Below are 56431 nucleotides of genomic sequence, written 5' to 3' on the forward strand. Positions count from 1 at the left end.
CGTTCCTCTCCCTCAAGGGGAGAGGGGAAGTGGCGCGTTCAGGCGCCATACGCCTTCACATTCTGCGTCTGCTCGCCCATGCCTTCGATGCCCAGGCGCATCACGTTGCCATGCTTGAGCCAGACCGGCTCGGGCTTGATGCCCATGCCGACACCCGGCGGGGTACCGGTGGAAATGATGTCGCCCGGCTGCAGGCTCATGAACTGGCTGACATAGCTCACCACATGGGCCACGCCGAAGATCATGGTTTTGGTGGAACCGTCCTGGTAGCGCTTGCCATCGACGTCCAGCCACATCTTGAGGTTCTGCGGGTCGGCCACTTCGTCCTTGGTCACCAGCCAGGGGCCGATGGGGCCGAAAGTGTCGCTGCCCTTGCCCTTGTCCCAGGTGCCGCCGCGCTCGGTCTGGAAATGGCGCTCGGAGACGTCGTTGACCACGCAATAGCCGGCGACGTGGTCCATGGCGTCGGCCTCGTCGACATAACGGGCCTCCTTGCCGATGATGACGCCCAGCTCGACTTCCCAGTCCGGCTTGATGGAATTCTTCGGGATGATCACATCGTCATTGGGGCCGATAATGGCGCTGGTGGCCTTCATGAAGATGATCGGTTCTTCGGGGATCTTGGCGCCGGTTTCGGCGGCGTGGTCGGCATAGTTGAGGCCGATGCAGATGAACTTGCCGACATTGGCCACGCAGGGGCCAATGCGCTGGCCTTCATCCAGCCTGGGCAGCACGCCGATATCGGTGGCGCGGATTTTCGCCAGCCCTTCGGGAGTCAGCGTCTGGCTGCCGATATCGCCGACAATACCGGAAAGGTCGCGAATGGTGCCGTCCTCGGCCAGGATGGCGGGCTTTTCTGCGCCCTTGGCGCCAATGCGGAGCAGTTTCATGGGTCGGTCTTCCCTGTTGGCTTTGGATAAGGCCATAGAGCTAACATGTTAGTCTGTCGAGGGCGACATTGGTCCAATCGGTTCGCCCGGCGGATTTATGCGGGTCGGATGACGCCCTTCTTGAGCAGGATATTGCCATAGAGCCGGCGCTCGCCGGTCTGCACGATGGCATAGCCAGTCTTGACCCGCTCGTAGAAGGCGAAGCGCTCCAGCGAAGCGAGACCGATCCCCGGTTCGCGCCGCTTCACGATGGCTTCGAATTCGTCCATCACCGGCTCGCGCCTGTTCGCATCGCCCACCACCTGCATGCAGAAGGCAGCGTCGTCGACGAAATCGTCGAGGGGCATCAGCGTCAGGATGGCGTCGAGCGCGTCGGTGGCGCTGACCCCGTCGAGCCGCACCAGGGCCGGGCCGGCCGCATCGGCGGGGTAGTTGGCGTCGACAATGGCGATTTCGTCGCCATGACCCATGGCCCGCAAAATGCCGAGCAGGTCGGGGCCGAGAATGGGCGGGATATTCTTGAGCATCGGTTCCTATCCAAACGGGAAAAAGTCGCTATCCGTGCCCAGCGTCGCGCCATCGGCAAACAGGTCCGGGTGTTCGCGGGCAAAGGCGAAGAGTTCCACCATCACCGCGTCGATATGGGCGCGGATGGCGCGGGCGGCCTGATCCTGGTCCTGGGCCAGGATGCCGTCGAAAATCGCCTGGTGCTCGGCAATGGTCAGCGCCAGCCGGCGCGGCGTGATGATCAGTCGGCGGGCGCGATCGAGATTGGCGCGTGCCGAATCGATGATGGTCTTGACCTTGGTCAGCCGCATCGAGCGGTAGATGATGTCATGGAATTCGACGTCGATCTGGTGGAAGGTCTCGGCGTCATCGCGCTCCGCCGCCTCGCGCTGGGTGGCGATATTGGCATGCAGCGCCTCGATCAGGCTGGCATCGTGGCTGCCGATCAGCACGCGCAGGGCCTCCGATTCGAGCCCCTTGCGGATCAGCATGTATTCGCGGACATCGGCCAGCTTTACCAGCGACACGGTCGAGCCGCGCTGCGGGGCGATATCCACCAGGCCCTCGATCTGCAGCCGCGCCAGCGCCTCGCTCACTGGAAAGCGCGAAACGCCCAGTTCGGCGCAGATCAGCGACTTGTCGATCATGCTGCCCGGCGGCAAAGCCAGCGTGACAATGGCATTGCGGATAGCGTTGGTCACTTCGGCCGTCACATTGCCCCGCGCCAGCGCGGCGGGCCGTGTCAGAAATGAGTAGCGACTTGTATGGTTGTTCATGCTAACATGTTAGTTAGTGAAGAGGTGCTTTACAACGCCCGTCGCTGCCATTGCGGGCGCAATCTGGCGGCAAACGGCTCCGGCGTAAAGCGCAGTTGAGACCCGAGCCGCGAAAGTTCCCCACCCCATGTCCGAAACCATGACCCGCCCCCAGGGCCGCACCCTGTTGCTGAATGCCGCCGACAATATCGGGGTGGCGCTGGCCAATCTCGATATTGGCACCGAAACGCCGCAGGGTGTGACCATTGTCCGCCGCGTGCCGCGCGGCCACAAATTCGCGGTCAAGCCGATCCGCGCCGGCGAGGCGGTGATCAAGTTCGGGCAAATCATCGGCTTCGCCAAGGAGGCCATTCCGGCCGGTGACTGGGTGCATGAGCACAATTGCGGCATGGGCGGCGCCGATGGCAGCCTGACCCATGACTATGCCTTTGCCGAGGGCGCCATCGCCCCCGACATGGTGCCGGTCAACCAGCGCGCCACTTTCGAGGGCTATCGCCGCGCCAATGGCAAGGTGGGCACCCGCAACTATATCGGCATCCTGACCTCGGTGAACTGCTCGGCCACTGTCGCCAAGTTCATGGCCGAGGAAATCAACCGCTCCGGCATCCTGGCCGACTATCCCGATATCGACGGCGTCATCCCCTTCGTGCATGGCACCGGCTGCGCCATGGACCTGTCGGGCGAGGGTTACCAGATTTTCCGCCGCACCCAGTGGGGCTATACCGCCAACCCCAATCTGGGCGCTGCCCTCCTCGTGGGCCTCGGCTGCGAGGCCTTCCAGATCGGCAAGATGAAGGAAAGCTACGGGCTCACCGAAACCGACACGTTCCAGACCATGACCATCCAGGAGATCGGCGGCACCAGAAAGATGATCGACTGGGGTGTCGAGCGCATCAAGGAAATGCTGCCGGTCGCCGCCCGCGCCCGCCGCGAAACGGTCGATGCCTCCGAATTGACGCTGGCGCTGCAATGCGGCGGCTCGGACGGCTATTCTGGCATCACCGCCAATCCGGCGCTCGGCGTCGCCGCCGATATCCTGGTCCGCCAGGGCGGCACCGCCATCCTCTCGGAAACCCCCGAGATTTATGGCGCCGAACACCTGCTCACCCGCCGCGCCGTATCGCGCGAAGTGGGCGAAAAGCTCATCAGCCGCATCAAGTGGTGGGAGGATTACACCCAGCGCAATCGCGGCGAGATGAACAACAATCCCTCCCCCGGCAACAAGCTGGGCGGGCTCACCACCATCCTTGAAAAGTCGCTCGGCGCCGCGGCCAAGGGCGGCACGACGCCGCTGACAGCGGTCTATGAATATGCCGAGCCGGTGACCGAAAAGGGCTTCGTCTTCATGGATACGCCGGGCTTCGATCCGGTCTCGGCCACCGGACAGGTGGCGGGCGGCGCCAATATCCTGGCCTTCACTACCGGCCGCGGCTCGGCCTATGGCTGCAAGCCGGTGCCGTCGATCAAGCTCGCCACCAATTCGGACATGTATGCCCGCATGACCGAGGATATGGATATCAATTGCGGCGATATCGTCGAGGGCGTGTCCATCGAGGCCAAGGGCCAGGAAATCTTCGACCTGCTGCTGCGCATCGCCTCGGGCACCCGCACCAAGTCCGAAAGCCTGGGCTATGGCGACAATGAATTCGTGCCGTGGCAGGTCGGGGCGGTGATGTGAGCAGCCAGCAGAAGACCGTCGACTACATCGCCGAGCAGAGCGCCGGCGCCGGGATCATCACGACCAAGAAGATGTTCGGCGAATACGGCATGTATTGCGACGGCAAGGTGCTGGCCTTCATCTGCGACGACCAGCTTTTCATCAAGCCCACCGAGGCCGGCCGCACCTATCTCGGGGAGGTGGTAGAGGCACCGGCCTATCCGGGTTCGAAGCTGTATTTCCTCATCGACGGCGATCGCTGGGACGATGCGGACTGGCTGGCCGGGCTGGTGAAGGTGACGGCGGATGCGCTGCCGGCGCCGAAGCCGAAGAAGGCGAAGGGCTGACGCCGCCGTCTCTCCCACCCACCATCGCTTCCCCCGAACTTGATCCGGGGGTCTCTCGCCGCCTGCGCTGTGTTGAGAGCGACCCGCGGATCAAGTCCGCGGGAGGCGCCGGTGAGTGGGCCAGGTCCCGGCTTACCGCAACCGATAAACCGACCCCACCCGCTCGGCCAGGTCCCGGGCATCGCCCACGTCGCCCACCGCATAGGACGCGACCCGCTCCAGCCGTTCCACCGGCAAATCCCGTCGCTCCGGGTCACCGACCAGCACCGCGATCCCGGCCGCCAGACAGCGCTGTAGAAACGGCAGCATCAGCTTCCCAACCTCGGGATTGTAGAACACATCCCCCGCCGCGATGAGATCGAATCCCTCAGGCGCGTTGCCGGCAATATCCACCTTCACCAGTGGCAGCATCACCCCATTGGCTTCCGCGTTCAGCGCAATGGTCGCCCGTCCATTCGGGTCGATCTCCGCCGCGCTTGCCGTGGCGCCGGCTTTGGCCGCGGCAATGCCCACAAGCCCCGAGCCCGCGCCCAGGTCGAGCACGCGCCGGCCCGCCACCACGTCCGGATGCGCCGCGAAATGCTGCGCCAGCGCCAGCCCACCGGCCCATTGCCAGGCCCAATAGGGCGCGGCATCGTCCGGCGTTGCCAGCCGCGACAGCCGGCTGCCGGGATGGGCGGTATAGAGCCGAATGCCAGGCAGTGACGGCACCGGTTCGAGTCGCAGATTGGCGCGGATGAAGTCGGCCGGGCTCAAGGTGTCTGCAAGCCGGTGGCGCCGACATAGATGGCCATCACATATTGGCTGGCCGTGATGAAGAGCCGGTTCCGCCTGTGCCCGCCGAACACGACATTGCTGGTTTTGGCGCCGGTCCTGATCCGCCCCAGCAGGGCTCCATCAGGGTTATAGACATTCACGCCCAGCCCGGCGCTGGTCCACACATTGCCCTCGGTATCGAGCCGGAAGCCATCGGGCAGGCCGGAGTCGATATCGGCGAAGACCTGGGGATTGGTCAGCCTCGCGCCATCGACATTGAACTGGCGGATATGCGCCGGCCAGTCCGGGTCATGGCTCTGGCCGGTATCGGAGACATAGAGCACCGATTCATCGGGCGAGAAGGCGAGGCCATTGGGCTTGGCAAAATCGTCGGCCACCACGGTCAGCGATCCATCGGCCGGATCGAAGCGATAGACAAAGCAGCCATCCTGCTCCTGGTCCGACTTGTAGCCCTCATAGTCGGAAAGGATGCCGTAGCTGGGGTCGGTGAACCAGATCGTGCCATCCGACTTCACCACGACATCATTGGGGGAATTGAGCCTTTTGCCCTGGTGGCGGTCGACCAGCGTCGTCACCGTGCCGTCCCACTCCGTGCGCAATACGGCGCGGGCGCCATGCGAGCAGGAGACCAGCCGCCCCTGCCGATCGCGGGTATTGCCGTTGACGTAGTTGGATGGCGTGCGGAAGCTGGTGACGCCGAGCTCGGGCACCCATTTGAGCATGCGATTATTGGGAATGTCGCTCCAGACCAGATAATTGCCATCGCCGAACCACACCGGCCCCTCGGCCCAGCGGCAGCCGTCATAGAGCACTTCGAGCGCGGCTATGCCGATGGTGAGATCGTAGAATTTCCTGTCGATGAATTCGAGTGCGTCGCCACCAATGGCCATGATGCGTCTCCCGGTCGGCGGCATTTGAAGGGAAGGCAAGAGGGGATGCAAGGGGCCGCGGGTATCCCGCCCTTCGCACAATACCCCATCCACGGTTGCTTTCGCTGGGACACCATGGTTGGGCAGCATCTACCCAACCCCCACCGGCGCCTCCCGCGGACTTGATCCGCGGGTCGCTCCCAACACGGCACAAGCGGCGAGAGACCCCCGGATCAAGTTCGGGGGAAGCGATGGTGGCTGGAAGGACAAGGTACCCCACTTATCCATCTTATCCCCCTCGCCAAAACCGCGCGTATCATCCTCCCATCTTCCGGGATACGGGCGGCGCTGCAGCGACGGGCGTCCGGAGGCCAGCCGGGGGAGTGGAGGTCGCGCTCCGCTCCGGGTCGAGCGGACGAGGTCCGTCTCATTACTAAATTTACCAGAGGCGAAGGCCGTCTCGGGATCCGCTCGTCTATCGACAACCGCGTTACAGGCGGGGTCTCCACACGTCGCATTGACGACTAACATGTTAGTTGCTAGGGCAGGGCGACACCGGAGCTCGACATGGCCGCACTCGACAAGATTCTCACCGTCGACGAGATGAAGCAGAAGGCGCGCCGCAGCGTGCCCAAGATGTTCTTCGAATACGCCGATAGCGGCAGCTATACCGAAGGCACCTATCGCGACAACGAGAGCGACTTCAACAGGATCAAGCTCCGGCAGAAGGTCGCGGTCAATCTCGAGGGGCGCAACCTGTCGACCGAGATGCTGGGCAAGGCCGTCACCATGCCGGTGGCCATCGCCCCGGCGGCGACCGGCGGCATGCAGATCGCCGATGGCGAGATCAAGGCGGCCAAGGCGGCCGAAGCCTACGGCATCCCGTTCACGCTTTCGACCATGGCCGTCTGTTCCATCGAGGACATTGCCGAAAACACCAGCGCGCCGTTCTGGTTCCAGCTCTATGTCATGCGCGACCGCGGCTTCATCGAGCGGCTGATCGACCGGGCCAAGGCGGCGGAATGCTCGGCTTTGGTGCTGACCATGGACCTGCAGATCCTGGGCCAGCGCCACAAGGACATCCATAACGGCCTCTCCACTCCGCCCAAATTCACGCCCTATTCCATCTGGCAGATGATGCAGCACCCGATCTGGTGCGCGCGCATGCTGGGCACCAGGCGCCACACCTTCCGCAACATTGTCGGCCATGTCGATGGCGACCATGACCTGGCCTCGCTCTCGGCCTGGACGGCGTCGCAGTTCGATCCCACGCTCAACTGGGCCGATATCGCCTGGGTCAAGCAGCGCTTCGGAGGCCCGGTCATCGTCAAGGGCGTGCTCGATCCCGACGATGCGCAAGCGGCGCTCGACCATGGCGCCGACGCCATCATCGTTTCCAATCATGGCGGCCGTCAGCTCGATGGGGCGCCCTCCACCATCCGGGTGCTACCCGAAATCATCGAGCGCGTCGGCCACAAGACCGAGGTCTATCTCGATAGCGGCATCCGCTCGGGGCAGGACGTGCTCAAGGCCATGGCCTACGGCGCCAAGGGCACCTTCATCGGCCGGCCAATGCTCTATGGGCTCGGGGCCGGCGGCGAGGCCGGCGTGACCCGCGTGCTCGACATCATCGCCAAGGAACTCGACACCACCATGGCCCTGTGCGGCGAGCGCGACATTCTCAATGTCGGCCTGCACAATATCTACTCCAACGACATTCCGCCCCGGAATGCCTATCCTCGATAGGGCCGGCCCGCGCCCACATCGCCCTCGGTCAATTGCGAATAGACCGAGCCGGCCACCGCTTTCATCTGTTCCTCGGGCAGGGTGCCGACGACGGTGCAGGTGATGCGGGCATTGGCCCAGTAGAAGGCCTCGGCACCGTCGTAGCTAGCAAACTGGTAGGCCGGCGTCCCATCGGGCAGGGCGGCGGTGACATAGATGGTCACCCGGTCGCTGGCGGCATTTTCATACATCAGTTGCGCGGCACGACCACCGGCACCAGGCTCGCCCGGCAGCAGCCGCCCGCCGACCAGGGTAAAGCCCTGGGCGACAAGGTCGGGCATGCCCAGGCGGGTATCGAGCCGATTGGAAAGCCAGGTGCTGAGATGCTCACTGTCGTCGCCGCCCACTTCGACGGCGTGGCGGTTTTCGGCGACATAGACGGCATGGGCATTGACCGCGTCGGCGATCAGCATGGCGCTGGCCGGTTGCGCCTCGATCAACGGCCGGGCGAGCCAGCCGGCGCCGAGGCCGAGGCCGACCAGCACGACCGCAGCCGCAGCCCGGCCCCAGGACCGGATGCGGCGACGGCCGATCTCGGCGGCAAGGCGGCGCGGCTTGAGGCGTACCGGCACGGTCTCGGCACCCGCGGGGCCGAACAGCGTCCTGATGGCGTCGGTCTGGCGCAGCAGCAGGGCGACCTCGGCGGCAGCGTCGGGATTGGCGGAAAGATAGGTTTCGACGGCGATGCGCTCTGTCTCGGGCAATTGCCCGTCGGCATAGGCCGTCAACTGGTCGCGGGTGATCTGCGTCATTTGACGGTCCTCAGATGCGGCTCGACCGGCGTGCCGGTGAGCACCCGCAAGGCGGCGCGGGCCCGGCCCAGCCGGCTCATCAGCGTTCCCAGCGGAATGCCAATTATCCCCGCTGCCTCGGCATAGGGTATACCTTCCAGGGTGACCAGCAGCAGTGCTTCCTTTTGCTCGGGAGGGAGGGTTTCTATGGCGCGGGCCAGTTCGGCCAGCGCCACATGGCCTGGCTGGCTCGCCGGGGTTGAGGGTTCGGGAATCGACGCGATGTCCACGGCCTCGCCCCTTCTGTGTGATGTGCGCCGGGCGTTGCGATGCAGGTTGAGGAGGATGGTGAATAGCCAGGCGCGAACCGGTCCGGTGGGCCGGAACAGGCCGCGCCTGGAAATAGCGCGTTCGAGACAGTCCTGCACGAGATCGTCAGCCAGGTCGGCATTGCGTGTCAGCGCCCTGGCGTAGCGCCGTAGCGCTGGCACGCAGGCTTCGAGCTGGTCGAGAAAATCGTGCAAGGACCGATCCCGATACTATTCGATGGCAAGATGCCAGACGCCGCCGACGCCGTCGCCGGAAATGTCGCCGGCAGCGACGTCTTCGTACCAGTAGTAGAGCGGCCAGCCCTTATAGGCCCACATGGTCGAGCCATCGTCGCGGGTGACCACGGTGAAGTCGCCCTCGGCAGCGACGGCGGCATCGGCCGCCAGCGGGGGCCACTTCACGGCGCAGTCGCCGTTGCAGACGCTCTTGCCGTCGCCGTTGGTGTCCTTGTCGAACGTATAGAGCGACATGCCGTTGGCGTCGGTCAGCACCATCTTGCCGCCGATATCGGTGGATTTGACGGCGCCGCCCAGATAGTCGGCAGCGAAGGCGGGCACGGCAAGAAGCGCCACAGCGGCGGCGCCGAGAAGGATCGAACGGAACGTCATGGGATGTTTCCCTCCATGTTGCGGGACCGTCGCTGCGGTCCACATCAAGGGAACACCGGCAAGGGGGAAATAATCCCCGCGGAGGCAAAGAAATCAGTCGCCGGTCATCAGCCCGTGGTCGATGACGTAGCGGGTCAGGCCCGCCGTGGTGCCGATGCCGAGCTTTTTCTTGATATTCTTGCGGTGGGTCTCGACGGTTCGCACCGAAATATCGAGTTCGCCCGCCACGTCCTTGTTGGACCGCCCCTGGGCCAGCAGCAGCAATACGGCCTGTTCGCGCGTGGTGAGCGGTACGACGGCGCTCGGCTTCTGGCCCTTCTGCAGGATGGCCTCGGTGACGCCCGAGGAGAAATAGGAGCCATTGGCGGCTACCGCCTCAATGGCCGAGATGATCTCGGCGGGTGGCACGTCCTTGAGGATGTAGCCCGCCGCGCCATACAGCACCGCCGTCGAGATATATTCGCGGCTGTCATGCATGGAGAGCATCAGCAGGCGCGCCCGCGGCAGCCGTTCGCGAAACAGTTCGATGGCGTCGAGCCCGCTGATCTCGGGCAGGTTGATATCCATCAGCACCACATCCGGATTTTCCGCTTCAGCCCGCGCCAGGGCGGCAAGGGCCGAGCGGGCGGTGCCGACCACCTGGATATGGTCGAAGGTTTCCACCACCGAGCGGATGCCTTCAAGCACCAGCGGGTGGTCGTCGCAGATCAGGACCCTGATGAGGGTGGGCGGGCTCATGCGGGAACCGGGTCGGGTTTCTGAGTGATGTATGTGGATTTGGGCAGATGGGCCCGAAGCGTCGTGCCCTTGGCCGTGGTGCGGACGTCCAGCGAGCCGCCGAAATATTCCATGCGCTCCTGCATGTTGCGCAGGCCGAGGCCTCGGCTGCCGCGACCGGCGGGCAGATTGGCGAAGCCCTGGCCGTCGTCGTCGATCAGCATTTGCGGGCCATTGCCGGCGCTGGTGATGACGACGCGGACGCGAGTGGCATTGGCATGCCGCTCGATATTGGTCAGCGCCTCCTGCGCCACCCGGTAGAGCGCCGTGCGCGCCTCGGGCAGGATCAGGTTCTTGAAGGCGACCGACTTGAGCTCGACCGCGAGGCCGGTGCGCTCGGCAAAGCTGTCGGTCAGCGCTTCGAGGGCTGCGGTGAGGCCAAGATCGTCCAGCACGCCCGGCCGCAGGTCATGGGAGATGCGGCGCACCTCCTTGATGGCATCGTTGATCCCCCTGGCGCCGCGCTCGATGACCTCGGCGGTGTCGGTGGCGCCCGAGCGCACCTTGGTCGCGGCCAGGTCGAGCATATAGCGGGCGCCGACCATGGTCTGGGAAATGCCGTCATGCAACTCACGGGCAATGCGGGCGCGTTCCTCTTCCTGCGTGTCGACGACGCGCTGGGCCAGTTCCTTGAGCCTGCTGTCGGCCAGCCGCCGCTCGCGCAGGGTGATGAGGAAGCTGGCGAGAAAGACCGCAAAGACAATGGGTACGGTGATGGCGGCCACGGTGATGAAGGTGGTGTTGATATGGCTGCGCAGGTCGGCCTCGGCGGCGGCGGTCTGGGCGAAGACGTCGTCGAGATAGACGCCGGTGCCCAGCATCCAGCGCCACTTGTCGAGCCCGACGGCCCAGCTCAGCTTGTCGGCAATCTCGCCCGTGGACGGCTTCTCCCACTTGTATTGATGCAGCCCGCCGCCTTCCTTGGCGCGCTCGATCAGGTTGTAGATGACGCGATCGCCGTCGGGATCGGTCATGTTCAGCCAGTTCTTGCCGTGGCGGAACGCCTGGCGCGGGTGGACGATGTTCACCCCGTCATAGTCATAGGCGAAGAAGTAGCCATCCGGGCCGTAGTCGAGTTCGGAGAGGATGGCCTGCACCTGGGCCTTCGCCGCCTCGTCGTCGGCATCGGCGGCCTGGTAGATGTCGGCAATGGCCGAAACGGCCATGTTGGTGAGGTTGAGGAGTTCATTCTCCTTGGCCCGGAGCAGGTTGCGCTCGAAGGTGGCGATGCTCGCCCGCGCCAGTTGGGTGGACTGGAAGGTCACCAGCGCCGTGATGGCAAGGACCGCCAGCACGAGCGGCAGCACGGACAGGGCCAGGATTTTCTGTCTGAGATTCATCGATGCGCGAGGCTCCTCCTGCCCGTTGACCGGCACTCTAGCACATGTCTGGAGGCGGTCGTTCTGCGTATTAGTGGGTAGGCCGGCACGCGGATCGGCGGCGCCCGGCCCGCCCCCACTGGACAGCGGCCGCTTGGGGCGCAACTCTGTCGCTGCACGAGTCCGCCCTCGTGCAGGAGTTGGAGAGGCGGCAAGTCAAATTGGCGGCATCAACGCCGCATTTCTGTTGGGAGGAATTATGAAAAGACGCGAGTTCTTCAAGTCGGCTTCGGTCGCCACGATCGGCGCCGCCGCCGCGACCACGCTGGCCACCCCGGCCATCGCGCAGGGCAATATCAACTGGCGCATGGTCACCACATGGCCCAAGAACTTCCCGGGGCTGGGTGTCGGCGCACAGCGCCTGGCCGACCGCATCACCGCCGCTTCGGGCGGACGCCTCACCATCCAGGTCTTTGCGGCCGGTGAAATGGTGCCCGGCCTGCAGGCGCTCGACGCCGTCATCGACGGCTCGGCCGAAATGAGCCACGGCGCTGCCTATTACTGGCAGAACAAGAGCCAGGGCCTGTCGTTCTTTACCGGCGTGCCCTATGGCATGACCAGCCGCGAACTGACCGGCTGGGTCCGCCACATGGGCGGCCAGGAAATCTGGGACGAAATCTACGACCAGTTCGGTGTGCAGGGCTTCCTGTCCGGCGATACCGGCACCCAGGCGGGCGGCTGGTTCAAGAATGAGCTGACCGGCGTCGCCGATGTCCAGGGCCTGCGCTTCCGCACCCCCGGCCTGGGTGGGCAGGTCTGGGCAAAGCTGGGCGCATCGGTGACCAATCTGGCTGCGGGCGAAATCTTCGCCGCCTTGCAGTCGGGCACCCTGGATGCGGCCGAATTCGTCGGTCCCTATAACGACCTGGCGCTGGGCTTCTACCAGATTGCCAAGAACTACTACTTCCCCAGCTTCATCGAGCCGGGCCTGGCCACCGAACTGGTGGTCGACAAGGCCAAGTATCAGGAGCTGCCGGCCGATCTGCAGGCCCTCGTCAAGGATGTCTGCCAGGCCGAATACGACAATGTGGCGGCCGACTTCGCCGCCAACGACCCGAGGGCCCTGCAGGCGCTGGTCAGCGAGCATGAGGTGCAGATCAGGCAGTTCCCCGATGAAATCCTCGAGGCCGGCGCGAAGGCCGCCGTCGAAGTGCTCAGCGAAATCCGTGAAGGTGGCGACGCCCTCACCAAGAAGACCGCCGAGAGCTTCGTTGCGGCCCTCAACGTGGTTCGCCAGAAGACCGACGGCACCGACTCGCTGTTCCTGGCAGCCCGCGAGAAGTACTTCAAGCTGAGCTGAGGCCCAGCGCCGAAAATCTGAAAGGCCCCATCGCTTCGGCGGTGGGGCCTTTTGCTTTGCGGCCGTGTGGGGGCGTGGGCCGCCGTTGCCGAAGCGGCTGCATTGTTGACATGGCATCATCGGCTTCTGCGCCCCTCCCCCTTGAGGGGAGGGTAGCGGCGCTCGGCCCGGAGGGCCGTAGCAAAGCTGGGGTGGGGGTGGCTTTGTGGATCACCGAAGGACCCCCACCCTCAATCCCTCCCCTCAAGGGGGAGGGAGGCGATGGGGCTGACATTTTGCGCCAGAACAGAAAGAAGGGCCCCGGATGCAACGTCCGGGGCCCTTGCAGTTTGGCGGTATGGTTGTTCTCAGTGGTAGATCAGGTCTGGCAGCCAGGTGATGAGCTGCGGGAAGATGAACAGGATGATCAGCCCCGTCAGTTGCAGGATCACGAAGGGCAGGACGCCGCGATAGATCATCCCGGTGGTGACCCGTGCCGGCGCCACGCCGCGCAGGTAGAACAGGGCGAAGCCGAAGGGCGGGGTGAGGAAGCTGGTCTGCAGGTTCACGCCCACCATGACGCCCAGCCAGATCGGATCGACGCCGAGCGTCAGCAGTACGGGCGCGGTGATCGGGATCACGATGAAGATGATCTCGAACGTGTCGAGGATGAACCCGAGCAGGAACATGATGAACATCACGATGATCGTGGCGCCGATCGCCCCACCCGGCATGGACGAGAGGAATTCATGCACCAGGTTGTCGCCGCCCATCGTGCGGAAGACGATGGAGAAGACCGCGGCACCGAACAGGATGATGAACACCATCGAAGTGATGGTGGCGGTCGAGATCACCGCCTGGCGCAGGATCGAGAGCCCCAGCTTGCCGCGCAGGGCGGCCAGGATCATTGCACCGACCGAACCCACGGAGGCGGCCTCGGTGGGAGTGGCGATACCGGCCAGGATGGAGCCGAGCACGGCCAGGATCAACAGCAGCGGCGGAATGAGCGCCACGACGACTTCACGCAGCAGGCCGGCCTTTTCGGCCTCGGGTACCGGCGTTGCCGGGCAGGACTTCGGGTCGGTGATGGCCTTGAAGATTACCCAACTGGCATAGAGACCGACCAATACCAGGCCGGGAATGATGGCCCCGGCAAACAGGGCGCCCACCGAGACCGGCTCGGGCGCGAAATTGCCCTGTTCCATCTGCACCTGGGCATTGATGCCCGAAAGCATGTCGCCCATGAAGATGAGGACGGTGGAGGGCGGAATGATCTGCCCCAGCGTGCCCGAGGCGCAGATAACGCCGGTGGCCAGCTTGGGATCGTAGCCGGCGCGCAGCATGGCCGGCAGCGAGATGAGGCCCATGGTAACCACAGTGGCGCCGACGACGCCGGTCGAAGCGGCGAGCAGTGCGCCCACCACGATGACCGAGAGGCCCAGACCCCCGCGCAGGTTGCCGAACAGTTTGCCCATCGTCAGCAGCAGCTGTTCGGCGATGCCGGATCGTTCCAGCATCACGCCCATGAAGATGAAGAGTGGTACGGCCACCAGCACCTCATTGGTCATCATGCCGATATAGCGGCCGACGAGCGAGCCGTAGTTGGAGGGATCGTAGACGCCCAGCACCCAGCCGAGGAGGCCGAAGATCAGGGCTGTGCCGGCCAGCGAGAAAGCAACCGGGAAGCCAATCAAAAGTACGCCGATGACGCCAACGAACATAAGGGCGGCGAGGATTTCGCCAATGAGAACAGGATCCATCAATGCACTTCCTTGGCGTCGTTGGCGCTGTAGCGCAGGTCATCAGGCAGCAGCTCTTCGCGGTTGGCCAATGCCAGGATGGCACGGGCCGCCATGGCCAGGCCCTGCAGGCCTACCAGCGCGCAGAACAGGATGATGAAGCCCTTGAGCACGAACAGCCCCGGCATGCCGCCGATATTGGCCGATCCTTCCTGGTAGCCCCACGAGCGCGCTACAGCGGGCCAGGCATAGTGGAAGACCACGTAGACATAGGGCAAAAGAAAGAATGCCACGCCGAACAGATCGGCCATGGCTTTCCTCCGCAGCGGCGCAGGACGGTAGAAGATGTCGACGCGCACATGGTCGTCGCGCATCAGCGCGAAGCCGGCGACGCCGGTGAACATGGCCCCGCCCAGCCATACATAGAGATCCTGCATCCACAATGTGGATGAGTTGAATACATAGCGCTCCACCACGACGGCGAAGCAGACCAGCACGCATCCGAGCGCCAGCCATGACAGCACTTCACCCACGACGCGGTTCAGACCGCTGATCGTGCGGACGAGCATAGCAAGGGCCTGCATATTATCCTCCCCTCTCCCCGCCGGGATGTTCCCGGCCTTGCGCCGATTGAACGGCATCTTGCAATCAGGTCAACACGACTGGTCGACCACCGCAAGATGCTCCCGGCAATACCGCCGAACCGATAGGGGAAAGGTGCCGCCATCACAACGCCGCGCAGGGCAGAAGTGCTGCCGAACCCGTAAAAGTGGGTAGACCGGCAAGGCGTGCCCACAGGCTGGGCATCTGCTCGCGCCGCTGGTGACAGAGGCGCCAAAAATGCTATGTCGCTGCCGACCAAGCCGGGAGGGCGTTGCATGTTTGTCGTTGGTGGGGAAAGCCTGATCGATCTCAAGGCCGAGGTAGCGCTGCCCGATGGTGCGCTGATCGGCCGTGATGGCGAGAACCAGATCGTGATGACGGCGCATCCGGGTGGTTCGCCCTATAACTGCGCCATTGCGCTGGCCAAGCTGGGCAATCCCACCGGCTTTCTCTGCCCCATCTCGACCGATGCCTTTGGCGACTACCTGCTCGGCCCGCTGAGCGAGGCCGGTGTGACGCCGCTGCTGGCCGAGCGGGTCGGGGACTATACGACGCTGGCGGTGATCAATTTCGACGCCAACCACAATGCCCGCTATGGCTTTTACCGCGCGGCGGACGGCGCCATCGAGGCTGCCAAGGGCATAGCGGCTCTGCCGGAACAGCTCGACCTCTACCAGATCGGCGGCTTCTGCCCGATCAAGCCGGACGAGGCGACGATCTGGCTCGAAATCGTCAAGGCGGCCGTCGCCAGGGGCGCGACGATTTCCATCGATCCCAATGTGCGTCCGAGCCTGGTCGATGATTTCGCCGGCTATAAGGCGCGGCTCGCCAGTTTCCTAGACCTGGCCCATGTGGTGAAGATGTCCGAGGAAGACCTTGAAGCGCTCGACAGCGCCAGGAGCATCGAGCAGCACGCCGCCGATTTGCTGGCCAGGCCCAACTGCCAGATCGTGGTGGTGACGCTGGGCGAGAAGGGCTCGCGCGCTTTCACCAGGGCGGGCAAGGCAACGGCCGCGATCTACAAGCCGCCGGTGTTCGGCGACACGGTGGGAGCGGGCGACAGCCTCATGGCCGGCATCCTGTCCTGGCTGCATGAGCGCGGGCTGCTCAAGCCGGGCAAGCTCGACGGCCTGGGCGATGGCGCCCTTGGTGACATGTTGCGCTTTGGCGCGGTGGTGGCCGGCATCAATTGCAGCCGCAAGGGCTGCAAGCCGCCCACCCGCGCCGAGGTTGACGCCATACTCGGGAAATAATCCCGGCCCGGAACCTAAAATTTCCGTTAGTTGCCAGCGTCAGCGGGCTCTGCTCTCTATGCGCGTCATAGCAGCAGGGGATTGAGCGATGCGGCGATGGCTTGTGGTTCTGGGCGTGCTGGCCGTCGTTGGCCTTGCCGGGGCAGTCTACTTCCTCAGGCCCGTTACCGGCCCATCACGTGACCTGACGCTGGTTGGCGATGTCGAGCGGGGCAATTACCTGATCGGGCTGGGCGGCTGCGTGGCCTGCCACACCGATATGGCCGCCGGCCGCCCGGCACTGGCGGGCGGGGCTGGGCTGGTGACCCCGTTCGGAACCTTCGTGCCGCCCAACATCACTTCCGATCCCGACGTGGGCATCGGGGCGTGGAGCCTGGCACAGTTCTCCGATGCCATGAGCAATGGTATGGGGCCGCAGGGCCACCTTTATCCGGCTTTTCCTTACGAGAATTACACGCTGATGAGCGACCAGGAGATTGCCGATCTCTATGCGGCGCTGCAGGCGACCGAGCCGGTGAGCGAAGCGGCGGCCGAGAGCCAGATTCCGTTCCCCTTCAATATCCGCCTGGCCATGGCGGGGTGGCAGAATCTCTTCTTCTCTCCCGCCCGCTTCGTGCCGGAAGAGGGGCGCTCCGAGGCCTATAATCGCGGCAAATATCTCGCCTATGGCCCGGCGCATTGCGTGGCCTGCCACACGCCGCGCAATGGGCTGGGCGCGTTGGACTGGGACAAGGCTTTTACCGGCTCACCCGGCGGCACGGGCGGCCGCGCGCCCGCCATCACCCAGTCGGCCCTGTTCGGCGATGGCTATGACAAGGACACGCTGGCGCAGACGCTGCTCGACGGCTTCACGCCCGGCTTCGACGTGCTGGGCGGGCCGATGGGCGAAGTCATCGCCGATTCCACTTCGAAGTGGACCGACGCGGATCGCGCGGCGATTGCGGAATATCTGATGGCTGAATGATCAGGCCCCGGCCCGGATGGCCAGGGCTTCCTCCAGCGTCATCGTGGTGTGGTGCTCCCAATTCCTGTCGTCGGTCTGCGGGTAGTCGGTGCGGAAATGGCCGCCGCGGCTTTCGGTGCGCTTGAGCGCGACGGCGGCGACCAGGGTGGCCGATGTCGTCATATTGAGATAGGCGCTGGTGACTTGCTCGGCCGTGGCTTCGAGGTGGGCAATGCCGCGCAGGGCCTGCCGCAGACCGTCGGCATTGCGCTCGACGCCGACCAGGTCGGTCATGATGCGGCGCAAGTCCTGAACCGCCACGGTCCCGCGCAGCACATCCTCGGCCTTTTCGCCCTCGGCCTCGTTCCATTCGATGCCCTTGAATGGGGTCAGTTCGCGGGCCGGTTCCAGTCCGCCGATATCTTCGGCGATGCGGGCGCCATAGACGGTGGCTTCGAGCAGCGAATTGGAGGCGAGGCGGTTGGCGCCGTGCAGGCCCGTGCAACTGGCCTCGCCACAGACCCAGAGACCGGGCAGCGATGAGCGGCCGCGCTCGTCGACCTTGACGCCGCCCATGTGGAAATGCGCCGCGGGCGTCACCGGGATCATGCCGGTCACCGGATCGATGCCGGCGTCGAGGCAATATCTGGAGACAGTGGGGAACCGAGTGAGGATGGCCTCGCCCAGCACCTGCCTTGTGTCGAGAAACACTTTCCGGCCCGACTGAATCTGGCGGAAATTGGCGCGGGCGACCACGTCGCGCGGGGCGAGTTCGGCATCGGGATGGATGGCCGGCATGAAGCGCTCGCCCAGGTCATTGACCAGGATGGCGCCTTCGCCGCGCAGGGCCTCGGTGGCGAGCGGGGCCGGGTCGGCGCCGGTGGCGATGGCGGTGGGATGGAACTGCACGAATTCGGCATCGGCGATGAGCGCGCCCGATCGGGCCGCCATGCCCATGGCGTGGCCACGCACGCCGGGTGGATTGGTGGTGACGGCATAGAGCCCGCCCAGCCCACCGGCGGCCAGCACGGTGGCGCGGGCGCGGATGAAGATCGGCTCGGAATAGCGGTCGCCCAGCCGACGGCAGAACACGCCGACGATGCGGCCATTGTCGCGGGCCAGGCTCAGCGCGGTGATGCCTTCCACCACGCGGATGGAGGGCGTGCGGCGCACTTGGGCAATGATGGCCTGCATGATGGCCCAGCCGGCCCGGTCGCCCTCGACCTTGACGATGCGATTGGCCGAATGGGCGGCCTCGCGGCCCAGTTCATACTGGCCGAAATCGTCGCGGTCGAACGGCGTGCCCCAGCGCGCCAGATCCTCGATGCGGGCCGCCGCTTCCGACGTGACGCTTTCGGCCGTGCCATGATCGACGATGCCGGCCCCGGCCATTTCGGTATCGACGGCATGGGCATGGCTGCTGTCGCCTTCGCCTACCGCTGCGGCCACGCCGCCCTGCGCCCAGGCCGAGGAGGCGCCGAAGCCCAGCGGCTTGGGCGACAGCACGGTCACCGGGCGCGGCGCCAGCTTCAGCGCGGTGAAGAGCCCGGCGAGCCCGGCGCCCACAATCAGGGCGCCATCGGCATTGAGGGTATTGTCGAAGGTGGTCACTGGCCGCTCCGGAGTATTTTCAGACCTGGTAATTGCCCGTAAGGTTCTTTGCGTAGCAAGACCGGGACCCTGTTGTATGGCAAGCGCGAATGGCGACGGCTTCGGGGACAATCCGCAAGGCGGCTTTTCCGCCGGGGCGTCGCTCGATGTCTACGAGGCCGTCTATCGGCTGGTGATGACGGCCTATCGCTATCGCTGCGCGCTGACCGGCGAGCAGTTTACGCCCGATATTGGCCTCGTGCATCCCCATCTCGAAGTGGTGGCCATTCGCCCGCGCGATGCGGGTGGGCCGCTGGCCATCGACAATTACCTGGCGCTCGAAGAGCACGCGGCGCGTGCCTTCAGGGCCGGTCATTTCGTCATCGAGGACGACTATCGGGTCGTCCCGCCCGTCGCCGGGGCACTGGCGCCGGCCATCCGCCCGCATGCCAGCGGGCACCTGCTGGTGCCCGACGAGCCGCTGTTCCGGCCCAATCCGGCCCATCTGGCCTTCCATCGGCGGATGGTCCTGGGCCGCTAGGATCGTCGACATTCGGCCGGTACTGGCCTGCAAATGCCAGTTTTCTGCGCTTCCGGTGCTCACGTACAGAACGTACGCTGCGCTCCGGTTCTCGAAAACCGACATTTTCGGCTCAGCCCGGGTCGAATGTTGATCGATCCTAATCGCCCTTCCGGCTCATCTCGATCATCCGCTCCACGGCGAGGCGGGCGGGTGGAATGATATAGTCGGGTACGGTGACTTCCTCGGTCATGGTGTGCAGGCTCCACAGCACGTTTTCGAGGTTGATGCGCTTCATGTGCGGGCAGATGTTGCAGCCGCGCAGGAAATCGACACCCGTCGTTTCGCTGGCCACATTGTCCGACATCGAGCATTCGGTGACCATGACGACGCGCGGCGGCTTGGTGGTCTTGACCCAGTCGATCATGGCCGCGGTCGAGCCGGCAAAATCCACCGCGTCGATCACCTCGGGTGGGCATTCAGGATGGGCGATGATCTTGGCGGTGGGATAGGCGTGGCGGAGTTCGGAAATATCCTCGGCCGTGAAGGTCTCGTGCACCTCGCAGGCGCCGGCCCAGGTGATGACTTTCTTCTGCGTTTTCTTGGCGGTATTCTGTGCCAGATACTGGTCGGGGATCATGATGACCGTATCGCCCTCGACGCGGTTGACGATATCGAGCGCGTTGGACGAGGTGCAGCAGACATCGGTCACCGCTTTGACGGCCGCCGAGGTGTTCACATAGGTCACGACGGGCACGCCGGGATATTTCGCCTTCATCATCAGCACGTCATCGGCCGTGATGGAGGAGGCGAGCGAGCAGCCGGCGCGGCTATCGGGAATGAGTACGGTCTTGTCGGGATTGAGCAGCTTGGAGGTCTCGGCCATGAAGTGCACGCCGCATTGCACAATCACCGATTGCTTGACCTTGGTTGCCTCGATGGCGAGTTGCAGGCTGTCGCCGACAATATCGGCGACGCCGTGATAGATTTGCGGCGTCTGGTAATTATGCGCCAGGATGACCGCATCCTTCTCCTTTTTCAGCCGGTTGATCTCGAAGATCAGCGGGGCATAGAAGGGCCATTCGATCTCGGGAATCTTGTCGCGGACGCGATCGAACACCTTCGCTGTGGCGCGTTCGACGGCCTTGGAGAACTTGAGATCGAAGTGATCGGCGAGGATGGCGCGCGCCTCATCGAGGGGCGTCACCGCGTTGATCGTCTGCACCATGGACGTGTCCTCCCGAAGTCGAGGCGGAACCTAGGGATATTTTCCAGGCTTTTCAATGAACGGGGTTGCAGGAATTTCGCCAAGCTCCTAACCGTTCCCCAACAGCAAGACGAGGACCGACCATGCCACAGGACGCCGCCGCCATTCGTTCCATCCTCTCGCTGGCTCCGGTCGTGCCGGTGATCATCCTCGACGATGTGAGCCAGGCGCGTCCGCTGGCCGAAGCGCTGGTTGCGGGCGGCTTGCCAATCCTCGAGGTCACCTTGCGCACGCCCAATGCGCTCAAGGTGATGGAAGAAATGGCCAAGGTGACCGGCGCCATCGTCGGCTCGGGCACGGTGCGCACGGCCTTGCACATGAAGCAATCGGTCGATGCGGGCTGCCGTTTCATGGTGTCGCCGGGCATTTCGCCGCGCATTCTCGACGCTGCCGACGATATCGGCATTCCGCTACTGCCCGGCATCGCCACGCCGAGCGAAGCGATGACGGCGGCCGAGCGCGGCTACAGTTTCCTCAAATTCTTCCCGGCCGAAGCCAATGGCGGCGCTCCGGTGCTCAAGGCCTTCGCCTCGCCGCTGCCCGACATCACCTTTTGCCCGACCGGCGGCATCGATCCTGCCAAGGCCGGGGTCTATCTGGGACTGCCCAATGTGATCTGCGTAGGCGGCTCGTGGATCATGCCGGCTGACGCGCTGGCCGCCGGTGACTGGGGCCGCATCGAGGCGCTGGCGCGCGAAGCGAGCGCGCTGCGGGGCTGATCCGACATGGCCGATTTCCCCGAGGACGGCCTTACCCATCTGCGTGTTACCCTTTCCGACGCGGCCTATATCGGGCCGGGCCGGGCGGACCTGCTTGAGCTGATCGGCAAGACCGGCTCGATCTCGGCTGCCGGCAAAGCCATGGGCATGAGCTACAAGCGGGCCTGGGGTCTGGTGCAGGCGCTCAACGAAGGCTTCGGGCAGGCGCTGGTGGAATCGAGTCGTGGTGGCGCCAGCCAGGGCGGGGCGCAGCTTACCGGGGCGGGTCGCGTGGTGCTCGAGCGCTACCGGGCCATGCAAGACAAGACCCGCGCTGCGATTGCCGATGACGTTGCGGCGCTGCGGCAGACGTTCGATATGTCCAAGCGGAAATAACGCTTGCCTTGCCCCATGAGGCTGGGCAAAAAATCGATATGGATTTCAAACCATATCGGAGCTTTCGATGAACCGCATGATCCTGGGCGCGCTGGCCGGCCTGCTGCTTTCCACCGCTGCGCATGCCGGAACGGTCAGCGTCGCCGTGGCGGCCAATTTCACCAAGGTCGCCGAGGAACTGGCGCCGCTGTTCAAGGCGGAAACCGGTCATGACGTGAGTTACAGTTTTGGCGCCACCGGGCAGCTCCATACCCAGATCAGCCAGGGGGCGCCGTTCGAAGTGTTCCTCGCGGCCGATGACGAACGCCCGACGCGCGCCGTCACCGAGGGCTTTGGCGTCGAGGGGAGCGTGTTCACCTATGCCGTCGGGGCGCTGGCGCTTTACAGCACCTCGATCGACCTGAGTGATGGCAAGGCGGTGCTGGAGGCGGGGGCGTTCGAGAAGATTGCCATCGCCGATCCGGCGACCGCGCCCTATGGACAGGCCGCGACCGAGGCCATCGCCGCGCTCGGCCTCACCGATGCCATCACCCCCAAGCTGGTGACCGGCGAGAACATCACGCAGACGCTGCAATTCGTCGAAAGCGGCAATGCCGAACTCGGCTTTGTCGCCGCCAGCCAGGTCGCGGGTAAAACCGGCGTGTGGATCGTCCCGGCCGAGCTGTTCGAGCCCATCCGCCAGGATGGGGTGCTGCTCAAGACCGGCGAGGCCAACCCGGCGGCCACGGCCTATGTCGATTTCCTCAAGAGCGATGCGGCTATCGGCGTGATAGAAGCGGCGGGCTATGTCGTCGAGTAAGCGGATCGCGGGATGAGCTTTGCCGATATCTGGACCCCGGTCAGCCTGACGCTGAGCCTGGCCACGATCAACACCATCATCCTGCTTCTCATCGGTACGCCGATCGCCTGGTGGCTGGCGCGCAGCAAGAGCCGCTATCGCGAACTGGTGGGGGCGGTGGTGGCCATGCCGCTGGTGCTGCCGCCGACCGTGCTCGGCTTCTACCTGCTTATCGCGCTGGGGCCCAATGGGCCCGGCGGGTGGATTGCCGGGCTCTGGGGCGGACGCACGCTGGCCTTTTCCTTCACGGGGCTGGTTATCGGCTCGTTCTTTTATTCGCTGCCCTTCATGGTGCAGCCGTTGCGCAACGGCTTTGCTGCCATCGGCAATGATCCGCTGGAAGTGGCGTCGAGCCTGGGGGCCAGCGACTGGCAGCGCTTCTGGCGCGTGGCGCTGCCGCTGGCGCGGCCGGGCTATATTACCGGCGCGGTGATGACCTTTGCCCATACGGTGGGCGAATTCGGCGTGGTGCTGATGATCGGCGGCAATATTCCGGGCCAGACCAAGGTGATCGCCATCGCGCTTTACGACTATGTCGAGCGCCTGCAATGGGGCGAGGCGCATGTGATCGCGCTGGGCATGGTCATCTTCGCCTTCGTGGTCATCGCGGTGACGCTGACCATCGACAGGCGGGTCAATGTGCCGATGCCCTAGCTCGCGGGCGAAGCCACGGCGCTCCACATGGCCTTGGTGATCGACTGGGTGGTGGAGGCGTAATATTTCCACGGGTCGGGCAGTTTTGCCCGCTTCACGGCGTGGCCGGTGACGAGGGCATAGCTTTCCAGCGCCCAGGCGGAAAGTTCGGTGCGGATGTCGAGGGCCGCTGTCCGGACATGGGCGAAATCCATGCCCTCGTCGGGATCGATATCGAAAACCACGCGCTCGGGCTTTTCGATATCATCGAACCGGGCGCCCCAGAGATGCCATTCGAGCACATTCATCTGTGTCCCGGCGATCAGGCCGGCCAGGTCGGTGACATAGAAATAGTTATCGGTGCTGCCGTCTTTCTCGGTGATGGGGGAGGAGGCCATGGCGTCGGGAAAGCCGCCGGTATCGTGCTTCTGGAAGAAGCAGAATTTCGAGCGGCCCTGCGGACAGCGCAGCAGGCTGAGCGGGCGGTTTTCCACATAGGGCAGCATGCGCTCGGCCACCGCGGCATAATAGGCGACGAGATCGGCCTTGGTGACGCCCTGGCCGGGATAGACCACGCGATCGGGGCTGGTGAGCTTGATGCCGGCGGCTGCGGCGGCAGCGAGGCCGGAATTGGGGTTGAGCGGGGTTGGCTGGGTCACTACGGGCCTCCTGCCGATGGCGGGCGTCCTGTCGCCCGCCTGTTCAACGTTGCGCGCTGTTCCGCGTTCCAGTGCGTTGCGCTGTTCTCCTGGCAACCCTACAGTCAGGCCCATGAAGTCCAAGGGAGAATCAGCGATGGAACTATTCGATGGCTTTGCGCTCGATGGCCTCAGCATTACGCTGATCGGCCTGGGTATCCTCGCACTCCTGGTCTTGTTCGCCGGCGCCAAGACGGTGCCGCAAGGCTATAATTTCACGGTGGAGCGCTTCGGCAAATATACCCGCACGCTCAAGCCCGGCCTCAACCTGATCGTGCCGTTCATCGATGGCATCGGCAAGCGGATCAACGTCATGGAGCAGGTGCTCGACGTGCCGCACCAGGAGGTGATCACCCGCGACAACGCCTCGATCACCGCCAATGGCGTGACTTTCTACCAGATATTGGACGCGGCGGCGGCGGCCTATGAGGTGGCCAATCTCGAAAACGCGATTCTCAACCTCACCATGACCAATATCCGTACGGTGATGGGTTCGATGGACCTCGATGAGCTGCTCAGCCATCGCGACGAGATCAATGAACGGCTGCTGCGTGTGGTGGATACGGCCGTGTCGCCCTGGGGCGTCAAGATCACCCGCATCGAGATCAAGGATATCGACCCGCCCAAGGACCTGGTGGATTCGATGGGCCGCCAGATGAAGGCGGAACGCGAGAAGCGCGCCACCATTCTGGAAGCCGAAGGCCGCCGCCAGTCGGCCATCCTGCAGGCCGAAGGCGCCAAGCAGGCGCAGGTTCTGGAAGCCGAGGGCCGCCGGGAAGCGGCTTTCCGCGACGCCGAGGCGCGCGAACGTTCGGCCGAAGCCGAAGCCAAGGCAACGCAGATGGTGAGCGACGCCATCGCTTCGGGCAGCGTGCAGGCCATCAACTATTTCGTCGCCAACAATTATATCGAGGCCTTGGGCAAGATCGCCACCTCGCCCAACCAGAAGGTGCTGATGCTGCCGGTCGAGGCGGCCAGCGTCATCGGCTCGATCGGCGGCATTGCCGAAATCGCCCGCGAAACCTTCGGCGGCGGGGCGCCTTCGACGCCGGTCCGTCCGAGCCGCCCGCCATCGGCCGGCTGACAGGAGAAACGCCATGCAGGTCATTGACTTCATCGCGGGCAATGGCCCCTGGGCCTGGATCGTCGCAGGACTGGTACTGCTGGGGCTGGAATTGGCCGTGCCCGGCGGCTTCCTGTTGTGGATGGGCATTTCGGGCATCGTCACCGGGCTCATCGTGCTGTTCCAGCCGATCGGTTGGCCGCTGCAATGGCTGATCTTCGGCGTGCTGTCGCTGGTCACGATTGCAATCTGGGTGCGCTGGACGCGCAGCCGGCCGGCGGCCACCGACCGGCCCTATCTCAACCGCCGGGCCGACCAGTTCATCGGCCAGGAGGCAGTGCTCGAACAGGCGATCCAGCAGGGCTTCGGCCGCATCGTGCTGGGCGATACGGTCTGGCGGGTTTCCGGTGTCGACATGCCGGCGGGGCAGCGGGTGCGGATCGTGGGCAATTCGGGGGCAGTGCTCAAGGTCGAGGCGGCCTGACAAGGTTTCGTTAACCATAAGGTGGAAGGATCGCCGCGCGCCCGCGCATCTTGCCGCGGGCCGATTTCGGTTGGCGGAGAGCATCTTGCCCTTGTGGTGGCGACAGACGGCAAGACAGGCAGGCGCTACCGCGCTCTGCGCCCTTTGCCTTGCCGCGCCGGCATTGGCGCAATCCAGGTCCGCCGGCGATGGCTCGGACACCGACAATGAGCGGCTGCTGCCCGATGTCTATCCGGCCGGACCGGTGCTCGACAGCGGCGAATGGCTGCGCGAACCCTATGACCCGCTGTTCGATCTCGACTGGTCGGTGGCCCTGCGCGGCGGCTACACCAAGGCCACCGCGGGTGAACGCTTCGATATCAGGCTGGTGCCGACGATCGGGCTCGAGCATATCGGTACGCGCTCGGCGATCAATTTCGACGCCAGCACCGAGATCGTCCGGCCCAGCGAAGGCGGCAAAATCGATATCGGTGCGCTGCGGCTGGGGCTGCAGACCGGCTATGACCTCGATGGCGTCACCCGCGCCACCGCCAATGGCAACCTGTCGCTGACCCAGGCGATGCCGGGCACGCCGGGATTGGCAACCGATATCGCCATTGCACCGCAAACCATTACCGTTGGTGGCGATGTGGGTGTCACGCGCCAGTTCGGCAAGTTCAACATCGGCGTCACCGGTGCCGCGCAGCGCAATGTTTTCGGCCCGACGACGCTGACCACGGCTGTCGTCACCGACAATTCCGAGCAGAATTACTGGGCGCTTGACGCGGGTTTGCGGGTCGGCTTCCAGGTTACCCCGATCTTCGAGGTGTTCGGCCAGGCCGGGGCTGGGCGAGATATCTTCGATCGGCCGTCCACGGCCCTCGCCGCCTATCCCAATGCCACCGACGTCACGCTCAAAGGCGGGGTGACGGGCCGCTGGAACGATATCCTCGAGGTCACGGCTTCGACCGGTGTGGGGCTGCGGCGCTTCGATGCGGCAAGCCTGGGCGAGGTTGTCACCCAGCTCTACGATGCGCATATCACCTTCACGCCCGATCCGACCTGGCGGATGACGGCTGGCTTTGCCACCACCGTCGCGCCGCCCGGCCCCAATGGCGGCGGTACGGCGCGAGTGGATTACACGGCCAATGCCGAGGTCGCCTATACCGTCAATTCCTGGCTGGCGTTGCGGGCGCTGGCCGACTGGAACGCAGCGCGTTTTGCCGGCAGCGCGGATACCGAAACTGGCTACGGGCTGGGGGCGGGCGCCGACTACAAGGTCAACGCCCACACCGCCCTGTCCGCGGATTACGGCTACGATCACTCCGAGAGTACGGCGAACGGCACGCAGGACGCGCACCGCATCACCGTGGGCATCACGCTTTCGCGCTAGAGGTGATCCTCAAGATCGAGATTGCGCAGTTCCTTGAGGAAACCCTCGCGGATGTCGTCGCGATCCAGGGCGAAGACGACATTGGCGGTCAGAAAGCCCAGCTTGGAGCCACAGTCGAAGACCTTGCCGTCATACTTGACGCCGGTGAAGGCTTGTTCCTGCATCAGGAGCTGCATGGCATCGGTGAGCTGGATTTCGCCGCCGGCGCCTTTGGTCTGCTGGGCCAGGAGGGTGAAGATTTCCGGCTGAAGGATATAGCGGCCGGAAATGAACAGGTTGGACGGCGCCTCTTCGCGCCTGGGCTTTTCGACCATGCCGTCGATCTTGAAGCCGGTATCAGTGCCTTCGCCGCGCACGACCACGCCATAGGAGGACACATCCTCCCAGGCGCATTCCTCGACGCCAATGACATTGCCGCCTGTTTCCTCATAGGCGTCCATCATCTGCCGGAGGACGCCGGGCCTGGCGCGGAACACCATGTCGGGCAGCAGCAGGGCGAAGGGCTGGTCGCCGACAATGTCGCGGGCGCACCAGACGGCATGGCCAAGGCCCAGGGGCTCCTGCTGGCGAGTGAAGCTGGTGCGGCCGGCCGAGGGCAGTTCCTTGCGCAACTCGTCGAGGGCCTGCGTCTTGCCGCGCGCTTCCAGCGTTGCCTCAAGCTCGAACTGGCGGTCGAAATGATCCTCGATGACGGCCTTGTTGCGACCGGTGACGAAAACGAAATGCTCGATGCCGGCCTCGCGGGCCTCGTCGACCGCATACTGGATCAATGGACGATCGACGACCGTCAGCATTTCCTTGGGCATAGCCTTGGTGGCAGGAAGGAAACGGGTTCCGAGGCCGGCGACGGGAAATACGGCCGTTCTGACGCGCTTGGGCAAATCATGCACTCCATGCTGGGATCAATGTAAAGCTATCTCAACCTCTGTAAAATATCATCAAGGCGATTAAGCGATTGAAATTCGGAGTTAATCCATGACGGTTCTGGTAACCGGGGGCGCGGGCTATATCGGCAGCCATATGGTGCTGAATCTGACCGATGCGGGCGAGAAGGTGGTCGTGCTCGACAATCTGGTCACCGGTTTCGACTGGGCCATTGACGGGCGTGCCGTCTTCCAGCCCGGCAATGCCGGCGATATCGACGATGTGCGCCGCCTTATCGACAAGCATGGCGTTACCGAGATCGTGCATTTCGCCGGCTCCATCGTGGTGCCCGAGTCGGTCACCGATCCGTTGAAATACTACGGCAACAACACCGCCACCTCGCGCAACCTCATCGAGGCCGCGATCAAGGGCGGGGTCAAGCACTTCATTTTTTCCTCGACCGCCGCCGTCTATGGCATGACCGGGCTCGCTCCTGTCGTGGAGACCACGCCGCTCAATCCGATGTCGCCCTATGGCCGCTCCAAGCTGATGACCGAATGGATGCTGGCCGATGTCGCTGCGGCTCATCCCATGACCTATGGCGTGCTGCGCTATTTCAACGTGGCCGGGGCCGATCCGGGCAAGCGCAGCGGGCAATCGACGCCGCTGGCGACCCATCTCATCAAGGTGGCCTGCCAGACGGCTTTGGGTCAGCGCGAGAAGATGGATATCTTCGGCACCGATTACGAAACGCCCGATGGCACCTGCATTCGCGACTATATCCATGTCACCGACCTGATTGCCGCCCATGCGCTGCTGCTCAAGCATCTGCGCGGGGGCGGGGAGAGCACGACGCTCAATTGTGCCTATGGGCAGGGCTATTCGGTCCGGCAGGTGGTTGAGACGGTGCGGGCGGTCTCCGGCGTCGATTTCCGGGCCGAAGAAGGGCCGCGGCGGGCGGGCGATCCGGCTTCGATCACGGCAACGGGCGAGAAGGTGCGGAACCTGCTCGGCTGGGTGCCACAGCATGACGACCTGACCGAGATCGTCGAATCCGCCTATTGGTGGGAACGCCGCCTGATGACGCGCAACCGGTAAGCGGAAGGGCAGGGCATGAAGCGGCTGATTGGGCTGTTCTTCGTTCTGCTCGCCGCACCGGCTGTTGGCCAACCCATTGAGAGCTTTGACAGTTTCATCGCCAATTTCCGGGGCAAGGCGCTGGCGGCGGGGGTGAGTGGGGCCACCTATGACGGGGCGATGACCGGGCTGACGCCCGATCCGCGCGTGCCGGACCTGGTCACGACGCAGCCCGAATTTACCACACCGGTCTGGGACTATATCGAGGGCCGCGTCACGGCGGGGCGGATCGAGCGCGGCAAGGCGGCGATTGCCCGCAATTCCGCGCTGTTCACATCGGTCGGCCAGGCCTATGGCGTCGATCCCTTCATCCTTGGCGCCATCTGGGGCATGGAAACCGACTATGGTGCGGTGCTGGGCAATAACGGGCTGATCCGGCCCATCGTGCGGAGCCTGGCGACGCTGGTGCATCAGCGGCGGACACGGTTGGTGGAGGATGAGGCCGACCTCATCGCGGCTTTGCTGCTGGTGCAAAAGGGACCGCTGGATGCCCAATCGCTGGTGGGCTCCTGGGCGGGGGCCATCGGACATTTGCAGGTCAATCCATCCAATGTGGTGGCGCATGGCACGGATGGGGATGGCGACGGCAGGGTGGACCTTCACCATTCGCTGGCCGATGCGCTGGCGACCTCGGCCCGCTACCTGCGGGCGCTCGGCTATCAGCCGGGCGTGGACTGGGGCATGGAGGTAGTGGTGCCCGACGGCTTTGACTACCGGCTGGCGACGCGGACCCAATTGGGGCCGGTGTCGTTCTTTGCCGAACGGGGTGTCCTGCGGGTCGCCGGACGGCAGTTTTCCGACCCCAGCCTGCCGGTCTTTCTCTATGTGCCGGCGGGCAAGGACGGACCTAAATTCCTGATGACGCAGAATTATCTGGTGCTCAAGGGCTACAATTTCTCGGACAGCTACGCCATGAGCGTGGCGCATATGACCGACCGGCTGAAGGGCGGCGGGGCCTTTGTCGATGACTGGCCGCGCAGCGTCGCCCTTCCCAATCTGGCAGAAAGGCAGGCGATCCAGCAGGCGCTGTCGCGGTTGGGGCTCTATGACGGGATCATCGATGGGCGGCTGGGTCCGATCAGCCAGGAGGCCTATGCCCGCTTCCAGGCGAGCCAGGGGCAGGTGGCGGATGGGTTCATCACGCGGGCTTCCTATGAGGCGCTGGCGGCGGCCACGCGGTAACATGATGGGGACGCCGATGGCGCTGGCCCGGCGGTTTTGCTAGAGGGTTGGAATGATCCGCCTGATGGTCGCATTGCTGGTCGGCCTGCTCGTCGTTGTCGACGTGGCGCCCGCCTTTGCCCAGAGTTCCGACACGATCGTCGTGGCGCAGGAGCAGCGGCGGCGGACGCTGTTCGACCTGCTGTTCGGCGAGCCTGAACCGGCGCCGGCGCCGGTGCAGCAGGCGCCGCGCCAGGCCGCCCCGGCCGCCGCCCTGCCGCCACCCAAGCCGCAGGTGGAGAAGGCGCCCAATGCCACGCGCCTTGCCGTGTTCGGCGATTCCCTGGCCATCGACCTTAGCCGGGCGCTGGAACGGTTCTATGCCGAAGACCCCAACCTGGTGGTGATCGACCAGGGCGTCAGCTCCTCGGGCTTTGTGCGGTTCGATTACTTCGACTGGGACAAGGCGATCACCGAGCAGATCGCGGCCGACAGCTTCGATCTCGCCGTAGTGATGATCGGCATCAACGACCGGCAGGATATCACGGTGCCGGGCGGCAGCTATGAACCGCTGACCGACGCCTGGAACGCGGCCTACCAGGCGCGCATCACCAGTTTCCTCGGTAAGCTGCGGGCAGCTCGCAAGCCGGTGATCTGGCTCGGCCTGCCGCCCATGTCCAAAACCGAATATTCGGCGGCGATCAGCCAGATCAGCAATATCCAGCGTCTGGCCAGTTTTTCGGGCGGAGCGGAATTCCTTGATATTTATGAGAGATTCCTCGGCGAGGACGGCAAGTATTCCTCGCATGGTCCCGATGTGAACGGGCAGAATGCCCGCATGCGCAAGGATGACGGCATCCATTTCTCCTCGGCCGGCGCCGACAAGCTGGCCTTCTATCTCAGCCAGACGATCCGGGCCTTCTACCGGGGGGGCGGCGTGACGATTGCGGTGGCCGATCCGCTGCTCGGCACCGATGCGGCGGTCATGCTGCGCCCGCCCTATCAGGGGCTGGGCGCGGCGCGGCTGCTGGAGGTGGCGGGCGCCGTGATCCCGATCAGCCGCGTGCCAGCGCGGGCAGTCGAGCTGGTGACGGCGACAAGCGCCCCGGCGGTGCAGCCCTTCACGCTCGAACAGTTGGTGACGGCGCCGGTGGGGCGGGTCGATGCGTTCGGCGTCGGCACGGACCCTACGGACGGGTCCGTGGAGAATGATGGCGGGCGTTGAGCAGCAGTATGCCTGAGGTTTTGCGGGTGGGGATAAGTTTCAGAAAAACTTTCAGCCGGTGAAACGGACGGCAGCGATATGGGGCAGGTTGCGATTGCGCTGGGCGTAGTCGATGCCGTAGCCGACGACGAACTTGTCGGGGATATCGAAGCCGACCCAGCGCGCGGTGACGTCGGTTTCGCGGCGGCTGGGCTTGTTGAGCAGGGCGCAGACTTCCATGCGGCGCGGATGGCGGGTCTCGAGAATTTCGAGAACGTGTTTCAGCGTATAGCCGGTATCGACGATATCTTCGACGACCAGCACATCGCGACCGGCGATCTCGCCGCGCAAGTCCTTGAGTATCCTGACTTCCCGGCTGGATTCGGTGGAATTTCCGTAGGACGAGGCTTCCATGAAATCGACTTCGACCGGCAGGTCGAGCTCGCGCACCAGGTCGGCGATGAAGATGAAGGAACCGCGCAGCAGGCCGACCACGACGAGCTTGTCGGTATCGGCATAGTGGGAGGATATCTCCTTGGCCAGGGCCTCGACGCGGGCGGCGATGGCCTTGGCGGAGATCAGTTCATCGACGGTGTAGGGCTTGGTGGTCATGCGAGATTCCGAGCAGCAGAGGGGTCGAATACGCTAACAGACTGTTAGCATCGACGAGGCGCGCCTGTGAATAGAACCGGCCGCGCAGTCATCTCCCTCCCCCCTTGCGGGGAGGGATCAAGGGTGGGGGGTGTTTGGCCCCGATATCTGGGCTCCCGCACCCCCACCCAGCGCCGCTAGGCGCGAAAGCGCCAAGCTGTGCTTCCCTCCCCGCAAGGGGGAGGGACAGATCGAGTTGTGGGCGTCTTACCGCGGCAGATCCGTCTTACCCATCAGGTCGTAGTCGATGGAGCGGGCGGCCTGGCGGCCTTCGCGGATGGCCCAGACGACCAGGGACTGGCCGCGGCGCATGTCGCCGGCGGCGTAGACCTTGGGGACCGTGGTCTTGTAGCTCATGGTGTCGGCAAAGAGATTGCCGCGCTTGTCGAGCTGGGCGCCGAGCTGTTCCAACATGCCCTCATAAATCGGCGAGGCGAAGCCGATGGCCAGGAGGACCAGGTCGGCCTTGATGACGAATTCGGTGCCGGGAATGGGCTGGCGCTTGCGGTCGACGCGGGCGCATTCGACGCCGGTGACCTCGCCCCTGGCATTGCCGATGATCTTCATGGTGCCGGCGGCGAATTCGCGGATGGCGCCTTCGGCCTGGCTGGACGAGGTGCGCATCTTGACCGCCCAGTTTGGCCAGTTGGTCAGCTTGTTTTCCAGTTCGGGCGGCATGGGGCGCACGTCGAGCTGGGTGACGGCGATGGCGCCCTGGCGGAAGCTGGTGCCGACGCAATCCGAAGCGGTATCGCCGCCACCGACGACGACGACATGCTTGCCGGCGGCGGTGAGCTGGACTTCGCCCGAAACGTCCTCGCCGCCCAGGCGGCGGTTCTGCTGCACGAGGAAGGGCATGGCGAAGTGGACGCCATTGAGGTGGGTGCCTTCGCTTTCGACTTCGCGCGGCTTTTCGGCGCCACCGCAGAGCAGCACGGCATCGTGGCGGCCCTGCAGGTCGGAGAGAGGGGTGTTGACCCCGACATTGACGCCATAGTGGAAGGTGACGCCCTCGGCTTCCATCTGGGTGACGCGGAAGTCGATATGCTGCTTTTCCATCTTGAAGTCGGGAATGCCGTAGCGCATCAGGCCGCCGGCCTTGGGCTCGCGTTCGTAGAGGTGAACGTCATGGCCGGCGCGGGCAAGCTGCTGGGCCGCGGCCATGCCGGCCGGGCCGGAGCCGACGATGGCGACCGACTTGCCTGACTTGTTGGCAGTGACCTGCGGCTTGATCCAGCCATTGCGGATGGCGCGGTCGGCAATGGCCTGTTCCACCGTCTTGATGGCGACCGGAATGTCTTCCAGGTTCAGCGTGCAGGCTTCCTCGCAGGGGGCGGGGCAGATGCGGCCGGTGAATTCGGGGAAGTTGTTGGTGGAATGCAGGTTCCGCGCCGCTTCCTCCCAATCGCCCTGGTAGACGAGATCGTTCCAGTCCGGAATCTGGTTGTTGACCGGGCAGCCGGTATCGCCGTGGCAGAAGGGAATGCCGCAATCCATGCAGCGCGCCGCCTGATCGACGATGCGGCCTTCCGACATGGGAATGGTGAATTCACCGAAATGGCGGATGCGGTCGGAGGCTGGCTCATAGCGGGGCTCTTCGCGCTCGATTTCGAGAAAGCCTGTTACCTTACCCATGGCGGTATTCCCTGCAAATTTCGATCAGAGCTTGCGGCTCCTGCGCACCCTCCCCCTTTGAGGGGAGGGCCGGGGAGGGGGTGGTCCGGTGAACACCGATGGACCCCCACCCTCGGTCCCTCCCCTCAAGGGGGAGGGAGGCGATGGAGCCGCCAATGTGGTGCAGCGCCATCATCATTCCGCCGCCACGCCCATGCCGCCGGCCCGCTTCTTTTCCATCTCCTGGATGGCGCGGCGGTATTCGACCGGCATGACCTTGACGAATTTCGGGCGCATCTCGACCCAGTGGTCGAGGATGAATTTGGCGCGGTCAGAACCTGTGTAGTGCAGGTGGTTGGAGATGAGCTGGTGCAGGCGCTCGTCGTCATGCCTGGTCATATCGCCGGATATGTCGACGCGGCCATGCCATTCGAGGTCTCCGCCGTGGTGGTGGAGCTTCTGCATGAGCGCTTCTTCCTCGGACACGGGTTCGAGTTCGACCATGGCGAGGTTGCAGCGCTGGCGGAAGGTCTCGTCTTCGTCGAGGACGTAGGCGACACCACCGGACATGCCGGCGGCGAAGTTGCGGCCGGTGGGGCCGATGACGACGACGACGCCACCGGTCATGTATTCGCAGCCGTGATCGCCGGTGCCTTCGACGACAGCGACGGCGCCGGAATTGCGCACGGCAAAGCGTTCGCCGGCAATGCCGCGGAAGTAGCACTCGCCGGCAATGGCGCCGTAGAGCACGGTATTGCCGACGATGATCGACTTTGAGGGCTCGAAGCTTACCGTGTCGGAGGGGCGCACGACGATGCGGCCACCCGAAAGCCCCTTGCCGACATAGTCGTTGGCGTCGCCCACCATGTCGATGGAGATGCCGCGGGCGAGGAAGGCGCCGAAGGCCTGGCCGGCAGTGCCGGTCAGCTTGATCGAGATGGTGTCGTCGGGCAGGCCTTCATGGCCGTAACGCTTGGCAAGTGCGCCCGAGAGCATGGCGCCGGCCGAGCGGTCGCGGCTGCGGATGGGCAGCTCGATCTGCACGGCCTCGCCGCGGGCCAGAGCCGGCTCGGCCAGTTCGACCAGCTTGCGGTCGAGCACGGCTTCGAGGTGATGGTTCTGGAACTCGGAGTGATAGAGCGTATCGCCGCCGATGGGCTCGGGCTTGTAGATCAGCTTGCTGAAATCGACGCCCTGGCTCTTCCAGTAATCGAGCATCTTCTTCTGGTCGAGCAGGTCCGAGCGACCGATGAGGTCGCGCAGGGTGCGGGCACCCATGCCGGCCATCAGGCCACGCAGTTCTTCGGCGATGAAGAAGAAGTAGTTGATGACGTGTTCGGGCGTGCCCTTGAAGCGCTTGCGCAGAACCGGGTCCTGGGTGGCGACGCCGACCGGGCAGGTATTGAGGTGGCACTTGCGCATCATGATGCAGCCGGCCGCGATGAGCGGCGCGGTGGAGAAACCGAACTCATCGGCGCCGAGCAGGGCGCCGATGAGGACGTCGCGGCCAGTCTTGAGACCGCCATCGACCTGCAGCACGACGCGGCTGCGCAACCGGTTGAGCACCAGCGTCTGGTGGGTTTCGGCAAGGCCGATTTCCCAGGGGCCGCCGGCATGCTTGAGCGAGGTCAGCGGCGAAGCGCCGGTACCGCCATCATAGCCGGAGACGGTGATGTGATCGGCGCGGGCCTTGGCGACGCCGGCCGCGACCGTGCCGACGCCCACTTCGGAGACCAGCTTGACCGAGATATCGGCCTGCTCGTTGACGTTCTTGAGGTCGTAGATGAGCTGGGCGAGGTCTTCGATGGAATAGATGTCGTGATGCGGCGGCGGGCTGATGAGGCCCACGCCGGGCGTGGAATGGCGCGTCTTGGCGACGATCCAATCGACCTTGTGGCCGGGCAATTGTCCGCCTTCGCCGGGCTTGGCGCCCTGCGCGACCTTGATCTGGAGGGCATCGGCATTGACCAGGTATTCGGTGGTGACGCCGAAGCGGCCGGACGCGATCTGCTTGATGGCCGAACGCAGCGGGTTCTGCGAGCCATCGGGCAGGGGCTTGTAGCGGTCGGGTTCCTCGCCGCCTTCGCCGGTATTGGACTTGCCGCCAATGCGGTTCATCGCCTGGGCGAGGGTGGTGTGGGCTTCGCGCGAAATCGAGCCGAAACTCATGGCGCCGGTGACGAAGCGCTTGACGATATCGACTGCCGGTTCGACCTCGTCGAGATCAATGGCTTCGCCGAGCGGCTTGATGTCGAAGAAATTGCGAATGGCGAGATAGCCGTTTTCGCCCGAATTCACGCGGGCGGCAAAGCTGTCATAGCGCTCCTGCGCGGTTTCGGGACTTTCGTCCTTCGTGCGCACGGCGTGCTGCAGGTCGGAGACCACGTCGGGGCTCCAGGCATGCTTTTCGCCGCGGATGCGGTACATGTAGTCGCCGCCCACATCGAGCGCCTTGCGCAGAACGGCGTCGTCGCCGAAGGCGTCGCGGTGGCGGCGGACGGTTTCCTCGGCGACTTCGGCAAGGCCGACGCCCTCAATGGTGGTGGCGGTGCCGAAGAAGAAGCGCTTGACGAAATCGGTCTTGAGGCCAACGGCGTCGAAAATCTGCGCGCCGCAATAGGACTGGTAGGTCGAGATGCCCATCTTGGACATGACCTTGAGCAGGCCCTTGCCCACCGACTTGATGTAGCGATGCACGACTTCGGTGGCATCGACCTCGTCGGGGAATTCGCCCTCGGCATGGAGCGCGGAGAGCACTTCGAAGGCCAGATAGGGGTTGATGGCTTCGGCGCCATAGCCGGCCAGCATGGCGAAATGGTGCATTTCGCGGGCTTCGCCGGTTTCCACGACCAGGCCCGTCGAGGTGCGCAACCCCTTGCGGATCAGGTGGTGGTGCACCGCGGCGAGCGCCAGCAGGGTCGGAATATCGAGCCGGTCGGCGGCGATGCGCCGGTCGCTGAGGATGATGATGTTGTATTCGCCCCGGACGGCGGCCTCGGCCTCCTGGCAGATGGCATCGATGGCCGCTTCCATGCCCACCGCTCCCATATCGGCGGGATAGGTGATGTCGATGGTCCTGGTCTTGAACTGGTTGGTATCCATGCCACCAATGGCGCGGATCTTTTCGAGATCCTCGTTGGTGAGAATGGGCTGGCGCACTTCGAGACGCTTTTCGCGCGACACGCCTTCGAGGTCGAAGATGTTGGGGCGCGGGCCGATGAAGCTGACGAGGCTCATCACCGATTCCTCGCGGATCGGATCGATGGGCGGATTGGTGACCTGGGCGAAGTTCTGCTTGAAATAGGTGTAGAGGAGCTTGGACTTCTGGCTCAGCGCGGACAGGGGCGTGTCGGTGCCCATGGAGCCGACCGCTTCCTGGCCGGTGGTGGCCATGGGCGTCATCAGCAGCTTGATGTCTTCCTGGGTATAGCCGAAGGCCTGGAGGCGATCGAGCAGCGCATCGGTGGGCTCGGGGGCCTTGGGCGGCACGGCGGGCAGGTCTTCGAGCACGATCTGGCTGCGGGCCAGCCATTCGGCATAGGGGTTCTTCGTGGCGAGGGTGCGCTTGATCTCCTCGTCGGAGATGATGCGGCCCTCTTCGAGATCGAGCAGCAGCATGCGGCCCGGCTGCAGGCGCCAGCGTTCGACGATATCCTCGTCGGGAATGTCGAGCACGCCGGATTCGGAGGCGAGGACGACATGGCCTTCCTTGGTCACCAGGTAACGGGCGGGGCGCAACCCGTTGCGGTCGAGCGTGGCGACGACGTAGCGCCCATCGCTGAGGGACATGGCGGCAGGGCCGTCCCAGGGTTCCATCAGGGCGGCATGGTATTCATAGAAGGCGCGGCGCTGCTCATCCATCAGCGGATTGCCGGCCCAGGCTTCGGGGATCAGCATCATGGCGGCGTGCGGCAGCGAATAGCCGCCGCGCACGAGGAATTCGAGCGCGTTGTCGAAGCAGGCGGTGTCGGACTGGCCTTCGTAGGAGATGGGCCAAATCTTGGTGATGTCATCGCCGAACTTGGGCGATGAGACCGAGGCCTGGCGGGCGGCCATCCAGTTGACGTTGCCACGAATGGTGTTGATTTCACCATTATGGGTGGTCATGCGATAGGGGTGGGCCAGCTTCCAGGAGGGGAAAGTGTTGGTCGAGAAGCGCTGGTGGACCAAAGCGATGGCGCTCTCGAAATCGGGGTCGCCGAGATCGGGATAGAAGGGGCCGAGCTGGTAGGCCAGGAACATGCCCTTGTAGACGATGGTGCGGGCCGACATAGAGACGACATAGAAGCCGTTGTCGCTGTCGCTCTCGGGCACCTGGGCGTAAACGGTGTTGGAAATGACCTTGCGCACGATGAGCAGCTTGCGCTCGAACTCGTCGAGGGTGAGGCCATCGGGGCGGGCGATGACCATCTGCTCGATGACCGGCTGGGTGGCGATGACGCCTTCGCTAAGCCTCGAATTGTCTGTGGGCACGACGCGCTCGCCGAGCAGGTCGAGCCCCTCGCGCTCCAGGCAGCCACGCACCACGGCGGCTACGCGGTCGCGCAGGCCATCGGTGTTGGGATAGAACAGCATGGCCACGGCGTAGTGGTGCTTTTCGGGCAGAGCGAAGGGCAAGACCTTGGCGAAGAAGGCATGCGGAGTCTGCACCAGGATACCGGCGCCGTCGCCCATCAGCGGATCGGCGCCCACGGCGCCGCGATGTTCGAGGTTCTCGAGGATTTCGAGACCCTTCTCGACCACTTCGTGACTGGGCTTGTTCTTGATATTGGCGATCATGCCGATGCCGCAGGCATCGTGCTCGTTGGCCGGATCGTAAAGACCCTGGGCCTCGGGGCGGCCCGACGGGGCGACGCGGCGGCCGTTGCGAATCAAGGTTTTGCTGTTGGCGGTCTTCGTCGTGACGGGAGTTGGAGATCCGTTCCGCGCGTGTGCCATGGCTTTCCTCGTTTCGTTGGTCGCGCCCGCTGCCGGGCCCTGTCGCTATGTCGTGTGCATCCTGATGGTGCCGGCGTGCGGCGGGCTGGATGCGTTCGTTCCTCTGTGGGCGCATTGTTCAGGCGGGTCGTACTATACAGTACGGCTCGGAAGCGCAAACGCGTCCATGCGTGGGGAGTGGCGCTGCATCCAAATGGCCACTCGAAATTCGGGCCGGTCGTCGTCTTTCGCTTGATGCCGGCCTGCAAGCCAGGGTCTGCTCCGCTTCCGGTGCTCACGTACCAATGTACGCTCCGCTCCGGTTCTCGCAAACCCTGTCTTTCGGCGCGGCCTGAAGCGAAATACTTCGGACCGTCTCAACCCCGCCTATCCGTTTCCGCTCATCTAGAGCGGGCCAGCCGGACCGGCGTGCGCGCTGGCCGCGGAGAGCGGGGCGACGCGTCAGATAGGACAGGCGTACTGCCCTAACCCCGGCACATTTGCATAATTCAAAACCAGCGGCAAGCGCCAAAGCTGGACTTTTTGAAAAATCTATAGGAAAGGCGACATTTCACTATAGGATTTGTAGGAATTGCGGTAGCGATCTTGGCATTTTTGCTTAAATCGCAGGCGTTATGAGCAGATTTTGGGCAAAATACCTATTTTGAGCGGAATTTTCCGGTATTTGCCTATTCCTGTTGGGCGAGATTGTAGGACTTCAGGGCAAGTCGAAACGCAGAACGCGGCCTGGGGAGGCCGTGTTCTGGGTGCTTGAGCGGTATCGATCTATTCGAGATGCGACTTGATGAACCAGAGGTCCTTGTCGAGCTCGCGGGAGAAGGCGGTGAGGATGTCGGCGGCATCGGCATCGCCGGCTTCGTCGGTGGCGTCGATATCTTCGCGAACCTGATTGGCCAGGGTGGCGAAGCGGTCGGCGAGGGCGGCTAGGTGGTCGGCTATCTTGCGGATGTCGGTGGGATAGGGAGCGAGCGCAGTGGCCTTGGCGATGATCTGGCTGGTGCCCAGGGCGACGCCATCGAGCTGGGCGATGCGCTCGGCGATGATATCGACATGGGTATCGATGGCGGCGCGCATGGGATCGAGCATTTCATGCACGGCGATGAAATTGGGGCCCTTGAGGTTCCAATGTGCCTGCTTGGTGATCAGGGCCAGGTCGATGGCGTCGGCGAGACGGGCGTTGAGAATATCGATGACGGCGGATTTGGCATTGGCCTTGAGAGCGATGGCGGGGGTTTTCATGGGGGAGTCCTTGGACGCTGGTGGTTTTGGACTCAACTGGTTGGGGCGGGCGGGGTTCCAGAGGTGAGGAAATAGTGGGCGGCGCCATGCCTCCAAAAACAAAGCACCCCCGGCAGAGCCGAGGGTGCGGTGTGGATCGTGCCTGCGGACGACCTGGACCATTCGGGCATAGCCCTCATGGCCTAGCCACTAAAGTCGCCCCACCGAAGCGATTTTGCGCAAGAGCGCCGGCGTCTAGTTGACCGACTTGTCCTCGATGGTCGGCTGGGTGCCGGCATTGATCTGGATGGAGCGCGGCTTCTTGCTTTCGGGCAGTTCGCGCTTCAGTTCCAGGTGCAGCAGGCCGTTTTCGAGGCTGGCGCCCTGAACCTCGACATAGTCGGCAAGCTGGAAGCGCAGCTCGAAAGCGCGCTCGGCAATGCCGCGATGGAGGAATTCACGGGCCTTGTCGGCGGTCTCGGCCGGCTTGGCGCCCTTGATGACCAGGCTGTTTTCCTTGGTCTCGATGGCAATGTCGCCATTGGCAAAGCCCGCAACGGCGATCGAGATGCGGTAGGCGTCATCGCCAGTGCGCTCGATATTGTAGGGCGGATAGGTCTTGGCTTCCTGCCCGACAAGGGTATCGAGACGGTTGAAGACACGGTCAAAGCCGACCGTGGAACGATAGAAGGGGGAAAAATCGATGGTCTGCATGGTCACATTCTCCTGTGAGCAACGTGGATGTCCCGGTGGTCTCGTGCAGGGCTCCCAGAATTGAGGCGAGCAATGCGTTTCCGAGGTCGGGGTTCCCGGAAAGTCCGGCGAACGATTGAAATATGGGAGCGGGTTTTCCGGGTTCAAGGGGACAAATTTCGGCCGGTGGTGGAACTGATCGGGGCCGCTTTTCGTCACCCCTTCGATATGCAACCGGGAAAAGTCTGATGAAGCCAATCGCTCCGCTGCTGGCGCTCGCGGTCCTCGCGCCCTTGTCCGCCCATGCCCAACCGGCCCCTATCTGGGGCGGGCACTACAATATGGGGGTCTTCGCCGCCGGGGGCGGCAGCGAGGCCGATGGCCATGTCAGCCTCGAATGCTCGGGCGACGAGCTTGCCGATGCCGGCGCCTTCTTCCTGCAACTGGAGCCTGCCGCGTCCATCGAACCCTTCGTCGACGCTCCGCCGCACCTCGATTTCCTGATCGACGGGGACATTTTCACAGTGCCGGTCACGGCAGAAAACGGCGCCGTTTTCTTTTATCGGTCCGAACCCGAGGATGACACGGTGACTCTCCCGCTGATCGCGGCATTGCGAGGCGGGCGCACCCTTGTCGTATCGGCGCCTGAACTCGACATTGCCGAGATCGCGTTGCGGGGTTCCGGCGAGGCGCTGACCTATGTCGAGCAATGCGTGGCCGACAATGACTGAGGACCGGACAATGATGAACCGAATATGAACGGCATAGTCCGGTCGAGTTCAGGCGGGGGGCGCTAGAAGGGGGCATGTGTCGAGGGAGACCTCGTCACGACCCCAATGCGGTCCATCACCCGCCCCCCGCATGGGCCGCAACAAGGAAGCCAGCATCCTCCGGGATGCTGGTTTTCTTTTTTCAAGTTGTTTGGGCTAAGACAGGTCACCTCTTGCTCGGAAGTGCCCATGAACGCCGTCGTCGATCCCAATGGACCCAGCCTCGTCAATGTCCCGTCCAATCCCATGCCCGAGGGCGGGCGCGTGGGCTTTTTCAGGACGGACGACAATGTGCAATTGCGCTATGCGATCTGGCCCAAGTCGGACGGGGCGCATCGGGGGACGATCTGCCTGGTGCAGGGGCGCACCGAATTCATCGAGAAATATTTCGAGACCGTGGCCGATTTCCGCCGGCGCGGCTTTGCCGTGGCGACATTCGACTGGCGTGGGCAGGGTGGGTCGGACCGGCTGATCGGCAACGGCGCGCTCGGCTATGTCGACCGGTTCGAGGACTACTGGACGGATTTGCGGAGCTTTCACGGGGAAATCCTGCTGCCCGACTGCCCGCCCCCGTATTATCTCGTGGGCCATTCCATGGGGGGGCTGGCTTCGCTGTTTGCGGGCGTCAACGACCGGATGATGTTCGACCGGGTGTTTTTGTCGGCGCCCATGGTGGCGCTGGACCGACAGCCGCTGAGCATGAAGGGCATGGCGCGGGTCTGCGAGGCGTTGAGCTTTTTCGGGCTGGGGCAGGTGCCGGTGGGCCGCAAGGCGGACAAGCCGATGTCGGAGGCGAGTTTTCCCAATAATCCGCTGACCGGCGACCTGATCCGCTATATGCGCTCGGTCGATGTGGTCAGGGAGCGGCCCGAGCTGGGCATCGGGGTGCCGACGGTGCGCTGGGCAGCCTCGGCCTTCGGCGCCATGGCCGAAGCGGGGCGGGACAGTTTCCCCGCCCGTATCCGCGTGCCCCTATTGATGCTGGCGGCGGCGCGGGACGAGGTGGTGTCGACGCCGGCCACCGAACAACTGGGGCTGCGCCTGCGCACCGGACGGCATGTGGTGATCGCCGGGGCACGGCACGAGCTGTTCATGGAGAGCGACGCGATCCGCGGGCAGGTGCTTGCCGCGTTCGATGCGTTTATTACCGAACAATCCTCTTAGGGCGCGATGCGAGCTACGCGGCGTTGACCAGCGCGAGGGCCTTTTCCAACAGTTCGGGACTTGCGGCGGCGATGACATTACCGCCGGCGGTGGGCTCGCTACCGTCCCAGCAGGATATGGCGCCGCCGGCTTCGCGGATGATGGGGACCAGGGCGGCGATGTCGTAGGTGTTGAGGTGGGGCTCGATGGCAAGGTCGATGTGCCCTGCTGCCACCAAGGCATAGCCGTAGCAGTCGAGACCGAAGCGATGCAGCCTTGTCGCCGCTTCCACGGCTTGCCATTTGGCCTTCAACTGTGGCGTGTCGAACAGGCGCGGCGCCGTAGACGCCACTTTAGCCTGGGCGAGGTCGGTCTGGCCGCTGGTGCGGATGGGGCTGGTGACGTCGCTGCGGCGGTAGGTAGCGCGGCCGGGCACCGCGAGGAAGGTTTCCCCGATAAAGGGCTGGCTCATGATGCCGGCTATGGCGACGCCCTGGTAGGCAAATCCGATCAGCGTGCCCCAGACGGGGGCGCCGGAAATGAAGGCGCGGGTGCCGTCGACCGGGTCGATGATCCAGGTGTAGTCGCTCTCGCCGGTCGTTCCCCATTCCTCGCCGATGATGGCGTGGTCGGGGAAGTGTTCCGCGATGATGGCGCGGATGGCGGTTTCGGCGCCGCGATCGGCCTCGGTCACCGGGTCGAAGCCGATAGTGTATTTGTTGTCGACGGCCAGGGGGGTACGGAACAGCGGCAAGGTATGCGCAGCGGCTGCGTCAGCGGCGGCCAGCAGGGTAGCTTCGACTTTGGCGAGATCGATTGTCATGGGGCGGTCCGGGCACAAGGTTCGTAGCATAAGGGTGATGGGCTGGGTCTTCCCACCGGATCGTCGCCCTCGGGCTTGACCCGAGGGGCCTGTACTTGCTGGACGTTGTGTAAGTGCAACGCCCTCGGGTCAAGCCCGAGGGTGACGGCCTGTGGTTTGGAAGAGCATGCTACTCCGCCGCTTCCTTGTCGATGGCGGGGGTGCTGCCGACCAGCGAGACCAGGTCGAGACCGATCAAAGCGAAGATCAGGCGTTCGACCAAGGCGCGGATGGCGTCGAAGCCTTCATTGCGGACCAGGGTCACTTCGTTCATGTAGAGGTGGCGGCTGATTTCGATCTGCAGGGCATGCACGCCATGTTGCGGGCGGCCATAGGTGCGGGTGGCGAAGCCTCCGGCATAGGGGCGGTTGCGGGCCACCTTGAGGCCGGCGCTGGTGAAGATGGTTTCGGCCAGATCGACGAGGCCGGGGGCGCAGGTGGTGCCATAGCGGTCGCCCAGAACGATATCGGGCGCGGCCTTGTCATTGGCGCGGGTGATGCGCGGCATGGAGTGGCAATCGATCAGCAGGGCCACGCCGAAGGCGGCAATGGCTTCGCTGAGCAGCTTCTGCAGGGCCGCGTGATAGGGATGGTAGATGCCATCGATGCGCATGCGGGCGTCATCGAGCGTCAGCGGCTCGCGATAGATCGGCTTGTTCTCGGCCACGACGCGCGCCAGCGTACCCAGCCCGGCTGCAACGCGGGGCGAGGTGGTGTTGAAGCGCTCCGACAGCGGCTCGACGAACATGGTGGGATCGAGTTCCCACGGCTCGCGGTTGACGTCGAGATAGGCGCGAGGGAAATGCGCCCGCAGCATCGGGGCGCCCAGATGGGGCGCGCGGGCGAAAAGTTCATCGACCCAGGCATCTTCGGACTGGCGGATGGACAGATGATCGAGCCGGGTCATGGCCAGGAACCGCTCGGGATAGACGCGGCCGGAATGGGGGGAATTGAACACCAAAGGTGTCACCAGCCGGCGCGGCCGGATGGTTTCGAATGCAGGCTGATCCCAATAGTCGGACCGCACGATGCCTCCCCCGAAGGGCGTCTTTGCCGACGCCAGAGTGATTTGCCTGTCAGTGTCGCGCTTTGCGCCGGGCTTGTCCAGTTTGTCGCAAAATTGCGAAGGGGAAACGTGTTGCTGTTGCATGGAGGCAAACTTCGCTTAAACATCGCGCTATATAGTCCGACTCAATAGCGCCACACGGCGCGTTTCTGTTGCGCCTTGCGTGGAGCCGTCAGGCAGCGCGGGCGAACGTCCGGAGACTTCGATGAAGCGAATCCTGCTCGCGGAAGACGACAATGACATGCGCCAGTTTCTGACGCGTGCGCTCAAGAATGCGGGCTATGAAGTCGTGTCGTTCGACAATGGGCTTTCGGCCTATGAGCGGCTGCGCGAGGAGCCGTTCTCGCTGCTGCTCAGCGATATCGTGATGCCGGAAATGGACGGGATCGAGCTGGCGCGGCGCGCCACCGAGCTCGACCCGGATCTCAAGGTGATGTTCATCACCGGCTTTGCCGCCGTGGCGCTGAACCCGGACAGCGACGCGCCCAAGGATGCCTCGGTGCTGAGCAAGCCGTTTCATCTCAAGGACCTGGTCAACGAGGTCGAGCGGCTGCTGGCTGCCTGAGACCACGTGTAAGCTCTACTGTGACGGCCGCCTGACGCGGCTTTCTGCGCTTCCGGTGCTCACGTACTGATGTATGCTCCGCTCCGGTTCTCGAAAGCCACGCCATCCGACTCGCCACAGCGAGTTTCCACATGGTCTCAGAACATCGATGGACCCTCTTGACCCCCAACCGGGTTTTATGGTCTATCCGCGCCACTGGACGGGCCTTGCGGTTCTTCCATCCCGGAGAGATGGGCGTATAGCTCAGCGGGAGAGCACCTCGTTGACATCGAGGGGGTCACAAGTTCGATCCTTGTTACGCCCACCATCTCTCTACTTTTCGCCGATGGCGATGGGAGTATAGCTCAGCGGGAGAGCATTCGCTTCACACGCGAAGGGTCACAAGTTCAATCCTTGTTACTCCCACCATCTACCCACCTTTCGGGCCATGCCGGTCTGCAAATACCCATTTCCTCCGCTTCCGGTGCTCCCGTACCGAGCGTAGGTTCCGCTCCGGTTCTCGGAAACGGGCGCTTTCGACTCGCCCTGACCCGAAATTTGGGCAGATGGCGCCCGGCGGGCGATCGGGGGCGACCACACCACATCTGGGATTTCCTGCTTCCATGCTTGTCCGGGCAATCCATTCCTCCCCGAACGCTGATCGCTGGATCACCTGGACGAGCCGGGTGATGACGATGGGTGGGATGGTCTCAAAGTTGACGATGTCCCCAAAGTGAACAGTCCCAAGATCGGGCTGTCACCACATGGTCTGCCTGGCCCGTTCGGGCCAGGCTTGGTCATAGGCCTGGCCGCCGACCTGGTTGTCGGTCATGGCGGCGAGGATTTCGCCGGGCGTGGGCAGGGATTTGGGGTCGATGTGGCGGGCCGGGTTCCAGAGTTCGGAGCGGATGACGGCGCGGGCACACTGGAAATAGAGCTCGTCGATCTGCATGATGATGACCGAGCGGGGCGCCTTGCCCTCGACGGCGAAGCTGGCCAGCAGGTCGGGGTCGATGCCGAGATGGGCCTTGCCATTGGCGCGGAAGGTGGTGCCGCTGCCGGGCAGCAGGAACAGGAAGGCGCAGCGCGGGTCGCGCACGATATTGCGCAGCGAATCGATGCGATTGTTGCCGCGGCGATCCGGCATCATCAGGGTGCGGTCATCGTGGATGCGGACAAAGCCGGGCTGGTCGCCGCGTGGCGAACAATCCACGCCTTCGGGGCCGACCGTGGCCAGCACAGCGAAGGGGCTGGCTTCGATCAGGCGCCGGTAATGCGGCGTCATCCTATGGGCGATCTTGGTGGTCGAGGCGGCAACGGGAACGGGGGTGTAGAGCGCTTCGAGCTGCTCCACTGAGGTAATGATGGACATGGCGGGCCTGTTGGCAATCGGCCCGAAGTGATGCGACGGGCATATGGGCGAGATGTAACTGATCCTATATCCTGGACGAATGACAGTGCGACAAAGGAGTGACAGATGGACACCCATGCCTTCAAGGTGACCCACACCGACGCCGAGTGGCGCGCCAGGCTGACGCCGGAACAGTATCAGGTGATGCGCAATCACGGCACCGAGCGGCCCGGCTCGTGCGCGCTGCTGCATGAAAAACGGCAGGGCACGTTTTCCTGCGCCGGCTGCGATACGCCGCTATTCGCCGCCACCCTGAAATTCGAGAGTGGCACCGGCTGGCCGAGCTTCAACGATCCGCTGCCGGGCTCGGTCGAGACGACCACCGACAAGAGCCACGGCATGGTCCGGACGGAGGTGCATTGCGCCACCTGCGGCAGCCATCTGGGGCATGTGTTTCCCGACGGGCCGCCGCCGACCGGATTGCGCTACTGCATCAATGGCGTGGCGCTGAATTTTACCGCCGCTGAGTAGATGGAAAACCCCGGAGCGATCCGGGGTTTTTTGTTGGGACGGCGTTGCCGATCTCGTCATTGCCCGGCTTGTCCGGGCAATCCGTTGCGGCTGCGGGCGCGGATGGATGGATCACCCGGACAAGCCGGGTGATGACGATGGAGCGCGAGTAACGGTGGATGCGGAGCCGGTGCTAGGTGCCCCGCGGCTTCGCCCGCGCCGTGGCGGCGGCGTTTATCGGGTCGTCGGGCCAGAAGTGGCGGGGGTAGCGGCCTTTCAAATCCTTGGCGACGTCTTTCCAACTGCCGCGCCAGAAACCGGGGAGGTCGCGCGTGGTCTGGATGGGGCGGTGAGCGGGGGAGAGCAGGATGAGCAGCAGCGGCACCTTGCCGCCGGCGACGGATGGGTGGCGGTCGAGGCCGAAAAGTTCCTGCACGCGGATTTCCAGCGCCGGGCCGTTTTCGGCGGCGTAGTCGATGGGCAGGTGGCTGCCTGACGGCGCGGTGAAGTGGCTGGGCAGGAGCTTGTCGATGTCCTGGCGTTGCGACCAGGGCAGTAAAGTGTCGAGAGCGTTGCCGAGATGGGCGGCGGTGACGGCGGCGAGGCGGGTTTCGCCCAGGATGTGGGGCGCGAGCCAGGCCGGATCGGCGGCGAGGGCGGCGTCGGAGAGGTCGGGCCAGGCGGCGCCCAAGCTGTCGCGCAGATAGAGGGCGCGAGCGCGCAGGGCCTTTTGCTCCTTGCTCCAGGGCAGTGTTTCGGGGCGGCGCAGGGCGGCGGCGGCCAGCAGGGCGGCGGCCTGTTCGAGATCGGTGACGGCGACGGGATCGTCGGCGAGGCGCAGGGCGCCGAGCTGGCGCTGACGGCGGGCGCGGATGCTGGCCGAGGCCGCATCAAAGACCAGCGTGGTGGTTTCGGTGATGCGATGGGCGAAGAGGGTTTCGAGATCGGCTCGATCGAGGACGGCGGCGGTGCGAATGCGGCTGGTGGCGGCGGCGCCGGTGAGATCGGTGACGACGAGGAAGGGGGCGGCGGCGAGGGCGTCGGTCGCGTCGAGGCTGGCCTGGCGGCCGTTGGCGAGGCGGAATTTGCCGCGGGCGGTGGACTGGGCGACACGATCGGGAAAGGCGTGGGCGAGGTGCCAGCCTGCAGGAAGATTGCCTGCTGTTTGCCTGCTGTTTGCACCTGCCCAGCGCCGGGCAAGATTGCGGGCATCTTCGGCGCGCTTGCTGCGATCGGTGCGGAAGCGGTCGAGGCGGTGAGCGAGGTCGGTGCCGTCGCCGCCCAGGCCGCGCTCGGAGATGAGGACGGCGAGTTCCGCGGCGGTCCGGGCATCGTCTGCGGCGGCGCCGGCGACGACCATATGGGCAAGGCGCGGATGCAGCGGCAGGCGGGCGAGGGCCTTGCCTTCGGGGGTGATGCGGCCGGTGGAGTCGAGCGCGTCCAGCGATTTGAGCAGGGTGGTGGCTTCAGCCCAGGCGGGGGCGGGCGGGGGATCCAGGAAAGGCAAGGTTGTGGGATCGGTGACGCCCCAATTGGCCAGGTCGAGCGCAAAGCCGGCGAGGTCGGCGGCGAGGATTTCGGGCGTGTCGAAGCTCTCGAGCGCTGATGTCTGCCCCTCGTTCCACAGGCGGATGGCGACGCCGGGACTGGTGCGGCCGGCGCGACCGCGGCGCTGGTCGGCCCCGGCGCGGGAGACGCGGCGGGTGGCCAGCGTGGTAAGGCCGGTATTGGGCTCGTAGACCGGAACGCGGCGGAAGCCGCTATCGATCACGATACGGACGCCGTCGATGGTCAGCGAGGTTTCGGCGATGGAGGTGGCGAGCACGACCTTGCGGCGGCCCGGTTCGGCAGGGCGAATGGCGCGGTCCTGCTCGGCCGGGGTGAGCTGACCATAGAGCGGGGCGATATCGGTATTGGCGGGCACGCGGCTGGCGAGGCGTTCGGCGGTGCGGGTGATTTCGCCCTGGCCGGGCAGGAAGACCAGGGCCGAGCCGTCATGCTCGCGCAGAGCGGCGAGGACGGCATTGGTCACCTGATCTTCAAGGCGCTGCAAAGCATCGGGCTCGCGGTGGATAGTCTCGACCGGAAAGGCGCGGCCTTGGCTCTCGATGACGGGGGCATCATCGAGCAGGCGGGAAACGCGGGCGCCGTCGATGGTGGCGGACATGACCAGGACGCGCAGATCGGGGCGAAGTGCGGATGCGTCGAGGGTGAGGGCGAGGCCGAGATCGCCGTCGAGGCTGCGTTCGTGGAATTCGTCGAACAGCACGGCGGCGGTGCCGGACAGTTCGGGGTCGTCGAGCGCCATGCGGGTGAAGACGCCTTCGGTGACGATCTCGATGCGGGTGCGGGCAGAGACTTTGGTGTCCATGCGGACACGGTAGCCGACGGTCTGGCCGACATCTTCGCCGAGCAGCCGCGCCATTTGCGCGGCAGCGGCACGGGCGGCGAGGCGGCGCGGTTCGAGCATGATGATGCGGCGGTCGTCGCGCCAGGGGGCGGACAGGAGGGCGAGGGGAACGCGGGTGGTCTTGCCGGCGCCGGGCGGGGCGACGAGGACGGCGTATGGCCCGGTGGCGAGGGCATCGCGCAGGGCAGGCAGGGCGTCGTCGATGGGGAGCGGCGGCAGGGACATGGGAGGTGTTTGGCGGATGGGAGGGGTTTGGGCAAGGGGCTGCGATGCCAGTATTCATCGCCTCCCTTCCCTTGAGGGGAGGGATCGAGGGTGGGGGTGTCGAGTTCTCCACCAACGCAAATGTGTGCGGACCGTCCGACACCCCTCCCTGGCTCCGCTACGGCCCGATGGGCCTAGCGACGCTACCCTCCCCTCAAGGGGGAGGGTGGGAAAGAGCCATTGGTGTTGATAGAGGTGGAGCGTGGTTCAGGAGCTTGGCATGAACAATATCCGCATCGGCAATGAGCATGTGACCGTCGAAATCTCGCCGCTCGGCTCGGAGATGCAGTCGATCACGACCAGCGATGGGCAGGACTGGCTGTGGGATGGCGATGCGGCGTTCTGGGGCGGGCGGTCGCCGGTGCTGTTTCCGATCGTGGGCCGGGCGCCGGACGATCATGTGCGGATCGAGGGGGTCCGCTATCCGATGGGGCAGCACGGCTTTGCACGGCGCAGCGAATTCGAACTAGTGGAGCGCGGGACCGATTTCTGCCGGATGGCGCTGCGGGCGGGGCAGGCGAGCCATTCGATCTTTCCGTTCGATTTCCTGCTGGAGCTGGAGCATCGCGTCGAGGGGCGCGGGGTGAGCGTCACGGCGGAGGTAACCAATCGGGATCATCGGCCGATGCCGTTCGGCATCGGGTTTCATCCGGCTTTCGTGTGGCCGCTGCCCGGCTGTGCGGGTCTGGAGCACCGGGTGGTGCTGGATAATGGCGGGGCGCCGGAACTGGTGCGGCTATCGGGCGGACTGGTGCAGAAGGAGCGGCTGGCTTCGCCGTTCAGGGCGGGTGAGCTGGTGCTGAGCCATGAGCTGTTCGCGGCCGATGCCATGCTGTTTCCCGAGGGCGCGGGCGCCGGGCTGACCTATGCGGCGGGGGACAAGGCGGTGCGGTTCACCTGGGAGAATTTGCCGAATTTTGCGCTGTGGTCGAAGGCGGGGGCGGAGTTTGTGTGCCTCGAGCCGTGGCATGGGACGGCGGCGGAAGTTGGTGGCAGCGATGATCTGAGCGAGCGGCCTTATGGGGATGTGCTGGGGCCGGGGGCGACGGGGCGGTATGGATTTCGGGTGGAGCTGGTGGGGTAGGGCGTGGCGCTATCTGCGCACGCCCAGCCTTGTCATTTTTTCGCTTAGCGTTCGTCTGGGCACTTGTAGCGCGTCCACCACTGCCGCGATGGAATCCCCGTGCCTTGCCAGTTCGGCTTCGATGACGTGGCGTTCGTAGGCGGCGAGGCGGTCGGCGAGGCTGGCGGTGGACGGGAGGGGCTTGGCCCTGGGGCCGAGGATGGTGTCGAGCGAGCGGCCGGTGGCATCGAGGCCGAGGGCGAAGCGGTCGGCGGCGGCCTTGATTTCGCGGACATTGCCGGGCCAGGCGTGGACCAGCAGGGCGTTGATGTCGGCCGGATGCAGTTGCGGCGCGGGCTTGTTGAAGCGCTGGGCGGCCATGCCCAGGAAGTGGTGGAACAGCAATACGCTGTCCTCGCCGCGGTCGCGCAGCGGGGCTAGATGGATGGTGGCGAGGTTGAGCCGGTAATAGAGATCGGCACGGAAGCGGCCGGCGTCGCTTTCGGCCGCGAGGTCGACCTTTGAGGCGGCGACGATGCGCACGTCTAGCGGAATCTGGCGGTTGGAACCGACGCGCTCGACCACGCGCTCCTGGATGACGCGGAGCACCTTGGCCTGGGCCAGCAGGGGCATGGACTCGACCTCATCCAGCAATAGCGTGCCGCCATTGGCGAATTCGAACTTGCCGACGCGCTGGCCGGAAGCGCCGGTAAAGGCGCCGGCCTCGTGGCCGAAGAGCTCGGATTCGATCAGCTCGGCCGGGATGGCGGCGCAATTGACGGCGACGAAGGGGCCCTTGGCGCGGGGCGAGAAGTCATGGAGGCAGCGGGCGACGACTTCCTTGCCGGTGCCGGTTTCGCCCAGGATGATGACATCGGTGGGAATGGAGGCCAATTCGCGCACTGCATGGCGCAAATCCTCCATGACGCGGGAGGAGCCGACGAGGCGGGTGGAGAGTTCAGCCTCGCCGCCATCGAGCCGGCGGCGCAGGTCGGCGACTTCGCGCTTGAGGCCGGCCTGTTCGGCGGCGCGGCGCAGGGTCTTGACCAGCTGGTCGGGCACATAGGGCTTTTGCAGGAAATCGAAGGCGCCGCCGCGCATGGCTTCCACCGCCATGGGCACGTCGCCATGGCCGGTGATGAGGATGACCTCGGTGGCCAGCGCCCGTTCCCCGACGGTGCGGAGCAGGTCGAGGCCGCTGAGGCCGGGCATGCGGACATCGGTCAGGATGACCTGGGGGTGGATGTCGTCGAGCAGGGCGAGGGCCTCGGTGGCGCTTGACGCGGCATGGGTCGTGAAGCCCGACAGGCGCAGCCATTGGTCGAGGGCGGTGCGCACCATTTCCTCGTCATCGACGATGAGAACGGAAGGGTTGGTCATGCTAGTGGTCCGTCTCGAAGGTCTGAGTTTTGTGCTCCCTCCCCCTTGAGGGGAGGGCCGGGGAGGGGGTGGTTTCGTGGACTGCCGATGGACCCCCACCCTCGGTCCCTCCCCTCAAGGGGGAGGGAGGCGCTGGAGCCGATAGTTCAGTGCCATGGGCAGCCATCAAAGGCAGCCTTACCGTAAACGTGCTGCCCTTGCCGGGGCGGCTGGCGACGGCGATGGCGCCGCCGATATCGCGGATGAGGCCATAGGAAATGGAGAGGCCGAGACCGAGGCCGCGCCCGGCATCCTTGGTGGAATAGAAGGGGTCGAACAGGTTCGACAATTCGGCCGTGGTAATGCCCGCGCCGGTGTCGGACACGGCGATCTCGACATTGCGGGCGGTTGTCGTGACGCCGATGGACAGCACGCGGATGGCGCTGTGTTCCATGGCGTCGGCGGCATTGGCGAGCAGGTTGATCAGCACCTGTTCAAGATGGATGGGGTTGCCCGAGACCGTGAGCGGGATGGGATGGCGGCGATATTCAACGTCGATGCCGAAGGCCTTGAGCTTGTGATCGACCAAATCCAGGGCATTGGCGATGACCGTGGCGAGATCGGCCTGCATTTCGACTCGGGTTTCCTTGCGGGCGAAGGTCTTGAGGTGACTGGTGAGGGCCGAAAGGCGATCGACCACCTTGTCCATGGTGCCGAGAATGCCAGCAATGTCGGTGTCGCGGCGCTGCGCGGCGATGAGCTTGGCGCTGGCGAGATGGGTGGTGAGGGCGGCGACGGGTTGGCTGACCTCGTGGGCCACGCCGGCCAGAGCCTGGCCGAGGCTGGCCATCTTGGCGGCCTGCACCAGGCCGTGCTGGGCCTCGCGTTCGGCCTTTTCGGCGCGGATGCGCTCGGCGATTTCCTCGCGCAAGGCTTCGTTGGCGACATGCAGATCCTCGGTACGTTCGGCGACGCGCTGTTCAAGCCGTTCGTGATCGGCCAGGCGCTGGGCGACGATGCGCTGGCGCTGCACCAGCAGCACGACGATGAGCAGGAGCGCCGCGGCGCCGAGGCCGGCGGCGGCAGCGGCGGTCCAGGCGACGCCATAGAGCGGGGCGAGAGGCGTGAAGGACAGCAGTTCCCAGCCATGGCGGGGCAGGCGCAGTTCCTGCAGCACGAAATAGCCTGAGGTTTCGGGATCGTTGCCGGCCAGCAGGGCGAATTCGGCGCCGCGCGAAAACCAGCGGTCGGTGATGATGCCGGCATTGTCGACGCCTTTCTCACCATAGCGCTGCTGGCTGGAAATGGCCTCGACGCGGGAGCGCGGAATGGTCTGCAGCGGGCGGTAGCGCCAGTCGGGGCGGGTGGAGAGGATCACGACGTCGTTAAGGTCGACGATGCCGATGAGTTCGCCCGAGCGCCACCAGGTGGCTTCGATCTCGCCCAGGTTGATCTTGGTGACGGCCACGCCCAGCGGGCCATCGGGGCCATCGACGCGCTGGGAGAGAAAGTAGCCCGGTACGCTGGTGGAAATGCCGAAGGCATAATATTCGGCCTGTCCGAGCCGCATGGCCTCGGCGAAATAGGGGCGGAAGGAGTAGTTGGTGCCGACCAGGCTGGTCAGCGTCCACCAATTGCTGGCGGCGACCACGGCGCCATTATCCTCCATGAGGAAAATCTCGCCGGCTCCGGCGGTTTCGTTGAGCTTGGAGAGGAAGCCGTTGGCGGCTTCCACGGCGGCCGGATCGTCGGGATTGGCCAGCGCCGCACGGGTTTCGCGGGCCTGGGAAATGGCCACCGGCAGATAGTGGAAACGCTCGATGATGGCTTCGAGCGTGCGCTCGAACAGGGCAAGGCGCCGGTCGGCCTGCTCGCGGGTATCCTGGATGGTGGCGTTGAGCGTCATCTCGAACGCCACCCAGGCGACCAGCGTCACCGCCACCAGCCCGATGGCCATCATGACCAGGTGGCGGCGGCCGAACCAGTTTCGCAAGCTCGTTCGTATCGTCACAGGCGCCTTTCCCGACCGCAGCCCGGCCTATTGGCAAGAAATTGCCGATGATCGCCGGGACAATGAGCAAGTTCTTGCCCGGATGATTAGCATGGTCCGGAAAAATAGCATATCAGCATTGCATGTCGCGCGTGGCACGCAGCTTGCATTGCAGGTTTCGACCCCGGTGAGGAAACCGGGATCCAAGCATCTATATGGGAGGACATACGCAATGAAGACCTTCGTTAAAATCCTGGCCGCGGGCCTTGTCGCCGGTTCGGCACTCACCGCCGTTGCGGCCATGGCGCAGGACTATCCGACACAGCCAGTGACCATCGTGGTGCCGTTCTCGGCTGGTGGCCCCACCGATACGGTGACGCGCCTGGTGGCGGCGGCGATGAGCGAAGACCTGGGACAGCAGGTGGTGGTACAGAATGTCGGCGGCGCCGGCGGCACGCTGGGTGCCGGCCAGGTGGCTGCGGCCAATCCGGATGGCTACACGCTGCTGCTGCACCATATCGGCATGTCGACCGCTCCGGCGCTCTATGCCAGCCTGCCCTATGATCCGATGACCGACTTTGCCCCCATCGGCCTGGTGACCGAAGTGCCGATGACCATCGTGGCGCGCAAGGATTTCGAGCCGGCAACGCTGGAAGACCTCATCGCCTATGTGAAGGAAAAGGGCGAAGACATCACCTATGCCAATGCCGGTATCGGTGCGGCCAGCCAGCTCTGTGGCCTGTTGTTCATGGATGCCCTCGGCACCAAGATGACCGAAGTGCCCTATCAGGGCACCGGTCCGGCCATGACGGACCTGCTGGGCGGCCAGATCGACATGATGTGCGACCAGACCACCAACACGACCAGCCAGATCCAGGCCGGTGAAATCAAGGCCTATGCCGTGACGACGCCGGAACGCATCGCCGTGCTGCCGGACCTGCCGACGCTGGATGAAGGCGGGCTGGACAACTTCAACCTCGCCATCTGGCACGGGCTCTATGCGCCCGCCGGCACCGACCAGGCCATCATCGACCGGCTGAGCCAGTCGCTGCAGAAGGCCCTGGCCGATGAGAACGTGGGCAACAGCTTTGCCGAACTGGGCACCTATCCGGTGCCGGCCGACCAGGCGACCCCGGCGGCGCTGAAGCAGAAGCTCGAAGGCCAGATCGCGCTGTGGGCCGAGGTGATCAAGGCCGCCGGCGTCTCGGCGCAGTAGACCGCGAACCGGCACAATAGAGGAGCCCCCGGCCCAACCGGCCGGGGGCTCTCTCCAGGGAGGGGGAAAGATGGCACTCAACGCTTCGCGGAACGACCTTGCCTCGGGGGCGATATTCGTCGCCCTGGGCGGCTATTTTGCGCTCGAGGCCCTGCGCTACGAATTCGGCACACCATTCCGCATGGGACCGGGCTTCATGCCGGTGGTACTGGGCGGCATATTGGTGGCGCTGGGCGTGGCGGTGGCGGCCAAGGGCATGGGCAAGCCCGATGCCGAGGCGCCGGCACCCTGGCCCTGGCGCGGTATCCTGTTGGTATTGGGCACGATCCTGTTCTTTGCCGCCACCATACGCGGGCTGGGCTTTGTTCCCGTCGTGCTGATTTCGGGACTGGCGACGGCCTTGTCGAGCAGCCGCAATTCACTGCTTTCAGCGCTGGTGATCAGCGTGGGCCTGTGCGTGCTGTGCATGCTGATCTTCGTGGTCGGACTGGGGCTTCTGGTGCCCTGGATCGGCCCGTGGCTGCGCTTCTAGGCCGGAGAGAACAAAATGGACCTGATATCCTCGCTCGCTCTCGGCTTTTCGGTCGCGCTCGATCCGATCAATATTCTTTACTGCTTCATCGGCGTGCTACTGGGGACGCTGGTGGGTGTGCTGCCCGGCATCGGGCCGACCGCCACCATCGCCATGCTGTTGCCCATCACCTTCTCGCTCAATGCGGAAACGGCGCTGATCATGCTGGCGGGCATCTATTACGGCGCCCAGTATGGCGGCTCGACCACGGCGATCCTGATCAACCTGCCCGGTGAGTCTTCGGCGGCGGTAACCGCCATCGACGGCTATCAGATGGCCCGCCAGGGAAGGGCCGGGCCAGCTTTGGCGGCGGCGGCCATCGGTTCCTTCTTTGCCGGTTCGGTGGCGACGCTGCTGCTGGCCTTCTTCGCGCCCCCGCTGGCGCGGGCGGCGCTCAATTTCGGCGCGCCGGAATATTTCTCGCTGATCGTGCTGGGCCTGCTGGTTTCCATTGCGCTGGCGCATGGCTCCATCCTCAAGGCGCTGGGCATGATCGTGCTCGGGCTGCTGCTCGGCATGGTGGGCCAGGATATCTATACCGGCACGCCGCGCTTTACCTTCGGGGTGCGCGAACTGTTCGGGGGGCTCAATTTCGTGGCCGTGGCGGTGGGGGTGTTCGGCGTAGCCGAAATCCTGCGCAACCTCGAAAACGAGAAGGAGCGCGAGGTGGGGGTTACGGTGGTCAAGAACCTCTGGCTCACCCGCGACGACGTCAAGCGGGTCATCGCGCCGATCCTGCGCGGCACGGTGCTCGGATCGGTACTCGGCGTGCTGCCGGGGGGCGGGCATATCCTCTCCGCCTTCGCCTCCTATTCAGCGGAAAAGCGGCTGTCCAAGACACCCGAGCAATTCGGGCATGGCGCCATCGAGGGCGTGGCCGGACCGGAATCGGCCAATAACGCGGCGGCGCAGACGAGCTTCATTCCGCTGATGACGCTGGGCATTCCAGCCCACCCTGTCATGGCGCTGATGATCGGAGCGTTCATCCTGCAGGGCATCACGCCCGGCCCGAATGTGATCAAC

Annotated in this window: 52 protein-coding genes and 2 tRNA genes (1 of these 54 running past the window's edge); 27 read left to right on the plus strand and 27 right to left on the minus strand. The window is 64.7% G+C overall.

The features are described from left to right. Positions 1-38 precede the first annotated feature (38 nt). The 3 genes from ASD80_RS02395 to ASD80_RS02405 all read right to left on the minus strand — a co-directional run bounded on the left by ASD80_RS02395 (position 39) and on the right by ASD80_RS02405 (position 2173). A complete protein-coding gene (locus ASD80_RS02395) occupies positions 39-890 on the minus strand; it encodes a fumarylacetoacetate hydrolase family protein (RefSeq protein WP_056228442.1) in 852 nt (283 codons plus the stop codon). A gap of 95 nt (positions 891-985) precedes the next feature. Continuing rightward, the gene (locus tag ASD80_RS02400) at positions 986-1417 is read right to left on the minus strand and encodes an RbsD/FucU family protein (protein ID WP_056228445.1); all 432 of its coding nucleotides are present in this window, start codon (positions 1415-1417) and stop codon (positions 986-988) included. A 6-nt stretch (positions 1418-1423) separates the two neighbouring features. After that, a complete protein-coding gene (locus ASD80_RS02405; protein ID WP_056228448.1) occupies positions 1424-2173 on the minus strand; it encodes a GntR family transcriptional regulator in 750 nt (249 codons plus the stop codon). A gap of 127 nt (positions 2174-2300) precedes the next feature. Between ASD80_RS02405 and ASD80_RS02410 the strand changes: the two genes are divergently transcribed. Both ASD80_RS02410 and ASD80_RS02415 read left to right on the plus strand, forming a co-directional pair. Next, a complete protein-coding gene (locus ASD80_RS02410) occupies positions 2301-3851 on the plus strand; it encodes a UxaA family hydrolase (protein WP_413813356.1) in 1551 nt (516 codons plus the stop codon). Next, positions 3848-4177, plus strand: coding sequence for a TfoX/Sxy family protein (locus ASD80_RS02415; RefSeq protein WP_056228451.1), 330 nt, complete (start codon positions 3848-3850; stop codon positions 4175-4177). Before ASD80_RS02410 ends, ASD80_RS02415 begins: the two co-directional genes overlap by 4 nt. 132 nt (positions 4178-4309) lie before the next feature. Here the strand turns inward: ASD80_RS02415 and ASD80_RS02420 are convergent, their stop codons facing one another. Next, positions 4310-4933 (minus strand): class I SAM-dependent methyltransferase, encoded by a 624-nt coding sequence (locus tag ASD80_RS02420; RefSeq protein ID WP_244488917.1) that lies wholly within the window; start codon positions 4931-4933, stop codon positions 4310-4312. Then, on the minus strand, positions 4930-5844 hold the full coding sequence (locus ASD80_RS02425) for an SMP-30/gluconolactonase/LRE family protein (protein ID WP_056228456.1): 915 nt from the start codon (positions 5842-5844) through the stop codon (positions 4930-4932). The genes ASD80_RS02420 and ASD80_RS02425 overlap by 4 nt, the downstream gene beginning before the upstream one ends. Positions 5845-6390: 546 nt before the next feature. On the opposite strand from ASD80_RS02425, the gene ASD80_RS02430 reads away from it, so the two are divergent. Continuing rightward, on the plus strand, positions 6391-7569 hold the full coding sequence (locus tag ASD80_RS02430; protein WP_056228458.1) for an alpha-hydroxy acid oxidase: 1179 nt from the start codon (positions 6391-6393) through the stop codon (positions 7567-7569). Here ASD80_RS02430 and ASD80_RS02435 read toward each other — a convergent pair. From ASD80_RS02435 to ASD80_RS02455, 5 genes are all read right to left on the minus strand, one after another. Continuing rightward, a complete protein-coding gene (locus ASD80_RS02435) occupies positions 7557-8360 on the minus strand; it encodes an anti-sigma factor family protein (RefSeq protein ID WP_056228461.1) in 804 nt (267 codons plus the stop codon). The genes ASD80_RS02430 and ASD80_RS02435 overlap by 13 nt on opposite strands. Next, positions 8357-8863 (minus strand): sigma-70 family RNA polymerase sigma factor, encoded by a 507-nt coding sequence (locus tag ASD80_RS02440; RefSeq protein ID WP_056228464.1) that lies wholly within the window; start codon positions 8861-8863, stop codon positions 8357-8359. The genes ASD80_RS02435 and ASD80_RS02440 overlap by 4 nt, the downstream gene beginning before the upstream one ends. Positions 8864-8878: 15 nt before the next feature. Next, the gene (locus ASD80_RS02445) at positions 8879-9277 is read right to left on the minus strand and encodes a hypothetical protein (RefSeq protein ID WP_056228467.1); all 399 of its coding nucleotides are present in this window, start codon (positions 9275-9277) and stop codon (positions 8879-8881) included. A gap of 93 nt (positions 9278-9370) precedes the next feature. Continuing rightward, complete coding sequence (locus ASD80_RS02450) at positions 9371-10015, minus strand: response regulator (RefSeq protein WP_056228470.1); 645 nt, start codon at positions 10013-10015, stop codon at positions 9371-9373. Next, positions 10012-11394, minus strand: a complete 1383-nt coding sequence (locus tag ASD80_RS02455; RefSeq protein ID WP_056228472.1) for a cache domain-containing protein — start codon at positions 11392-11394, stop codon at positions 10012-10014. Before ASD80_RS02455 ends, ASD80_RS02450 begins: the two co-directional genes overlap by 4 nt. Before the next feature lie 238 nt (positions 11395-11632). Here ASD80_RS02455 and ASD80_RS02460 point away from each other — a divergent pair, with 238 nt between their 5' ends. Beyond that, a complete protein-coding gene (locus tag ASD80_RS02460; protein ID WP_056228474.1) occupies positions 11633-12733 on the plus strand; it encodes a TRAP transporter substrate-binding protein in 1101 nt (366 codons plus the stop codon). Positions 12734-13080: 347 nt separating this feature from the next. Here ASD80_RS02460 and ASD80_RS02465 read toward each other — a convergent pair whose 3' ends face one another. Then, positions 13081-14472 carry a TRAP transporter large permease gene (locus ASD80_RS02465; RefSeq protein ID WP_056228477.1) on the minus strand — a complete coding sequence of 464 codons (1392 nt, stop codon included), beginning with the start codon at positions 14470-14472 and terminating at the stop codon, positions 13081-13083. Beyond that, a complete protein-coding gene (locus ASD80_RS02470; protein ID WP_056228481.1) occupies positions 14472-15035 on the minus strand; it encodes a TRAP transporter small permease subunit in 564 nt (187 codons plus the stop codon). The genes ASD80_RS02465 and ASD80_RS02470 overlap by 1 nt, the downstream gene beginning before the upstream one ends. A 294-nt stretch (positions 15036-15329) precedes the next feature. Here ASD80_RS02470 and ASD80_RS02475 point away from each other — a divergent pair, with 294 nt between their 5' ends. Next, entirely contained in the window at positions 15330-16307 is a 978-nt protein-coding gene (locus tag ASD80_RS02475) for a PfkB family carbohydrate kinase (protein ID WP_162247301.1), read from the plus strand. A gap of 88 nt (positions 16308-16395) precedes the next feature. Beyond that, positions 16396-17271 (plus strand): c-type cytochrome, encoded by an 876-nt coding sequence (locus ASD80_RS02480; protein ID WP_056228487.1) that lies wholly within the window; start codon positions 16396-16398, stop codon positions 17269-17271. Here ASD80_RS02480 and ASD80_RS02485 read toward each other — a convergent pair whose 3' ends face one another. Next, positions 17272-18861 carry an L-aspartate oxidase gene (locus tag ASD80_RS02485; protein ID WP_056228490.1) on the minus strand — a complete coding sequence of 530 codons (1590 nt, stop codon included), beginning with the start codon at positions 18859-18861 and terminating at the stop codon, positions 17272-17274. It lies immediately after the preceding gene. Positions 18862-18937: 76 nt separating this feature from the next. On the opposite strand from ASD80_RS02485, the gene ASD80_RS02490 reads away from it, so the two are divergent. After that, positions 18938-19381 (plus strand): hypothetical protein, encoded by a 444-nt coding sequence (locus tag ASD80_RS02490; RefSeq protein ID WP_056228492.1) that lies wholly within the window; start codon positions 18938-18940, stop codon positions 19379-19381. A 139-nt stretch (positions 19382-19520) separates the two neighbouring features. On the opposite strand, the gene nadA is transcribed toward ASD80_RS02490, so the two are convergent. Continuing rightward, positions 19521-20588, minus strand: a complete 1068-nt coding sequence (gene nadA, locus ASD80_RS02495) for a quinolinate synthase NadA (protein ID WP_056228494.1) — start codon at positions 20586-20588, stop codon at positions 19521-19523. Positions 20589-20710: 122 nt separating this feature from the next. On the opposite strand from nadA, the gene eda reads away from it, so the two are divergent. The 4 genes from eda (at position 20711) to modB (ending at position 23213) form a co-directional block, all read left to right on the plus strand. After that, on the plus strand, positions 20711-21346 hold the full coding sequence (gene eda / locus ASD80_RS02500) for a bifunctional 4-hydroxy-2-oxoglutarate aldolase/2-dehydro-3-deoxy-phosphogluconate aldolase (RefSeq protein ID WP_056228497.1): 636 nt from the start codon (positions 20711-20713) through the stop codon (positions 21344-21346). A 6-nt stretch (positions 21347-21352) separates the two neighbouring features. Continuing rightward, positions 21353-21721, plus strand: coding sequence for a winged helix-turn-helix domain-containing protein (locus ASD80_RS02505; RefSeq protein WP_056228500.1), 369 nt, complete (start codon positions 21353-21355; stop codon positions 21719-21721). A gap of 67 nt (positions 21722-21788) precedes the next feature. Continuing rightward, positions 21789-22520, plus strand: a complete 732-nt coding sequence (gene modA, locus ASD80_RS02510; RefSeq protein ID WP_056228502.1) for a molybdate ABC transporter substrate-binding protein — start codon at positions 21789-21791, stop codon at positions 22518-22520. Between the two features lie 12 nt (positions 22521-22532). After that, the gene (gene modB, locus ASD80_RS02515) at positions 22533-23213 is read left to right on the plus strand and encodes a molybdate ABC transporter permease subunit (protein WP_056228504.1); all 681 of its coding nucleotides are present in this window, start codon (positions 22533-22535) and stop codon (positions 23211-23213) included. Here the strand turns inward: modB and ASD80_RS02520 are convergent. Next, positions 23210-23851 carry a hypothetical protein gene (locus ASD80_RS02520; protein WP_056228508.1) on the minus strand — a complete coding sequence of 214 codons (642 nt, stop codon included), beginning with the start codon at positions 23849-23851 and terminating at the stop codon, positions 23210-23212. The genes modB and ASD80_RS02520 overlap by 4 nt on opposite strands. 136 nt (positions 23852-23987) lie before the next feature. Between ASD80_RS02520 and ASD80_RS02525 the strand changes: the two genes are divergently transcribed. The 3 genes from ASD80_RS02525 (at position 23988) to ASD80_RS02535 (ending at position 26809) form a co-directional block, all read left to right on the plus strand. Continuing rightward, positions 23988-24974 (plus strand): SPFH domain-containing protein, encoded by a 987-nt coding sequence (locus ASD80_RS02525; RefSeq protein WP_056228511.1) that lies wholly within the window; start codon positions 23988-23990, stop codon positions 24972-24974. A gap of 13 nt (positions 24975-24987) precedes the next feature. Then, on the plus strand, positions 24988-25437 hold the full coding sequence (locus ASD80_RS02530) for an NfeD family protein (protein ID WP_056228514.1): 450 nt from the start codon (positions 24988-24990) through the stop codon (positions 25435-25437). 85 nt (positions 25438-25522) lie between these two features. Then, entirely contained in the window at positions 25523-26809 is a 1287-nt protein-coding gene (locus ASD80_RS02535; RefSeq protein WP_162247302.1) for an outer membrane beta-barrel protein, read from the plus strand. On the opposite strand, the gene galU is transcribed toward ASD80_RS02535, so the two are convergent. Beyond that, positions 26806-27690, minus strand: coding sequence for a UTP--glucose-1-phosphate uridylyltransferase GalU (gene galU / locus ASD80_RS02540; RefSeq protein ID WP_056228603.1), 885 nt, complete (start codon positions 27688-27690; stop codon positions 26806-26808). The genes ASD80_RS02535 and galU overlap by 4 nt on opposite strands. A 94-nt stretch (positions 27691-27784) precedes the next feature. On the opposite strand from galU, the gene galE reads away from it, so the two are divergent. Genes galE through ASD80_RS02555 form a run of 3 tightly spaced genes read left to right on the plus strand, consistent with a single transcriptional unit; the run spans position 27785 to position 31196 of the window. After that, entirely contained in the window at positions 27785-28771 is a 987-nt protein-coding gene (gene galE, locus ASD80_RS02545) for a UDP-glucose 4-epimerase GalE (RefSeq protein WP_056228518.1), read from the plus strand. Between the two features lie 15 nt (positions 28772-28786). Beyond that, positions 28787-29992, plus strand: a complete 1206-nt coding sequence (locus ASD80_RS02550; RefSeq protein ID WP_056228520.1) for a lytic murein transglycosylase — start codon at positions 28787-28789, stop codon at positions 29990-29992. 52 nt (positions 29993-30044) lie between these two features. Then, entirely contained in the window at positions 30045-31196 is a 1152-nt protein-coding gene (locus ASD80_RS02555; protein ID WP_056228524.1) for a DUF459 domain-containing protein, read from the plus strand. A 51-nt stretch (positions 31197-31247) separates the two neighbouring features. On the opposite strand, the gene hpt is transcribed toward ASD80_RS02555, so the two are convergent. The 5 genes from hpt to ASD80_RS02585 all read right to left on the minus strand — a co-directional run bounded on the left by hpt (position 31248) and on the right by ASD80_RS02585 (position 40310). After that, the gene (gene hpt / locus ASD80_RS02560; RefSeq protein WP_056228526.1) at positions 31248-31787 is read right to left on the minus strand and encodes a hypoxanthine phosphoribosyltransferase; all 540 of its coding nucleotides are present in this window, start codon (positions 31785-31787) and stop codon (positions 31248-31250) included. A 246-nt stretch (positions 31788-32033) separates the two neighbouring features. Beyond that, entirely contained in the window at positions 32034-33461 is a 1428-nt protein-coding gene (locus ASD80_RS02565; protein WP_056228529.1) for a glutamate synthase subunit beta, read from the minus strand. A 174-nt stretch (positions 33462-33635) separates the two neighbouring features. Continuing rightward, on the minus strand, positions 33636-38378 hold the full coding sequence (gltB, locus tag ASD80_RS02575; RefSeq protein WP_056228535.1) for a glutamate synthase large subunit: 4743 nt from the start codon (positions 38376-38378) through the stop codon (positions 33636-33638). A gap of 765 nt (positions 38379-39143) precedes the next feature. Beyond that, a complete protein-coding gene (dps, locus tag ASD80_RS02580) occupies positions 39144-39617 on the minus strand; it encodes a DNA starvation/stationary phase protection protein Dps (protein ID WP_056228538.1) in 474 nt (157 codons plus the stop codon). A 234-nt stretch (positions 39618-39851) separates the two neighbouring features. After that, positions 39852-40310 carry an Hsp20 family protein gene (locus ASD80_RS02585; protein WP_056228542.1) on the minus strand — a complete coding sequence of 153 codons (459 nt, stop codon included), beginning with the start codon at positions 40308-40310 and terminating at the stop codon, positions 39852-39854. A gap of 227 nt (positions 40311-40537) precedes the next feature. Here ASD80_RS02585 and ASD80_RS02590 point away from each other — a divergent pair, with 227 nt between their 5' ends. Then, positions 40538-41020: a hypothetical protein gene (locus ASD80_RS02590; RefSeq protein WP_056228545.1), complete on the plus strand. Its 483-nt coding sequence runs from the start codon at positions 40538-40540 to the stop codon at positions 41018-41020. A gap of 228 nt (positions 41021-41248) precedes the next feature. After that, the gene (locus ASD80_RS02595; RefSeq protein ID WP_056228547.1) at positions 41249-42223 is read left to right on the plus strand and encodes an alpha/beta fold hydrolase; all 975 of its coding nucleotides are present in this window, start codon (positions 41249-41251) and stop codon (positions 42221-42223) included. Positions 42224-42236: 13 nt separating this feature from the next. Here the strand turns inward: ASD80_RS02595 and hisN are convergent, their stop codons facing one another. Together hisN and ASD80_RS02605 are read right to left on the minus strand one after the other, a co-directional pair. Continuing rightward, on the minus strand, positions 42237-43025 hold the full coding sequence (gene hisN, locus ASD80_RS02600; RefSeq protein ID WP_056228550.1) for a histidinol-phosphatase: 789 nt from the start codon (positions 43023-43025) through the stop codon (positions 42237-42239). Positions 43026-43194: 169 nt separating this feature from the next. After that, on the minus strand, positions 43195-44091 hold the full coding sequence (locus tag ASD80_RS02605) for an N-formylglutamate amidohydrolase (protein ID WP_244488918.1): 897 nt from the start codon (positions 44089-44091) through the stop codon (positions 43195-43197). A 244-nt stretch (positions 44092-44335) separates the two neighbouring features. Between ASD80_RS02605 and cpdR the strand changes: the two genes are divergently transcribed. From cpdR to ASD80_RS02620, 3 genes are all read left to right on the plus strand, one after another. Beyond that, positions 44336-44695: a cell cycle two-component system response regulator CpdR gene (gene cpdR / locus ASD80_RS02610; protein ID WP_046105558.1), complete on the plus strand. Its 360-nt coding sequence runs from the start codon at positions 44336-44338 to the stop codon at positions 44693-44695. 232 nt (positions 44696-44927) lie between these two features. Next, positions 44928-45002: transfer RNA gene (locus ASD80_RS02615), tRNA-Val, on the plus strand. A gap of 26 nt (positions 45003-45028) precedes the next feature. Further along, positions 45029-45103: transfer RNA gene (locus ASD80_RS02620), tRNA-Val, on the plus strand. Positions 45104-45431: 328 nt separating this feature from the next. Here ASD80_RS02620 and ASD80_RS02625 read toward each other — a convergent pair. Beyond that, entirely contained in the window at positions 45432-46046 is a 615-nt protein-coding gene (locus tag ASD80_RS02625; protein ID WP_056228554.1) for a pyridoxamine 5'-phosphate oxidase family protein, read from the minus strand. Positions 46047-46151: 105 nt separating this feature from the next. Between ASD80_RS02625 and msrB the strand changes: the two genes are divergently transcribed. After that, positions 46152-46556 carry a peptide-methionine (R)-S-oxide reductase MsrB gene (gene msrB, locus ASD80_RS02630; RefSeq protein WP_056228557.1) on the plus strand — a complete coding sequence of 135 codons (405 nt, stop codon included), beginning with the start codon at positions 46152-46154 and terminating at the stop codon, positions 46554-46556. A gap of 172 nt (positions 46557-46728) precedes the next feature. On the opposite strand, the gene hrpB is transcribed toward msrB, so the two are convergent. After that, a complete protein-coding gene (hrpB, locus tag ASD80_RS02635; RefSeq protein ID WP_056228560.1) occupies positions 46729-49170 on the minus strand; it encodes an ATP-dependent helicase HrpB in 2442 nt (813 codons plus the stop codon). 259 nt (positions 49171-49429) lie between these two features. Between hrpB and ASD80_RS02640 the strand changes: the two genes are divergently transcribed. Beyond that, positions 49430-50293 (plus strand): aldose 1-epimerase family protein, encoded by an 864-nt coding sequence (locus ASD80_RS02640; protein ID WP_056228563.1) that lies wholly within the window; start codon positions 49430-49432, stop codon positions 50291-50293. Positions 50294-50302: 9 nt separating this feature from the next. Here ASD80_RS02640 and ASD80_RS02645 read toward each other — a convergent pair whose 3' ends face one another. Both ASD80_RS02645 and ASD80_RS02650 read right to left on the minus strand, forming a co-directional pair. Beyond that, entirely contained in the window at positions 50303-51652 is a 1350-nt protein-coding gene (locus ASD80_RS02645) for a sigma-54-dependent transcriptional regulator (protein ID WP_056228565.1), read from the minus strand. 1 nt (position 51653) lies between these two features. Continuing rightward, on the minus strand, positions 51654-53642 hold the full coding sequence (locus tag ASD80_RS02650) for a sensor histidine kinase (RefSeq protein WP_156460294.1): 1989 nt from the start codon (positions 53640-53642) through the stop codon (positions 51654-51656). 211 nt (positions 53643-53853) lie between these two features. Here ASD80_RS02650 and ASD80_RS02655 point away from each other — a divergent pair, with 211 nt between their 5' ends. The 3 genes from ASD80_RS02655 to ASD80_RS02665 all read left to right on the plus strand — a co-directional run. Continuing rightward, positions 53854-54837, plus strand: a complete 984-nt coding sequence (locus tag ASD80_RS02655) for a tripartite tricarboxylate transporter substrate-binding protein (protein WP_056228572.1) — start codon at positions 53854-53856, stop codon at positions 54835-54837. A 70-nt stretch (positions 54838-54907) separates the two neighbouring features. After that, positions 54908-55369: a tripartite tricarboxylate transporter TctB family protein gene (locus ASD80_RS02660; RefSeq protein WP_056228574.1), complete on the plus strand. Its 462-nt coding sequence runs from the start codon at positions 54908-54910 to the stop codon at positions 55367-55369. Between the two features lie 15 nt (positions 55370-55384). Beyond that, on the plus strand, positions 55385-56431 hold the 5' portion of the coding sequence (locus ASD80_RS02665; protein WP_056228577.1) for a tripartite tricarboxylate transporter permease. 459 nt of this gene lie beyond the right edge of the window; 1047 of the gene's 1506 nt are visible here — the first part of the coding sequence; it begins with the start codon at positions 55385-55387; its stop codon lies off the right edge, out of view.

Source organism: Devosia sp. Root635, from assembly GCF_001427605.1.
Lineage (GTDB): Bacteria > Pseudomonadota > Alphaproteobacteria > Rhizobiales > Devosiaceae > Devosia.

Excerpts from the sequence above, each read along its gene's own strand:
- ASD80_RS02455 (WP_056228472.1), bottom strand. The coding sequence starts at position 11,394 with ATGAATCTCAGACAGAAAATCCTGGCCCTGTCCGTGCTGCCGCTCGTG.
- ASD80_RS02645 (WP_056228565.1), bottom strand. The coding sequence starts at position 51,652 with ATGACCAACCCTTCCGTTCTCATCGTCGATGACGAGGAAATGGTGCGC.
- ASD80_RS02660 (WP_056228574.1), top strand. The coding sequence starts at position 54,908 with ATGGCACTCAACGCTTCGCGGAACGACCTTGCCTCGGGGGCGATATTC.
- ASD80_RS02490 (WP_056228492.1), top strand. The coding sequence starts at position 18,938 with ATGGCAAGCGCGAATGGCGACGGCTTCGGGGACAATCCGCAAGGCGGC.
- cpdR (WP_046105558.1), top strand. The coding sequence starts at position 44,336 with ATGAAGCGAATCCTGCTCGCGGAAGACGACAATGACATGCGCCAGTTT.
- ASD80_RS02460 (WP_056228474.1), top strand. The coding sequence starts at position 11,633 with ATGAAAAGACGCGAGTTCTTCAAGTCGGCTTCGGTCGCCACGATCGGC.
- ASD80_RS02435 (WP_056228461.1), bottom strand. The coding sequence starts at position 8,360 with ATGACGCAGATCACCCGCGACCAGTTGACGGCCTATGCCGACGGGCAA.
- ASD80_RS02550 (WP_056228520.1), top strand. The coding sequence starts at position 28,787 with ATGAAGCGGCTGATTGGGCTGTTCTTCGTTCTGCTCGCCGCACCGGCT.
- gltB (WP_056228535.1), bottom strand. The coding sequence starts at position 38,378 with ATGGCACACGCGCGGAACGGATCTCCAACTCCCGTCACGACGAAGACC.
- ASD80_RS02655 (WP_056228572.1), top strand. The coding sequence starts at position 53,854 with ATGAAGACCTTCGTTAAAATCCTGGCCGCGGGCCTTGTCGCCGGTTCG.
- ASD80_RS02590 (WP_056228545.1), top strand. The coding sequence starts at position 40,538 with ATGAAGCCAATCGCTCCGCTGCTGGCGCTCGCGGTCCTCGCGCCCTTG.
- ASD80_RS02555 (WP_056228524.1), top strand. The coding sequence starts at position 30,045 with ATGATCCGCCTGATGGTCGCATTGCTGGTCGGCCTGCTCGTCGTTGTC.
- galE (WP_056228518.1), top strand. The coding sequence starts at position 27,785 with ATGACGGTTCTGGTAACCGGGGGCGCGGGCTATATCGGCAGCCATATG.
- ASD80_RS02400 (WP_056228445.1), bottom strand. The coding sequence starts at position 1,417 with ATGCTCAAGAATATCCCGCCCATTCTCGGCCCCGACCTGCTCGGCATT.
- dps (WP_056228538.1), bottom strand. The coding sequence starts at position 39,617 with ATGAAAACCCCCGCCATCGCTCTCAAGGCCAATGCCAAATCCGCCGTC.
- nadA (WP_056228494.1), bottom strand. The coding sequence starts at position 20,588 with ATGGTGCAGACGATCAACGCGGTGACGCCCCTCGATGAGGCGCGCGCC.
- ASD80_RS02475 (WP_162247301.1), top strand. The coding sequence starts at position 15,330 with ATGTTTGTCGTTGGTGGGGAAAGCCTGATCGATCTCAAGGCCGAGGTA.
- ASD80_RS02565 (WP_056228529.1), bottom strand. The coding sequence starts at position 33,461 with ATGGGTAAGGTAACAGGCTTTCTCGAAATCGAGCGCGAAGAGCCCCGC.
- hpt (WP_056228526.1), bottom strand. The coding sequence starts at position 31,787 with ATGACCACCAAGCCCTACACCGTCGATGAACTGATCTCCGCCAAGGCC.
- ASD80_RS02505 (WP_056228500.1), top strand. The coding sequence starts at position 21,353 with ATGGCCGATTTCCCCGAGGACGGCCTTACCCATCTGCGTGTTACCCTT.
- hrpB (WP_056228560.1), bottom strand. The coding sequence starts at position 49,170 with ATGTCCCTGCCGCCGCTCCCCATCGACGACGCCCTGCCTGCCCTGCGC.
- ASD80_RS02445 (WP_056228467.1), bottom strand. The coding sequence starts at position 9,277 with ATGACGTTCCGTTCGATCCTTCTCGGCGCCGCCGCTGTGGCGCTTCTT.
- ASD80_RS02625 (WP_056228554.1), bottom strand. The coding sequence starts at position 46,046 with ATGTCCATCATTACCTCAGTGGAGCAGCTCGAAGCGCTCTACACCCCC.
- modB (WP_056228504.1), top strand. The coding sequence starts at position 22,533 with ATGAGCTTTGCCGATATCTGGACCCCGGTCAGCCTGACGCTGAGCCTG.
- ASD80_RS02585 (WP_056228542.1), bottom strand. The coding sequence starts at position 40,310 with ATGCAGACCATCGATTTTTCCCCCTTCTATCGTTCCACGGTCGGCTTT.
- eda (WP_056228497.1), top strand. The coding sequence starts at position 20,711 with ATGCCACAGGACGCCGCCGCCATTCGTTCCATCCTCTCGCTGGCTCCG.
- ASD80_RS02410 (WP_413813356.1), top strand. The coding sequence starts at position 2,301 with ATGTCCGAAACCATGACCCGCCCCCAGGGCCGCACCCTGTTGCTGAAT.
- ASD80_RS02430 (WP_056228458.1), top strand. The coding sequence starts at position 6,391 with ATGGCCGCACTCGACAAGATTCTCACCGTCGACGAGATGAAGCAGAAG.
- ASD80_RS02480 (WP_056228487.1), top strand. The coding sequence starts at position 16,396 with ATGCGGCGATGGCTTGTGGTTCTGGGCGTGCTGGCCGTCGTTGGCCTT.
- ASD80_RS02595 (WP_056228547.1), top strand. The coding sequence starts at position 41,249 with ATGAACGCCGTCGTCGATCCCAATGGACCCAGCCTCGTCAATGTCCCG.
- msrB (WP_056228557.1), top strand. The coding sequence starts at position 46,152 with ATGGACACCCATGCCTTCAAGGTGACCCACACCGACGCCGAGTGGCGC.
- ASD80_RS02530 (WP_056228514.1), top strand. The coding sequence starts at position 24,988 with ATGCAGGTCATTGACTTCATCGCGGGCAATGGCCCCTGGGCCTGGATC.
- ASD80_RS02470 (WP_056228481.1), bottom strand. The coding sequence starts at position 15,035 with ATGCAGGCCCTTGCTATGCTCGTCCGCACGATCAGCGGTCTGAACCGC.
- ASD80_RS02640 (WP_056228563.1), top strand. The coding sequence starts at position 49,430 with ATGAACAATATCCGCATCGGCAATGAGCATGTGACCGTCGAAATCTCG.
- ASD80_RS02425 (WP_056228456.1), bottom strand. The coding sequence starts at position 5,844 with ATGGCCATTGGTGGCGACGCACTCGAATTCATCGACAGGAAATTCTAC.
- ASD80_RS02465 (WP_056228477.1), bottom strand. The coding sequence starts at position 14,472 with ATGGATCCTGTTCTCATTGGCGAAATCCTCGCCGCCCTTATGTTCGTT.
- modA (WP_056228502.1), top strand. The coding sequence starts at position 21,789 with ATGAACCGCATGATCCTGGGCGCGCTGGCCGGCCTGCTGCTTTCCACC.
- hisN (WP_056228550.1), bottom strand. The coding sequence starts at position 43,025 with ATGACAATCGATCTCGCCAAAGTCGAAGCTACCCTGCTGGCCGCCGCT.
- ASD80_RS02525 (WP_056228511.1), top strand. The coding sequence starts at position 23,988 with ATGGAACTATTCGATGGCTTTGCGCTCGATGGCCTCAGCATTACGCTG.
- ASD80_RS02395 (WP_056228442.1), bottom strand. The coding sequence starts at position 890 with ATGAAACTGCTCCGCATTGGCGCCAAGGGCGCAGAAAAGCCCGCCATC.
- ASD80_RS02450 (WP_056228470.1), bottom strand. The coding sequence starts at position 10,015 with ATGAGCCCGCCCACCCTCATCAGGGTCCTGATCTGCGACGACCACCCG.
- ASD80_RS02405 (WP_056228448.1), bottom strand. The coding sequence starts at position 2,173 with ATGAACAACCATACAAGTCGCTACTCATTTCTGACACGGCCCGCCGCG.